Genomic DNA, 57,671 nt, shown 5'->3' with positions numbered 1-57,671 from the left:
CGTCCGCCAGTCCGCTTTAATTCGTGAATCATCGACACCAGTAATCGCGTGCCTGTCGCGCCAAGTGGATGACCGAGTGCGATGGCGCCGCCGTTCGGGTTCAATTTCGTAGAATCAGCACCCGTTTCTTTCAGCCAAGCAAGCGGCACTGGTGCAAATGCTTCGTTCACTTCATACGTATCCATATCTTCTATTGTAAGACCGGCCTTTTCAAGTACTTTCCGTGTTGCTTCAATTGGACCAGTTAGCATTAACGTCGGATCAGAGCCAACAACAGCTCGTGCAACAATGCGTGCGATCGGCCTCACGCCAAGTTCGTCCGCTTTGTCGCGTGACATAAGGAGTACAGCAGATGCCCCGTCACTCATTTGACTTGCATTACCCGCTGTAATTACGCCATTTTCATCAAAGACCGTCCGTAATCCTGCCAACACTGCTGTTGTCGATTCGGGACGAGGGCCTTCATCTTTAGAAAATAGTTCTGTTGTGCCATCTTCTTTCGTGATTTCAACTGAAACAATTTCTTCTTCAAATTTCCCTTCATTAATTGCGTGAATCGCCTTTTGGTGACTTTCGAATGAAAAGCGATCTAGTTCTTCCCGCGACAGTTCCCACTTCTCAGCAATTCGTTCAGCTGATAGTCCTTGATTAATAATTTCATATTTTTCTAGGAGCTTTGTACTTGGTTTAGCATCTCCCATATTGGACATCATTGGTGCACGCGTCATACTTTCAACTCCACCTGCAATGACGATATCCATATCCCCAGACAGAATTGCTTGTGACGCAAAATGAACAGCTTGCTGACTCGATCCGCATTGCCGGTCAATTGTCACACCAGGCACATGTATTGGGAATCCAGCGATGAGCGCTGCTGTCCTAGCAATATTCCCACCTTGTTCACCTGATTGGGTAACACAACCAAGAATGACGTCTTCCACGTCTTCTTTGTTTATCCCTGCACGTTTCATAAGTTCCTCAAGTACCACAGCCGCAAGTTCATCAGGTCTGTAGACCGAAAAGCTCCCTTTTCTCCTACCTACCGCAGTTCTAACCCCCTGAACAATAACAACCTCTTTCATACCCACACCCCGTTACCCGAATTAATTAACTTTTCTTATAATAATAGAATACATGAAAACACTTACAAAATCTAGTATGACTTAGATCGAATCAGCCTCAAGTCCTAGGTGGAAATCCGCTTAGCGCCCGTTTGGACGAGCCGGAAATCGTTATAAGATTAAGCTACAAACGAAAGGAGGAACAACAAATGAAAAAACTAGGTCTTGCAGCACTTGGTATTACAGCAGCAATCGTTGCCCTTGCGAATCTCGGCTCACTTCTCGCACTTGCATTTTCAGCATTGATTGCATACGCGGGGTTCCATTATTTCAGAAAGAGCACTTCCACAATCTCGAAATTGTTCTGGGGAGGCGTACTTGTCATTGGCTTGTTAACAGCAATAGCAAATGTACCGGCATTCATCGGAATCATTGCTTTAGTCGGTGTTCTGTATGTTTGGCGTAAATGGCATGGCTCAGAAAACAGTAACATCATCAATAACCCTACTGACGATCCATTCGTAAACTTCGAACGTCAGTGGAATGAAATTACAAAATAATGAGGAGGAACTAACTATGAACTCACTTTGGAATAGATTTAAATACTCGGTACAAGCAGATCTTCACACGGTGCTCGACAAAAAGGAAAGCAAAAATCCAATTGCCATGTTAAATCAATACATCCGCGAGGCAGAAAAACAGACCGAGTCAATCGGGAAATTGCTTGAACGTCAAAGCAAACTAAAAACAGAACTGCAGAAAGAGTTGGCAGAAGCTGAAAAAATGTCAGAAAAACGTCGTAGTCAGCTTGAACTTGCACAAACTGCTGGTGAAGAAGACTTAATCGCATTTGCCGAGGAGGAAATCGCTGCGTACGATACGCGTGCAGCAGAACTTTCGGAAAGCGTTATGGAAACGGCTTATGAATTAATTTCACTGGAGCGTAAATTCGAGGAAATGAAACATAAAGTGAAAGATATGAAAGTTCGTCAGCTGCAATTGATGGGGAAAGAGAATGTGACCCGCGCCCATCACCGGATGGATCAAATCATCTCTCCTGAAAATGCAGACAGTAAAATGGCATCAGTTGGCGATATGAAAAAGTATATCGAAAACCTTGGCGGAAAGATTGAACGTGAGTACGAGACGTCATCAATGGACCGTCGCCTTGAGACATTAGAGAAAGAATCCGCAAAAGAAGTAGAAATTGTGTAAAATAGACTGTAGGATGCAGGTATGCAACCGTCGCCGCAGGAATCGGTGTACTGAGGTTGCGTACCTTTTTTCTTATTTACAGATAATCTGACCTCAAGAAGGGAGAATAACAAAATGAAACGAATCGATACAAGCAAAATCACATTTTGGGGGCTAACTTTCCTGCTACTCATTTTTGTGGAGGCAGCTTTCTTTCATAACGGCAATATCGTGTTCGTCCTTCTTGGTGCCGGACTAATTTATTACGGTTTGCGGAAACGATCGAAGCTGCTATTTTTACCTGGCCTGTTTTTTATCGCAATGGCACTTTTCACATTGTGGAGTTTACGGATGCTCATTTTCACCGTCATCATCTACGTCCTCGTAAAACTATGGAAGGGCGTGCCGTCGGAGGAAATAATGCGTCCTCTCAAAGATCTTCAACGAGAAACGCCCAACGGAATTTGGAAAAACAAACTATTTTCCGTCCAGTCATCCCCCTTTGCGTCTTATGAATGGGAGGACATCCATATCCACGGATTCTTTGGTGATATTCACATCGATGTAACGGATACAGTACTGCCAAAAGGAACTTCTTTAATTTCTGTTAGGCAAGGTATCGGAAAAATAAAAATTGACTTACCTTACGAAATCCCCGTACGCATTCATTACACGACATTAATCGGTGATGCTAAGCTTTTCAATATTTATCGGAAACGGCTCATTAATGAATCGCTCCATATGAAAGATAGCTATGAAGGGAAATCTGCTGATTCCCCTGAACTTATCATTACGCTTTCCACTTGGGGCGGAGATGTCGAGGTGACACGAAAATGAAGGCAGTCATCGGACGCGGACTTGTTTTATCAATTTTATTTATTGCGATTGCAGCGGTGTACATCTATTTCCTTCTTGGTTTGCCAATAGAAGAAAGTTGGTTTGCATTTTATGAATTGCAATTTGCGAATGTTTCGCTTGGCTTGTGGATTTTGACTACTATTTTCTTGCTTGCCTGGGGAATCGCTATATGGACAGGTTTTTTAGGAAGTTCAAAAGAGAAAGCAATCGAGCAAAGAATAACAGGGTTGATCGACACTGAGCTAGAAACTGATTCAATCGAGAAGTTCTCTCCCCGTATGGACCGGGCAATCGGGACCGTATCAACGGTCATTCATACGCAGCGAAAAAGTCTGCAACGGATCATAGATGAGCGTGCGGAGGAGCAAGACAAACTTATCCAAGAACGAATTATACAAGAACGACAGCGACTCGCGCGCGAGTTACATGATTCTGTATCCCAGCAACTGTTCGCCGCATCGATGCTATTATCCGCTATTACGGAAAATAACGAAGTTGCTATAGCACAAAAACCGGTACTCCAAGTCGAGCGAATCGTCCAACAGGCGCAACTGGAAATGCGCGCCTTGCTACTCCATTTACGACCGGCGCCCTTGAATAACAAATCACTTGCCGAAGGACTTGAAGAACTTTTAATTGAATTAAGGGAAAAAGTGCTATTCGATATCCGATTCCGTTTGGAAGAAGTGACATTATCAAAAGGTGCGGAAGACCAGTTATTCCGAATCGCGCAGGAGACGCTGTCCAATACACTGCGCCATGCACAAGCCACGGAAGTCGATGTGCTATTTGTGGAACGAGACGGGCTCGCAATTTTCCGGGTGCAAGATAATGGTATCGGATTCAAAGATAGTGATGGAAAAGGCGGCTCATATGGTCTGCAAAACGTTAAAGAACGTGCAATTGAAATCGGTGGAACATGCAAAATCGTTTCCGTTCCCTCTCAAGGGACGATTGTGGAAGTGAAATTACCTGCTCGAAAAGGAGATGGCCCGAATGATCAAGATCCTGTTAGTGGATGACCATGAAATGGTGAGAATCGGTGTTTCTGCCTATCTACAGATTCAGCCCGATATGGAAGTCATCGGCGAAGCGGTAAATGGGCGCGAAGCCGTAGGAAAAGCACTTGAGTTACGCCCCGATATTATATTGATGGATATGGTGATGCCGGAAATGAACGGTGCCGAAGCAACTGCTGCCATCATTAAGGAGTGGCCGGAAGCAAAAATCGTTATCGTGACAAGTTTTTTAGATGATGACAAAGTATATCCAGCACTCGAAGCAGGCGCAATCAGCTATATATTAAAAACATCGAATGCGAAGCGAATTGCAGAGGCCATCCGTGAAACATTAAAAGGACAAACAGTATTGGAACCTGAAGTCACAACAAAAATGATGCGCAAAATGCGAGCAGGCAATGAACGGCAGCCCCATGATGAGTTGACGGAACGTGAACTTGAAGTATTATTGCACCTTGCGAAAGGTAAAACGAACCAGGAAATCGCAGATGATTTATTTATTGCACTGAAAACAGTGAAAACACATGTTAGCAATCTATTATCTAAACTAGAAGTGCAAGACCGGACACAAGCAGTCATTTATGCATTTAAGCATGAATTAGTAAATTGAAAAGCAGTCATCTTACGTCAGATTAACCTGACGTGTGATGACTGCTTTTTTTAATGAATTATTCTGAAGCCAAACGGTTCAAAGCATTAATCATGCCTGCATGAACGCCTTCATGCCACACTGCAAATTGAACGACTGCCTCAACTGTCACCATTGTATGCAAGGGTCCAATTGACATCGGTTCCTGTAACGTATTGCTTAGTTTACCTTCGAGCGCTTTAACGACACGTTCTGGCTGTTCCTCTAAAGCCGCGAGGAGCTCGTCTGTTGATGGAGCATTTCCTTCCCAGTCGTTAGGGCCTGATCCCGACACAAAAAGAGAGATCCATTCGGGATGGACAGGTTCATAACCTTCCACCGCTTTTTGAATGAGTGTTTCCATCGTTACAAAAATATGACCCGCATTCCAACGAATCGTGTTATTGAATCCTGTTGGTTGTGCATCCCAAGCTTCTGCTTTTGACTTTACAAGACGGCCAAGTGTATAAATACGTGTGAATTTTAACTGATTCATTGTTTCGATGATAATCATCCCTTTCTTTGCTTCTCTTCTACTCTACCGCATCTTACCTACAAATCAAAACGGTCGCTCCACAAAGGGGCGACCGCTACTAAGTTATGGTTTAAATGGATCTTCGTTCGGTTTCTCTTTATTCCATTTTTCGTGTGTTTCGTGATCAAACTTGTTATCTTCTTGATGTTTTTCACCAAAAGGGTATTGTTCGCCCGACCTTGGCTTATTATAACCCGTGTCTGTTTTGTATGTTCCGTATGCTGACTGTTCATTCTCACCAGTCTTGTCCAAGGTGTTTTTTCTAAAGACATCCGATGTATTCGAATCGGATGGATCCGCGAGTGGAAGCTCATCGGAATTAGCTACCCCTTTCACTTTCGGTTCAAGATCTTCTTTGTTTGGGTACTTACCATCTGATTTTGTCATAGTATCTATTGATCCTCCTTCTTCGAATAGTGATTCTATTCCCATATTTTAAACTAATGATACAACACATTTCATTAAACAAGCAAGTAGAATCCCATACTAGACAGCAGGATGGCCACTCCAATTACCACGTCTATCCATCTACTTGTCAGCTAAACTATTCTTCTAAATAACCAAAAGCAATTATTTCTTTGGCAGTCATAAAGGCGTTTGTACTTAGTGCCTAGTAATCTATTTGCATAAGCTAAATTAGACCATTCATGAAAGGAGTGTTGACAATGGGTCAATACGGAGGATATGAGAGCGGAAGCTCATTTGCGTTAATTATTGTGCTTTTCATCCTGTTAATTATTATCGGTGCTTGCTTCATTGGTTAATTAAGGATGTTGTGCATCTAGTACCAGCATACTTGCTATATATGTTGAAATAAAGAAACCACTGAATTTGCTACTGCGCTAGGGGATCCTGCCAGTCTTATGACTTTGGCTCCCCCTTAAAAGGCGCCTTCGCTCAATTTATATGGGTATTTATTTGGTCAACATATATAGTTTTTTTCTTAGGGAGCGCTTGAAAAGCGCTCCCTTTCCATATTTCCATTTTATTAATTTTAATGAAACTTTATACATTATTTGGTCGTCCAATACTGAATCAATGATTGGAGGATCTACTATGATTCGGGGAATTATTTTATCGTTATTCAGCATCACTTTTCTACTGTGGATTGAACAATCAGTAGAAGTTACATACATCTGGAAAACGGCGGCGAAAGTGACTCTATTCCTGCTCGTCCCACTCCTATTATTCCGCAAGACGGGATTCCCATTCTTACGCTTGGTCCAAACTGATCGAAAAAGCATGTTGATTGCGATTGGTTCTGGAGTTGCGATTATGGGGATTATCTTTGCGGCGTTCATCATCTTACAGCCTTTCATAGATATTGCTGCACTTCTAGTTGACCTTGCTAGTGCAGGTATAACGACTACAACATTCCCGTTCATCGCTCTCTATATACTGTTCGGCAATTCGATGTTAGAGGAATTTTACTTCCGCGGTCTGTTGCCAAATCTTGTTGGCAAGTCTCGGATTCGGTTTATTTTACCGTCATTCCTGTTTGCCATTTATCATATTTCAATTTTTCTTCCATGGTTCAGCTCAGCTCTTCTTATACTCGCTGTGACAGGGCTCTGGGTTGGTGGAGTTATCTTTCAACTTGCCAATGAAAAAAGCGGAACAATTTTGCCCTCTTGGACGATTCACATGTGTGCAGATATTGGTGTACTACTTATCGGTGTCTATATCATGTACTTCTATTGAATAAGGCCACATGACAAAAAAAGCTGTACACATTCCCCTTCTATAAGGGCTTTGCATACAGCTTATTATTTGTATATCTATTTGTTAAACCGCCGCCACGACGACCGTTACTTTGAATAAATCCCCATCTACTTCGATTTTCATATTCCCATTATGCAAATCAACGATGGATTGCGCAATCGCAAGACCAAGTCCTGAACCATCTGTATGGCGTGATGTATCCGCCCGTTTAAAGCGTTCATATAATTCGTCGATATTTTCACCGAGCTCATACTTCGTCACATTTTTCACGACGAATTCGGCCGTATCCCCTACTTTTCGAAGCGTAATATAGACACGGGTACCCGGCAATGTGTACTTGATGGCATTAACAATCAAGTTATCCAATACGCGCCACCATCTTTTCCCGTCCACATAAGCAACGAGTGCAGCTTCAGGGAAATTCACCCTAAAATCCAGTCCTGATTTCGAGATTTCTTCTTCGTGCTCTGCAAGTGCTTGTTGGAGTAATTGCGTCATATCAACACGCTGCTTGTTAAGCTCCAAGTTACCACTTGCCATTTTCGATACTTCGAATAAATCCTCGATTAACGTCTTCAAACGCTGTGACTTTTTGTCTAAAATGTCTACATATTTTGTACGTTCTTCAGCTGTAATGTCTTCCTTTTTCAAGAGATCCGTGTAGGTAATAATTGATGTCAATGGAGTCCTGAGATCATGACTGACATTCGTAATTAGTTCTGTTTTCAGTCGTTCGCTTTTCGCCTGTTCAGTCATTGATACATGGACACCTTCACGCAAGCTATTCAAATTCTTCGCGTGTTCGGCAAGCGGTGACTTCCCTTCGACCTTAATTTCTTCATGAAGGCGACCGTTCGCCATTTCTTCCGTAGCCAAGATAATTCGGTTCAAATAGGCCGAACGTTTCACCAACATATAAAGTGCCGGTAAGCCTAGAAAAAGTACAGCCGGAATGTAGAGAATTAAAGACGGAGGCATCAGTAAAACGACTACGAAACCAATTCCAGCAAGGAAAAAGCCGATGAGTAAAATGAATGTCTGAACGCCAATTGACTTTTTCAAAAACATCTCTTTAAAAGCTCCAAGGAATCTCACTGTGTAACTGTCTGCGATGTCTTGTACAAGTACCCCTTCATGTTCCAATCTTATTATTCCATTAACGATTTGAAACACAGTTACTAATAAGAACAGAACAAGAAATGCAAACTGTATCACGATCGCTATCCAAGACTCCATACTGTTCACGAAAATGAAATATGAGAACCTGTGTGACATGGCAGTTAATGCAACGTATAGTGCGAAAACAGAAATACCCAATAGCATTACTTTCATATCAATTTTGAGTTGATCATATTTCAAGACTATGCGATTTTGAGTTACCCATTCATTTTTAAACTTTAGTTTTGTGAATAACACAACTAATGCGAGTGCCCCTACTAACCAAAGAACAAACGAAAAGTATCTGTCCTGGTTATATCGTTTTACTTCATGACTGAGTAATCCATCTTTCAAAGCAACTTTCGGAACGATGACTACTCCTTCAAATGCCCGCGCAGGATTGCTGATTGATAACATGTCGTCCCAGTCCATTTCAATTTCACTTCTCACATAACCTACGGAACCCCAATTCTCCAGTGCTGGTATTGACTGTGCTTTAAAATAACCATTTCCTTCATTAAAGGTTCTTTTATAAGCAGCAGAAGCATTGATATCGCCTGAAGTGAACGTTTCTCCTGTTTTGGTATCTTTAAATTTATATGCAACTGGGAAACCTTCAAAGCTCTGTTCTTGATTTTCAATCAAATAGCGATTCAGGAAAGCTGCCTTTTCAGCTCTAATTTTTGCTTCTACATGCGCATCACTTTCAAAATTTTGTTGGATATCATCTATTTTATCGTCTCTTTCCTTGATTAATGTGGATTTCAACTTTTCACTTTTCGCCGCTTCTGCATCAGCAATCCGATTCACGTATTGGTCTTGGATATTGGCGATTTGCTCTGACAATGATCCGTACTGATTACGGTGTTCCTCAATTTCCGATTTCGCTACCAGAATCTTTTTTTCTGCTTCTTCCAAATTAACCGGATTCAAAACGGTTGGACCGATGTTTTCATAAAAAGTATTCATACTGGATTTAAAGTCTTCCGTTTCGACGAAACTATTTCCGATATATTGAGGACCCTTCTGTACAATTGAAATCAGTGCCATTAAAAACACCGCTGCAAGTATAGCCCATAATATTAGGGGCGATTTATTAATCTTCATCATTAAACGCCTCCTTTAATTAGCCTGTTTAATTGGGCGATGGCCCGACTAGAACGCTCCACACCATTGCCGACCAAGTCGATGATATAGGAGAAACAGTAACCAATACTCAGTGCCGCTATAACAATTGCAAGAATCGACCAGAAAGTAGTATAATCATTTTTCGATTTTGTAACCAATGCCCCATACCACCTTTACATACCTTGGATTTTTCGGATCTGCTTCGATTTTCTCACGAATTTTACGAATATGAACTGCGACAATATTTTCAGCATTGTACGCCGCCTCGTTCCAAACCCGTTCATAGATTTCACTGATAGAAAACACACGTCCTGCATTCTTCATCAGTAATTCTGTGATTTTGTATTCGATAGGAGTCAGCTTTACTACATCACCATCGACGGTTATTTCCTTCGCCTCTTCATCAAGAACAAGTCCGTCGATTTCTACTTTTTTCTGACCGTCATATGTACCAAATTGAATATATCGACGTAATTGAGACTTCACACGTGCCATCAATTCCATTGGATGGAACGGTTTGGTCACATAGTCATCGGCTCCCACAGATAAACCGTGAATTTTATCTGAATCCTCCGCTTTTGCACTTAACATGATAATCGGGATATTGCGCACTTCTCGAATTTTGAATGTCGCCGTAATACCATCCATATTCGGCATCATAATGTCGAGAATGAGAAGATGGACGTCGTTCGACTCCAATAACTCGATCGCCTCTTTGCCATCCGCCGCCTTTAGTACGTCGTATCCTTCATTTTTCAAATAAATTTCAATCCCGTCACGGATATCCTGATCGTCATCCGCTACCAACACCGTGAACTTCGCCATCTTCCGCACCTCGCTTTTCTTAACTCTATGATACCAATTGTACCCGCCAAATCTTAACATTTACCAATTGTAATTATGAAGAAAGTCTTAAGAAGTGTTGTATCAAGATTCCAAACAAACACGTTAATCCAAACTTTTGTGTTTGCTTTTGAATTAGCTAAGTGACTGTCCCCATCAATTCAAATGATTATTGCATGTTTGGACAGAGACTTACATATTGATAAGGTGCAAGGACAAACTACTATTGGGGGTAATGTTAATGTCAAACCGTGCTGTTGTATACAATAAGCCTGGAATAGTTTCAATCGAAAATATTGGCTTTCCGGACTTGGTGTTACGAGATGGACCCGGGGTAAATCCATTAAATGTCGGACGTAAGTGTGATCACGGTGTCATTCTAAAAGTCGTTGCTACAAATATTTGCGGGAGTGATCAACATATGGTGCGCGGTAGGACAACTGCACCAAGCGGTCTAGCATTAGGACATGAAATTACCGGCGAAGTCATTGAGGCAGGTCGGGACGTAGAATTCATGAAAGTCGGAGATCTTGTCTCCGTGCCTTTTAATATTGCTTGTGGTCGCTGTAGAAATTGTAAATCACAAGACACTCATATTTGTGAAAACGTAAATCCAGACCGTCCTGGATCAGCTTACGGTTATGTTGATATGGGTGGGTGGGTCGGTGGACAATCGGAGTATGTAATGGTTCCTTACGCTGATTTCCAACTACTAAAGTTTCCAGATAAAGCACAAGCGATGGAAAAAATTCTTGACCTTGCTATGCTATCAGATATTTTTCCAACAGGATTTCACGGAGCATACAGTGCTGGAGTCACAATCGGGTCGACTGTATATATAGCTGGCGCTGGCCCAGTGGGATTAGCAGCCGCTCATTCAGCACAACTGCTCGGTGCTTCATGTGTCATTGTAGGAGATATGATTGAAGATCGATTGGCACAAGCGAGAAGTTTCGGATGTGAAACGATCAACCTTAGTCAGCATGATGATATAGGCGAACAAATTGCACAAATACTTGGTACTCCTGAAGTCGATTGTGCTGTTGACTGCGTCGGGTTTGAAGCACATGGTAACGGACCTAATCGAGGAGAAGCACCTGCAGCTGTTCTTAACTCAATTATGGAAGTGACACGTGCTGGAGGCAAATTAGGAATTCCAGGTTTGTACGTAACTGGAGATCCAGGAGCAACTGATGAAGATGCCAAATTTGGGACGCTGAAAATCCGAATGGGATTAGGCTGGGCAAAAGCACATCATTTCGTTACGGGACAAACTCCTGTCATGAAGTACCATGAGTTTTTAATGAAATCAATACTGAGCGGGAAAGCTCAAATTGCCAAGGCAGTAAATGCTACACTTATTTCATTAGAAGAGGCACCGAATGGCTACCAAGTTTTTGATAAAGGCGCAGCGAAAAAGTTTGTTATCGATCCACACGGACTGATAAAGAGATAACTCTTTTAACATAGATGATAACATCCACGACAAAATCTTCGGAAATTCGAAAACGAGCTGTGGATGTTTTTCTATCCCGTATCGACAATCAGGGGGGATTTCCTATGTCGGCATTTATAGGTGAATTAGTTGGAACAATGATCTTAGTGATTTTAGGTTGCGGTGTTGTTGGCGGAGTTGTGCTTAATAAAACTAAAGCACAAAATTCCGGTTGGATTGTGATCACGATGGGCTTTGGTCTCGCTGTAGCAGTAGCTATTTATGCCGTAGGCGGGATAAGTGGCGCCCATATTAATCCGGCAGTTACAGTAGGATTAGCCGTAATTGGGGCTTTTCCTTGGGCAAATGTTCCGTCGTATATTTTAGCTCAACTCATTGGTGCTTTTATCGGAGCAGTCATTGTTTACGTTAACTATTTACCACACTGGGAAGAAACAAGCGATAAAGGCCAAAAGTTAGTTATATTTTCAACTATTCCGGCCATAAGAAAGCCTATTTCCAACTTAGTAAGTGAAATGATCGGTACATTCGTACTCGTTCTCGGGATATTAGCGATTGGTGCAAATGAATTTACGGAAGGACTTAATCCACTAATCATCGGATTTCTTGTCCTCTCCATTGGTTTGTCACTTGGAGGAACAACCGGTTTTGCGATTAACCCCGCACGTGACTTAGGTCCAAGAATAGCTCACTTTTTCTTACCGATTCCCGGAAAAGGATCATCCGATTGGGGTTATGCTTGGGTTCCAATTGTTGGCCCATTACTTGGTGGAGTATTTGGAGCTCTATTTTATCAACAAGTGTTCAGTGGGATAAATTCTTTGGCATTTTGGATAGTAGGCTCAATTTGTTTGGTCGCAATTCTAGGTGCATGTTTTATGAACAAAGTGATGAAAACTCAGCAAGTTGAATAAAGTTCAGTAGCCCTAATACAACCATGTAAAACTTGAATATACACCCCCTGTATCGATTCAGTTAGTAACTAAACTAACTACACAGGAGGGTGTTTTTTTATTAGGTAAAATTAGGCTGTTTCAAGAAAATATGACCAGGTGACTGTCACTCGGTCATTTCAATTTGGTATACTAAGGTAATATACCAATTAACAAACAAAGGAGGATATATTATGAAACCCCGTTTATTTTGGATCGCACTAATCCTGATTGGTATAAGTTGGATTTCAAACTCTATTTACGCTCACTCCAAGCAACTAGATAAGCCTATTTTCTTGGATCATTATATTGATGTGGAGTTGCAGGATTATATATATATAACGTTTTATTATTTAACGAACAAGAATGACTCTTCAGTAGTCTCGTCTGTTTCTACTGGTGAACTAATCGGCTATCCAGAAGACCCTTATTTTACAGACGAAGGAATTCAAAATAGACAGTCATTTAATAATCATGTGTTAAGAAGTGTCAATGTGAGGTTCGACTTAGAACAACCCTCTGTTCCTGAAATTTATTCTTTCACTGAAATGGACATCTTTTTTTCAAATGGAAAAAAGATAACAACCCCCATTGGCATCGTGAATATCTTTCCGTACTTCAATGAAAGAGTCCCACTCGAACAAGTAAGTACAATGATGGGTAGTAACTATAATAACGCAGATTATCGAGCTACTGAGCCCCTTACAGTCGATACAATTAAAGGTTCATATCAAGAAGTCTTACAGGATAATTTCCTTATTAAAATAAACTCGCCGAGTAACCCTACAGTTTCCCAGCCCACTGAGAAAGAGTTTCTCGATCCGATGGAAAAAGAGTGGAGGAAGTTGCCTGGGCTAGATTTGAAAAATGTTCAACTTCCATTCGACTTGAAGAATGGTGAAAGACTAAGCGTGTACAGTAGCATTTCTAAAAACCTCAAAGCAGTATTTGATTTAAGTATACATATGTCCGGAAAGTCAGAGTCAGGCAGGGTTTTCTCAACAACCGTCAGATTCAATCATCAACCTTATTTGGAACAAAAAGATGTCAATGCAATTATCAAGGAGAAAACAAAGGGGGATACCAATGGATAAAGCATTAAGGTATATGTTCTGGGGGTATCTTTTCATTTTTTTCCGGGTCCATATTGGTTTTGATTGGCTAGCTGACCCTGTCGGATATTATTTGATTTACTCCGGATGCTTCATGCTTATCGATAAATATCCTCATGCAAAAAAAGCAGGAATCGTAGCCGGACTAGGCATAGTCATTTCTTTCCCGGCAATTTTCGTTAATCTTTCTGCGCATTATCTCGGTATTTGGGAAGTCTATTCACTTGCTTTACTCGTCCTAAAACTGATTGTCGCCTATTTTCTTTTCGCTGTTCTAAAAAGTATTGTCAATGACTATGCTAATCAAGCATTGATAAACCAGACGAAAAGTGTCTATACATTTTATATAGCTATCCACTTATCCGTGCTTATGCTCATGTCATTTTCCATGAATATAGCTGAGGACCAATGGATCACACTTACATTCATGCTGACAATGGGCGCCTTAGTTATGGATATCATGTTTCTTCTACTACTTGCAGCCATTCGGCAAGCACAACCGCGACAGCCAGCTCACGACTATTCGGTATGAAAACAGTGGAAATTGGGAGGGATAAGATGTTTAAAAACCAATCAGGTCAAGTAAGGGCTGGCTGGCTTATTTTACTAACTTTTATAGCCATGCTAATTGTTCAACAGTTATTCTCACTTCCAGGGATTCTTTTATTGATGTTCACTGAAGCACCTTTTAGTGAGGGATTTAGTTATCTCGATATGCAAACTGCTTTCGATTCACACCCTTGGATTTTCCTTTTAATGCAAGGCGGTGGTACAGTCGGTGGAATAGTGATTACTTTTTTACTATGGCGTTTTATAAATAAGGGTTCCATGAAAGAGCTCGGCTTTAGAGGTTCGTTGAAAGACTTATGGTTTGGACTGTTTCTTGGTGCATTATCGATTATCTTTATTTTTATTGTATTGATGGCGACCGGCAATGTGACACTCCTTAATTCATTGTCAAACCCTCACTTCTCAATATTTATGATTACTTTTCTAGTTCTATTTATTCTTGTCGGAATCTTTGAAGAGATGTTCTTTAGAGGATATGTCATGTCCACCATGGCAAGTAGGGGAAATAAAAAGTGGGTTATCTACGTAGCATCCGCTTTAATTTTCAGCATCGCCCATGGTGCAAATCCAAATGTAAGTCTTTTAGGATTAATGAATATTGCACTGGTCGGGCTTTTATTCGCTTATATGTTTGACGCCACAAAAAGTTTGTGGCTTCCAATTGGTTATCATATTACGTGGAACTACTTCCAAGGGAATGTTTTTGGATTTGCGGTAAGCGGTACTGCACCAAATGGCATCTATAGTGTTGAACTAGTCGAGGGACATGATTGGCTGACTGGTGGTGCATTCGGTCTAGAAGGTGGAATCCTAGCAACGATGCTAATCTTGGTCGGTTTTATCGCTACAAAGCTTTATTCCAAATCGAAAAACAAAAAAAATACAGGAAGCCTTTAAAGCTTCCTGTATTTTGAATTTCAAAAACAAACAAGACTGTTCAAACTTTCACTTTCCTACCACTCAACGTCAACACAAGAATTCCACCAAGCAACATCGCAATACCCATCCACGACGTTCCAGTCAGTCGCTCACCTACAACAATCACACTCAATATAGCAGCAGTAAGTGGTTCAGCAAGTGACAGCGTGACTGCTGACGATGAAGGTATCCGTTTCAACCCGGCTGAAAACAGGATATATGCCACACTGGTTGTGACGATCCCAAGATACAACACAACAGAAATTCCACGCCCCGTCATAAGCCCTTCCGTTTCGAATAAAAACAAGAATGGCATGAGCATTATCGCACTCATCGAAAAGATAACCGCAACAGCAGGCACAGGATCTACCTTGTCTAGTACGTCTTTATTGACGAGTGTATAAAAGGCAAACAACAATCCAGCTCCAAGTGACATCGCGATTCCCACTGGATTGACAACAATCCCATCTCTATTTAAAAAGAGCAGTGCACACCCTATAATTGCAAGTGCTGTCGCCATGATCCACACCCGGGTCGGGCGGCGTTTCAATAGTAACCATTCAATGATTCCAGAAAAAACTGGAGCACTTCCGATTGTGACGACCGTGCCTATAGCAACCCCCGTTAGTCTTACAGAAGAAAAAAATAAGTATTGAAAAATAGCCATTGAAATAGCTGCGTACAAGGTAGATTTCCACGGCCAATTTCGAAAATCGATTTTACGCATAATGAGCAAAATAACTAGTAACGAAAAACCCCCTATAGCAAGCCTCGATGCCCCAACTGCCAACGGATGAATCGTTTGCGGCATGAATGTTTGGGCTGTGCCAGTCGTCCCCCAAAGTATCGCACCTACCAGCACGACTAGATATGAAATACGTTGTGACAAAGTGATTCCCCCTTACTCTCTCTACAGTAGAAGATACCACATAAATCAAATTTTCCAATACCTTAATTCTACTTAATTGAATCCACAGTTGATTATACGAACCTAGCTAAACTGGTGGGGTACAATATCTATCTTCATAACTTTTGCTTCACCAGTTCTTTAAACCTCTCCGAATCATCTACTCGAATAGCTACTTGATCATAGAATTTCTTTACCCCCATCAACAGTGTCGCTTCTACTGGATATTTCAACTTTAATAGGACACTCGGGTACACTTTCTCAAAATCACGTGCAATAAAATCAATCGTATTCTTCGAAAATTTTTGTTCCAATACATCAGGGTCTTCTATTATCTCCTCAATATCTTCCCATCGGATTTCCATACGCTTCATCAAACCTAGAGAAACATACATACTTTCATGCTCTATCTGCAAAGGATTGAAGCGTAGTGCTTGAATATCACCTAAAAATAACAGGACTGAGTAGATGTTTATCACTAGCAGAATAAGCGATAAAATAAATGATTTGTCATGCAACCACCAGTGAATACCGATTGTTTCAATCATAATTGCATGGATCATCATCACTTGAAAGGCGATTAAACTTGATTTTTTGTAGAGTGTGAACGTATTGTCTTTTTCTTGCGGTTTCTTTTTCCAAATACAAAAAGCATAATAAAACATGAGCATTTCCGAACAAATCACTTGAATAATCGGATGCTTTCTTACCTTTTCGTCCACTGCATGAGAGAAAGAAAATAAAAGTGGTAAAGGGCTTTTCTTCACCGTTCGAATGATTTCGGGTAAATATTTAAAAAGAGTTACTAACAACAGAACTTCAAGTAAAACGAGTGCACCTTCTATTGCAAAACCTGCTAACGTAATCGTCTTAAAAGGAGCTAAATACTCCATCGGAATCATAAAGCGTGCAACCATAAGGCCCCCAGCCATCAACACAATCAGATACTTCCAACTCATTTTACGTTGCCAAGCTAAAAATAAAACGGGTGCCACAATGGTTAAATCAAGGATGGAACCTAGTACGACACCATTCGTTTTCGTAGGCAACAGGTTAAGGCCAAAGGAAGAGCGATATAAAGCAAAATTAGAAGCCAAAACAAGTAATAATAAGATTAGCCATACAATATGGATTGATTCCCTTTTATATACCATGTTATCCACCTCCCTTTTTTTGAGTTATAATATTTTCCGGTTTTTGAAATATATACGATGTAACTCCTGAATATCCTTCATTCCTAACTTTTCCTACTATTTTCATTAATCGTTTGCTCAACTTATGTACGTTTTTCGAAATAGGCTATCCTTCTTAATTGATTGAGTTTTATTTTCAATTCCCTACGATTTTCTTTATTGATTTTTCTCAGGTCTGTTAATAATTAACTTACAGTATTTGACTTAAATTTTAACCTTGTCGTTAGCTCGCTTGTTTTGCAGATGCCTTATTATCAATCACATCTTGGTATTCGGAATCTGATTGCAATTCATCTCTTCTACGTTTAATAATCTCTTTCATATTGTTAGATAACCTAGAATCCATTACAACACCTTCTTTCGTTCCGATTAACAGTTAATTAGTATTAACCATAAATACAACTTAACATAATGTCAATAATTGTTATTAATATAAGCTAAAAATCTGTATACAAAAAAGCCCGAAATGCATGTAGCATCCCGGGCAAGAAATTTCTTATATAAAACGCACAACTTCATCTAAAGGCAAGCGGGAAGACCCATATGCCGGGGCAGCGGCCTTTCCTAAGGCAATCAGTACAATTGGGAATTGATCACTAGGAAGGTCGAATCTCTCAGCAAATTTCACTTTATCAAAGCCACCTATTGTTGAAGTATCATAGCCTTTTTCTTTGGCAATCAACATCAATTGCATAGAAACAAGCCCCGCATCAAAAGAAGCGATATTCATTCTTGCCTCTCTTGGAATAGTTGGATAGACCGCATTCGTACTGGCAATCGTACGATCTTTAATCGACTCATCCATATGACCTTCTGCAACATTTTGTGTATAGATTTGCTCCACTTTTTTATACGCATCGATATTACCTAAGACAGCGATAACGGCAGATGAATCCCCCACCTGGACTTGATTGTTAGCGATTACTTGCAGTTCTTTCTTCACCTCGGGGTCCTGGATAACTATAAAACTCCAAGATTGCAGGTTACTAGATGAAGGAGCTATTGTTGCCAGCTTCAGCATTTCTGCAATTTCCTCTTTTGCGATTGTAGCGTTCGGATCGAACACCCTTACCGATTTTCTGTCCTTCATTACACTATATAAATGTGAGTTCAATGTTGTAGTCATTGTATTGCCTCCCTTTCTAAAACTTACTAATAGTAAGTAACTGCATTCAACTTACCATTAGTAAGTTTGTTATGTCAACCCTAACGATACATGTTAAGATAGATGAAAGATAAAGCAGAATGGAGGTTCGACTAGTGAATCAACCGAAAAATTGTGGGAATTCATCACATGTCTGCAACAACTTTCACGATACAATTGAATTTATTGGTAAGAGATGGATGGGGGTAATTATTTATACACTGATGTCCGGACCCAAGCGTTTTCATGAAATCACTGAGGGTATTCCAGGGATATCAGATCGACTTTTAACAGAACGACTGAATGAATTAATCAAAGAAGGCCTCGTTACAAAAAAACAACTTGAGCCTTCTTCTACTATAGTTGGATATGAGCTAACGGACAGCGGGATGGAATTAAAAGAAGTTATTACTGCCATACGGAACTGGATGGAAAAGCGAACAAACCTTTAGATCCGAAGGGTTAGAAAATTCATTAAACTCCCAAAGAAGAGCTATTTCCCCTAGAGGTTGATAGCTCTTTTCCCTCGCCCTGATTAACCACATTCATCTTCCTACACTTTGCTCAATCATTTATACCGAGCTGTTTCATGGCCACAACAAGACTTCGAACATCGATATTTATCCTATCCAAATTCTTACTTCTTCATTTTTCACATGTATTGACATGTACGAATCAAAAACACTATGATACACTGGATTGCAGGCTTTTTAACACGTGGTTCGTCAACCATCCCACGCTAAAAAAACTAGGAGGAAATGAATAATGAAAATAAAAACAATGGCCATTAGCGGGATTATCGCCGCTTTATATGTAGCTGTTTCCCTATTAATAGCACCATTAGCATACTCAGCCATCCAATTTAGAATCCCTGAGATGTTCAACCATCTTGTCGTGTTCAATAAAAAGCTCATATTTGGAATTGTGCTTGGTGTATTTGTGACAAACTTATTTTCCCCACTTGGTATGTATGACTTATTTTTTGGGGTAAGCCAATCAATCCTAGCCCTTTCAATTACAATTTTCTCTGCTAAATTCATATCTGGAATATTCAAGCGAATGGTCTTCAACACGCTTGTCTTCACCTTTACAATGTTCATCATTGCTTTCGAGTTGAACCTAGCATTAGAACTGCCTTTCCTACTTACCTGGTTAACAGTCGCAATAGGTGAATTCGTCGTTATGGCTATCGGGATTCCGATTATGATGATTTTAAATAAACGTTTGAAATTCGAAAAACTTATTTAACATAACCCATCCCCTCCATTTCACTGTTAGCGATTGAAATAGAGGGATTTTTTAAGGAGATGGATCGATGTACATAACAATCCAAGAAACCGCTGAACATCTAGGTATGCCTGTCGAACAAGTAGAAAAGTACGTGCGGGAAGGTCGCATCCGTTCCGTCCATGATGGTGAAAAATTCCTTATTAACAAAGATCAGTTTGGACTCTATTTAGAACAGCTCGAAATGTTAAAACACCAAATCGATGAATGGCGGAACGAACCTATTCCACCCGATCGTGACATTAAAGATGAAGATTGAAAAACCGGTTGAAAATCTACGGATTTTCAGCCGGTTTTGTTTTATTTAAGATAGGGTATCGTTCCGTTAAAGGTATGGAAATCGCTATAAGAGAAAATACTAAATACATCGATTGGTTGCTTTCAATATGCTTTGCTAGTATAGTAAGAAGCTGTTTCCAAATTACCAGCTCCACGAGGGGGAATTATGAAGAAAATTTCAAATGTCTTTTACATCACAATTGGTCTGATTATTTTGACCGTCGGATATGGCGCGTTTGCACCTGAAAGTTTTGAGGCTGTTACAACGAATGTCCGAAACTTTGTTGCGTCGTCTTTCGGTTGGTACTATATGCTGCTCATGTCATTTATGTTAGCGCTCAGTTTCTTTTTCATCGTCAGTCCATACGGAAAAATCCGGCTTGGAAAAGATACGGACCGTCCGCAGTTTTCAACAGTTACATGGGTTGCCATGCTGTTTTCCGCTGGGATGGGTATCGGCCTAGTCTTTTATGGTGCCGCTGAACCATTATCACACTTTGCAATCAGTCCTGCTTCGGAAGATCCAAATACGGATGCTGCTTTCAAAGAAGCCTTACGTCAATCTTTCTTTCACTGGGGGATTCACATATGGGCCATGTACGGAGTCATTGCGCTATCGTTAGCCTTCTTCCAGTTCCGCAAAGGGGAACCGGGATTAATTTCAGCAACATTGAAGCCGATATTCGGTGAAAAAATGGTTGGACCATGGGGTACTCTCGTCGATGTACTCGCCGTTTTCGCAACAGCATTCGGCGTCGCTACATCACTCGGCTTCGGCGCTGTTCAAATTAATGCAGGCCTAAACTACTTATTTGGTGTTGAGATCAATATCTTTTCACAATTTGTCATCATCGCAATCGTCACGGTCCTGTTCGTTGCATCTGCATGGTCAGGATTAAGTAAGGGCATAAAATATTTATCAAATACAAATTTAGTCCTTGCTCTTGCACTGCTTGGATTTATCGTCGTTCTTGGACCGACATTACTCATTTTCAATATGTTCACTGATTCGTTTGGCGGCTACTTTTCAAACCTTGTCCAAATGAGTTTCGGTACAGCACCATTGGACTCTACCGACCGGAAATGGCTTGACGACTGGACAATATTCTACTGGGCATGGTGGATTTCATGGGCACCGTTTGTCAGTATGTTCATTGCCCGTGTTTCAAAAGGCCGTACAATCAGGGAGTTCATGATTGGCGTACTTGCTGCACCTACTTTGCTGGTTACGTTCTGGTTCTCAGCTTTTGGAACGACAGCGATTGATATCCAGAAAAAAGGGCTTGTCGACTTGACGCAATCCAGTACAGAACTGACGATTTTCGAAATGTTCAATGTTATGCCAATGTCGTTCATGATATCAGTCTTCGCAATTTTATTGATTGTATCGTTCTTCGTTACTTCAGCCGATTCAGCAACATTTGTCCTTGGCATGCAGTCAACGAATGGTTCGTTGACACCGCCGAATAATGTGAAGCTCATTTGGGGCGTTATCCAATCGACAATTGCGCTCATTTTGCTATCTGTCAACGGCCTCACCGCTTTGCAAAACACGATCATCATCGCTGCATTGCCGTTCTCTTTCGTCATGCTACTCATGGTTGTCGCGTTGCTCAAAGCGTTGAAAGCCGAATTAAAGTTGATGAAATTAAAGTAATAACTAGAAAAAGCGATTCCATAAATGGAATCGCTTTTTCTTAACTATGAACAAGAACCTTTTCACGTTTTCCAATCATTTGAAGGAAGTCTCCGACCATTGCGCTTGCCGTCGGGTACATACCTGCACCCGGACCGACAAGTGTTAAGGCACCGAGATAGTCAGTTTCAACGATGATTGCGTTGTCCACACCATCGACACCATATAGCGAATGATGAGTTCCGATAAGTACCGGGCCAACACTTCCGTGCAATGTCCCCTTCTCGTCAATCAAAATATCAGCGACATGCCGATAACGAAGCTTAGCCTTAGATGCATCCGCCACATCTTCAATAGTAATCTTGTCGATTCCAACAACCGAAACGTCTTGCCAATTTGGTTGCGTACCGAATGCAAGTGCGCTCAAAATCATCAGTTTTCGAAAGGCATCTTTGCCACTTATATCGTCCGATGGATCCGCTTCCGCATAGCCAAGCGCCTGTGCTTCGTGAAGCGCGGCTTTAAATGGAATTCCCTCTTCCCGCATTTTCGTTAAGATGAAGTTGGAAGTGCCATTCAAAATACCTCTAATTCGTAACACCCGGTCTGTCGGTAACAAGTTTGTCACCGTACGGATAATCGGTATACCACCCGCCGTCGTTGCTTCATACCCAACGTAAACTCCACGGAACTCCGCATGTTTTAGTAACGCCGGACCATGTTTCGCAAACATCGTCTTATTCGCAGTTATTATATGAAAACCTTTTTCTATTGCATCCGAAAGAAACGTATAAGCGGGTTCTTCTCCAACAATCGCCTCAAATATGAGGTCAATGTCCGGATTTAACAGGATTTCTTGAATGTCATCCGTTATCTTCGTTCCAGGTGTCGCTAGACGTTCTTTCTCCTTATCCCGGACCAAAATGGAAACAATGTCGATTGTACAGCCCATTTCCCGCTTAATCTCTTCTTTCCTTTCATTCAAAATCCTATAAATCCCTTCACCTACAGTGCCGAAGCCAAGTAGAGCGACTTTGATTGACGCCATAACGCCACCTCCATGGACTGTTTGATGATGAGTCCCCATTTTTCAAATTCCGTTAAAAAACTTTCATAGGCATGTTTTGTATTGACCAAACAATATATAGAGTTGGGAATCATATAGGCGAACGTTCGAATTTCATCCGTCGGATACATCGGATCGTGTGTAAAAGCAAACGCCACCACTTTTGCAGATATCAGGCGGGAAGCTAGTTCAACGCCTCCTCGACCACGGCCGATGTCATGCGTATTCATCGCACGGATTAAGGGGTAGAAGCTCTCCATGTCATTTCTGCTATTCCCAAAAGGAGATGCCATGTTCCCAATTTTAGTTGATTGTGGTGTCACTGCCATCGGGAAAAGAATATCCATAGCCTCGGGATACATAATGCCCCATTCCAGTACACGCATGCCACCGAGCGCCCCCCCGATGACCGCCCTTAACCGATTGACACCTAGTACCGTCAGCGCTCTCCGTTCTGCATGCACCATATCTCGAATCGTTACTTCTGGAAATAAATTTCTATACAGCTCGCCTGTGTCCGGATTTACAGTTAACGGTCCTGTTGATCCGTCACTTCCGCCAAGTGCGTTAAAAGAGATAACGGATAATTCATTTGTATCGATACTTTTTCCTTTGCCGACAAGACCGCTCCACCAACCCGGATAGTCAACCGTTCCAACTGTCACGTGACTTCCTGTCAAGGCATGACAAACAAGTACATGGGGTGCATCCAACCTGCCCGTTCTTTCATAGGCAAGCTGTACATTTACCAAGACGACTCCTGATTCCAATACCAGATGCCCGATTTCCACTATCCCCGTCTCCACGATTGTCACGCCCTTTCTTGTCACCAAAAAATTATACTGTTACTGGTACCGCTAGTTCGATTGCTTGTGCAAGGTCTGCAATAATATCTTCCGCAGATTCAAGGCCCACCGATAGTCTGATCAATTCTTCAGTCACACCTGATTTTTTCAAGTCCTCAGGCCCAAGCTGCTGATGCGTCGTTGAAGCTGGATGGATAATTAGTGATTTTGCATCCCCAACATTCGCAACATGCGACCAGATTTTGACGTTATCAATCACGTTCCGGCCTGCATCACGTCCACCTTTAATACCAAATACAATAATGGAACCGAAGCCGTTTTTCAAGTACTTTTTCGCAAGGTCATAAGATGGGTGATCTTCGTTGCCTGTATATGTTACCCATTCGACAGATGGATGTTTTTTCAAGAACTCCGCTACTTTAACGGCATTTTCATTATGTCTTGTCACACGCAAATGCAGTGTTTCAAGTCCTTGGAGGAAATTAAATGCACTATCTGGATCTAAGCAAGGTCCGAAGTCACGCAATAGTTGAACGCGTAGTTTAGTCGCAAATGCCGCCGCTGCTGTATCAATTCCGTAACGGAGACCATGATATGACGCATCAGGCTCTGTGAAGCCAGGAAACCTCCCTTGCGTCCAGTCAAATGTACCCGCATCAACAGCAACTCCACCGATCGTGGTACCGTGTCCGCCAATCCATTTTGTAGCGGAATGGATGACAACATCCGCACCAAATTCGATAGGATTCGAACCATATGGCGAAGCAAATGTACTATCAATAAGAAGCGGTAGACCGTTTTCATGCGCAATGTCCGCAACCGCTTCAATATCGAGTACATGAAGACTCGGGTTACCGATTGTTTCTGCGAATATTGCTTTTGTTTTATCTGTAATTGCTGCACGGAAGTTTTCAGGATCTGTTGCATCGACAAACTTTACATTGATACCGTAGCGTGGAAGTGTAGCGGCGAATAAATTATAAGTACCGCCATATAAATTGCTTGCTGCGACAATTTCATCTCCAGCACCAGCTACGTTCAAGATAGAGAAAGCGATAGCTGCCATACCTGAGGAGAATGCAACTGCCGCCGTACCACCCTCAAGAAGCGCAATACGCTCTTCAAAAACTGCAACAGTCGGATTTGTAATTCGCGTATAGATATTGCCTGCTTCTTGTAGTGCAAATAGTTTTTGAGCATGTTCTGTATCACGGAATACAAATGATGAGGTTCTATGAATTGGAACTGCGCGTGAACCTGTTACAGGATCCGGTTTTTGTCCACCGTGCAGAAGAAGTGTTTCGGGTTGAAGTTTTGTCATCGTCATTACCTCCAGAGTTTTTTAGATGGATTTGATTGTAATGGGCGGAGACGTTAGGGGTATTTTTGGAATGAAAAATAACCCCCTTCGCTTAAGAAGAGGGTTACGCTTTCGCTTATTCCTCCCCTTATCTTTCAGACCGTTCGCACGAATCTGTAGGAAGTAGCACCTTTGCAAGTTAGTCACTTGCTGGTTGCCGGGCATCGCAGGGCCTATTCCCTCCGCCGCTCTTGATAAGAGTTTGTGATATTCAGTTTTCCATCTTGTGACATAGTATAGTAGATATCTCAATACTTTGTCAATAGTTTACCGAATAATATTTCTGAAACTTGTGTCTATGTGGAATGTTACACTTAGACTACCGTTATTTTAGGAGGAACTTGATATGTGGTTATGGATTGTAGGCGTGCTCTTATGGGGATATGCAGTTGGTTGCCTGCATGGATCAGTTGTTGCGCAGAAAATATCCGGCGTTAACTTGAAAGAAACCGGTGTGAAAAATGCCGGTGCCTCGAATGCGACCATTGTTCTCGGGAAGAAGTTCGGCGCATTAGTTGCAGTAATCGATATCAGTAAAGGTGCAGGAGCTGTCTTACTTGTGCACTATTTCGCAGAAAACGCAGGATTTTCAGAAGCCTTTTTGGCTTTACTTTTATTTCTTACAGCCGCCGCAGCCGTTATTGGGCATAACTTTCCATTTTATATGAACTTTAACGGTGGAAAAGGAACAGCGACAATAATTGGTGTACTGCTTGCAATCGACTGGCAGATCGGGCTCATTGGTTTTGCATTATTTGTCGTCGTAGCACTAATAACAGACTTTCTCGTGTTTGGTGTACTGATGCTCTACGTCACGCTCATCGCGATGGCAGTATTGGCAGACGGATACTGGCCAGTCGTAATAGCAACTTTGTTATTTGCAATCGCCATTTGGAAACATCTCGAGAATTTTCAGCGTATGAAAGAGCGTAGCGAGAAGCGCGTTTCAATGGTCTTTAGAAAAAATAAAACCAAAAACTGAGGACCCCTATAATTGGAGGTTCTCCGTTTTTGGTTTAGCAAGATTAAAAATCTCAACCTAACTCATTCATTTTCATTGAACACTTTCTTCATCACCGCAATAATAAAGTCCACGTCTTCATCAGTACAAGACAGCGGTGGGCTTAGCGCTAGAATATTGTTATAGCCAGCAACTGTATCGCCGTTCCTTCCTATAATAAGTCCATTCGCCTTACATTCGCCAATGATTTTTGCAACACGGGCGTTTGTAGCAGGCTCTTTCGTTTCTTTATTCTCTACAAGTTCAATGCCTAACAAGAATCCGAGCCCGCGAATATCGCCAACAAAAGGATGATCCATTAAGCTTGCCAACTCTTTTAGAAGACGCTCGCCAAGCTCAGCCGACCGTTCAACAAGACTTTCTCTCTCAATGATTTCAAGATTCTTCAACGCGACTGCACAAGCCGCTGGATTCCCACCAAATGTATTAACATGACGGAAATGACTGTTATCTTCTCCTGTATCGAACTTTTCATAAATATCTTTTCGAATAGCCGTAACCGAAAGTGGCAAGTAAGCGCTCGTTAGTCCCTTTGCCATCGTAATAATGTCCGGTTTCAACTTAAAATGCTGATGACCGAAGTCTTTCCCAGTTCTGCCGAATCCACAAATGACTTCATCAACAATTAGCAGTACACCGTGGCGTGTACAGATTTCCTGGACTTTTTCCAAGTAGATTGGATGCGGGATGAGGATACCGCCTCCTGTAATGAGCGGTTCCATAATAATCCCAGCGATTGTTTCCTTCTGTTCCCAAATGATTTTCTCTTCAAACTCTTGGGCACGTTGTATGTTGTACTCCTCAATTGACTGTCCCGCAGGTCTGCGGTAATTGTCCGGAGGCGCGATGTGCAAGAACCCCGGGGCAAGTGCCTCATACTTGTATTTCCGCAGTGCTTGACCAGTCGCAGCCAGTGCCCCCATGGAGCTCCCATGATACGCACGGTAGCGGGAAATGAATTTGTAGCGTGACGGTTCCCCATTTTGCTGATGGTATTGACGCGCAAGTTTAAACGCTACTTCGTTCGCATCGGATCCGCTGTTTGAGTAAAATATTTTATAGTCACCACCAAGCATTTCATTCAACTTTTCCGCAAGCAGAATAGCAGGCTCATGACTTTGGGTCATCGGGGCATAGGCCATCTTTTTCATCTGATCATAGGCAGCTTGCGCTAGCTCCTCACGACCATAACCGACATTCACACACCATAGTCCAGACATTCCATCTAGATAACGGTTGCCATTATGATCTGTAATCCAAGCTCCTTCCCCACTCTCCACTACCATTGGTGGGTTCTTTTCATTATAGGAAGAAATATGGTGCCAAACGTTCTCCCGGTCCTTTTCAACTAATGACCCTGTAGTCTCTTTTGCTGTAGTCATCTTCTCTACCCCCTCCTAATTTCACGATTAATTTCTGGTATTAGTGACGCGCAGTCAACATTTTCTTCCGTGTGTAAAACTCAATTCCGTCGCGACCATTCGCATGCAAGTCACCATAGAATGATTTTTTATAACCAGAGAACGGGAAGAATGCCATCGGAGCTGGAACACCAAGATTCACGCCAAGCATCCCCGCATCAATTTCTTCTCTAAACTTCCGAATTGCACTTGCACTATCTGTAAATAAACAAGCCCCGTTTGCAAACTCTGATTTATTTGCAAGTTCGATTGCTTCATCCAATGTATCCACTCTTACAATAGATAGCACAGGAGCAAAAATCTCTTCTTTCCAAATTTTCATTTCCTGAGTGACATTATCAAAAATTGTCGGACCGACGAAATAACCGCCTTCGAAAGTAGACTTGTCTTCACGGCCATCTCGTAATAGTTTGGCGCCTTCCTCAATACCTGATTCGATGTAACCCAGTGTCTTGTCTTTATGTGAATTCCTAATAACAGGTCCAAGGAAAATCCCTTCTTCTAGTCCATTACCAATCGTCAGTTTATTCGACTCGTCTACTAATCTCTTGACAAGTTCATCTGCAATATCACCAACTGCAACGACAACGGCACAAGCCATACATCTTTCCCCAGCGGATCCGAAAGCTGCATTAATAATATTTGTGATCGTCAAATCCATATCCGCGTCCGGCATAACGATTGTATGATTTTTCGCACCTGCTAATGCTTGGACACGCTTACCATTTGAAGTTCCTGTTTTATACACATACTCAGCAACCGGTTGTGAACCTACGAACGACACGGCAGGAATATCTGGATGATTGAGAATACCATTTACGACTTCATGCGCACCATGGACGATATTGAAAACACCGTCAGGCAGACCTGCTTCATGCAATAATTCTGCAAGACGGTTCGCCAAAAGTGGCGTACGCTCTGAAGGTTTTAGGATGAATGTATTTCCACTCGCGATTGCAAGTGGGAACATCCAGCAAGGGACCATCATCGGGAAGTTGAACGGTGTAATTCCACCAATTACGCCTATTGGATAACGATACATACCCGATTCAATGTTCGTTGCGATATCAGGAAGCTGATACCCCATCATTAACGTCGGGGCTCCTGCAGCAAATTCAACACACTCAATCCCGCGTTGTACTTCACCATATGCTTCAGCATAATTTTTGCCGTTTTCAATCGTAATAATTTTCGCTAGTGCTTCCCAGTTCTCTATTAACAATTGCTGGTATTTAAATAAGATTCTTGACCGTTGAGGAACAGCAACCTTCTTCCACTTCGCAAATGCTGTTTTCGCCGCCTCTACCGCTTTATTCAAATCTTCTAGTGTGGAGATAGGAACTTCGGCCAATATTTCTCCCGTCGCTGGATTTGGTACCTCTTCATATTTATCTGTCGTTGATTTTACCCATTGTCCATTGATGAAGTTTGTAAGCGTTTTCTTTTCTACCTGAGTTATAATCATTTTCATTCCCCCGTTCTATTGTTCTTGCTAGTTTACGCTATCTTCGCTAGACTTCATATTATACTTTACAAATAATTTTGATTACTTTCAATTTACACTTTGTCTAATCATTAGGCGATTATTTTAACGTTATGGAGGTCTACACCTATAATGAATACCTTAAAACTTACTGTCCGCGATGTTCTTTCACGAAGCTCGTTCAAACACGCTAAAGTCGTTGCAGGAAAAGAAGGATTGGACCGTCAAGTAAAATGGTCTCATGTATTAGAGGTAAAAGAATTCGATGCCTTAATAAATGGAGGAGAGATGATTCTTACGACAGGCGTTAGCCTACAACTCGATCTTTCAAGCCAATTGAAGTATGTATCGAGGCTGATCGAAAAAGATGTGGCGTGTATATGTATAGAAGTAGGACCTTACTTTAAGCTAATTCCACCTGAAATTATTGAACTCGCAGACAAACACGCATTTCCATTCATCGTCTTCGAACAAACTGTAAAATTTGTCGATATAACTCAAGACCTTCATACATTTATCATTAATCAACATCACCAGATGCTTTCGCAACTCGACATCTTATCAAGGAAATTCATTACACTTTCTCTTGCACCCAATGGTATTTTAAAAATCCTACAAGAACTAAATCAATTTTTCCGACATAATATCCTGTTCATTAGTGATGATACGAAGCCTTATTACTATCCGTCTGAGATCAAAGAGTTGGAAATGACCATCCGAGTCCATCTTGAACGATCCCCATTGATCAATACAGAACAGAAATTCCTCATGCTGAAAGATCAGAAATTTGCACAAATGCCTGTTAGTGGGCTAGGACAAATTTGGGGATATCTATTCCTCGAGGTGACAGAACAACTGTCGGATGAATTTCCATTTCTCATATTAGACCGTGCCGCACTTGCAATCGCTCAAATTTTGTTACGCAACCGAACAATAGAAGAGCGTAAACAGAATAACGAAGATGAATTCGTTCGGAATTTATTGAGCGGCAGATCCTTTGAACTGGAAGACCTTCATGCCTATTTGCCCTCAAAAAGCCGCAATACGTATTTCAGAGTTTTCATCATACAGATGAAGACATTCGAAACGAATCTTGGTGAAGAAGAATGGGAAGAGATTAAACTGCAACGCTCGATGATGATACGGTCACTCTTTAAACGTAATGGGTTCTTCCCCGCAGTTGCATCCAGTAAAAGTGAGATTGTCATCATTGCATCCTTCATCGCTGCAGATCACTTGATAGATGAGACTAATCGTTTTTCTCAAATCATTGAACATATTGTAAACATAAAAGACAACACTTTCATTGACGGAACCAGATGTACATTTGGAGTAAGTACGGTCTACAAAGAAATTACGGATGCAAAAAAAGGTTACAAAGAAGCTGGAGATGTTTTAAAACTGCGCGAGTCTGGCATTACAAAATCATATTTCTATGAAGACTTAGGCATTTATAGGCTTCTTCTATTAGTAGAGAACAACGGTTACCTTGAAACATATGTCCAAGATTACTTATCTACAGTTTTCGACTACGATCTGAAGATGGAAAGCAACCTCTTTGAAACACTTTGTGTTTATCTCGAATGCGGTGGATCAAAAAAAGAGACTGCAGACCGTCTTTTCATAGTTAGACAAACACTGTACCACCGTCTTGAAAAGTTGGAATTACTTCTAGGCGAAGACTTTATGGAGCCATCTAAGCGCCTAGCGATTGAGGGTGCTATCATGACCTCTCGATTGTTAGGTAATAAGTAAGTTAAACCGGTTGCGCTACTAAACGCAAACCGGTTTTCATGTTCAATGACCGGACCAAAATAGTGCAGCAAGTCCTTATTTTACACTCCGTAAAATTTAAATTCATTTCATCTTACAACTTGTCTACAAATTTCCAGATTTATTTCTGTATGATTGACTTAACAACTTAAAAGAATATTATAACAAATGATTGGAAACGCTTACATCTTAAAAAAATCACTATTTACACAAGGGGGAATGTATATGTCTAATCAACAGGGACAGTTAAATCCAGATTTAAAGATCCGACACATTAGTATGATTTCAATTGCAGGTGTTATCGGAGCAGGTTTGTTTATCGGAAGTGGAGCAGTTATTAATGCGTCTGGACCAGGTGCGATTCTATCCTACGCTTTTGCAGGAACAATTGTCGTCTTGGTCATGCGCATGCTCGGTGAAATGGCGGCTGCTCATCCAACAAGCGGATCCTTCTCGACGTATGCAACCGAGTCGATTGGACCATGGGCAGGTTTTACAATCGGATGGTTATATTGGTTCTTCTGGGTTGTCGTTATAGCAATTGAAGCAATTGCCGGTGCTGCTATTATGCAATACTGGATTCCAGAATTCCCACTTTGGTTAATGGCATTAATCTTAACCATTTTGTTAACACTGACAAATCTTTTTTCAGTAAAATCTTTCGGGGAATTTGAATATTGGTTTTCACTCATAAAAGTTGTAAGTATTGGTTTATTCCTTGTCCTCGGTCTTTGCGTGATTTTCGGATGGTATCCAGGTGTTGTTGCACCTGGAACAGTAAACCTCTTAGGGACAGGTGGATTCATGCCAACAGGATTCGGTTCCGTCTTGTTAGGAATTACAGTAGTCATTTTCTCATTCATGGGTACCGAGATTGTTACGATTGCTGCTGGCGAATCAGATCATCCGGCGAAAGCGGTCCGAATTGCGACAAACAGTGTCATTTGGCGGATTCTTATCTTCTATATCGGTTCTATTGCGATCGTGGTCACTTTGTTGCCATGGAACTCTGCAAATCTGCTGGTCAGTCCATTTGTTGCCGTTCTCGATTATATCGGAATACCTGCCGCAGCCCAGATCATGAACTTTGTTGTATTAACGGCGGTTCTCTCTTGTTTAAATTCAGCATTATATGCCAACTCACGCATGTTGTTTGGAATGGCTCAGAAAGGCGAAGCGCCAAAAGCCTTTTTAAAATTGAGTAAGAAGGGTGTTCCTGTTCGAGCAATCTTATTCAGCACGGTTTTTTCCTATATAGCGGTCATATTCAGTTACGTATCACCCGATAAACTATTTTTATTTCTCATCAATTCATCAGGAGCTGTCGCACTTTTAGTGTATCTTGTCATCGCCTTCACACATCTAAGAATGCGCAGAAGATTAGAACGTGAAAACCCTGAAGCACTTCAAATTAGAATGTGGTTGTTCCCTTATCTAACATATGCGACTATTTTCGTTATTACAGGAATCTTTATTGCAATGCTTGTCATTGAATCGTTACGTGTACAGGCAGTACTTACCTTGCTCATTGCTGGGTTGACCATCGCTTGTTATTTCATCTTTGTTCGAAAGAAAGAAGGTATCAAAGAATTGAAGAAGGGAATTATACAAGCTTCTTCAAGAACGCTTCGCTAATAAATCTAAAAGTCCGGTATCGCCCATTCCATGAGCGATACCGGATGTTTTATTTCGATACATACCTATCCATTTCTTAATAGCTGAGCCAACGCATTCATCTTCATTTTTTATTTATTAACAATTATACTTCTTCATGACTTCCATCAGTCGTTCATGATCAATAGCTTCAACTACTTTCCCGCTTGGTTTAAGAGCGGACATACTTTCCGCTGCAATCATAGCGTTAATAATCGCCTCATCAATTGCATGACAAGCTTGCTCATAAATCGGGTCAAACTGTTGATCATTTGTGACTTTCATAGTTAGGATTGGGTCTTCCTTTTGATGAATAGACATTTCATTTGCGGTTGAAAATGCAAGAAATATATCACCGGAATCATTTCCCCCAGGACTACCACTTCGTCCAATTCCAATGGAAGCACGTTTCGCAAGTCTTTTTAGTTGATGAGGTAACATTGGAATATCAGTCCCGATAATTACAATGATTGAGCCCATTTCCTTTGTGTGTACTATATTCTCAGTCAAGTGTTCTCCAACTGGGACACCTGAAACTTTTAGCCATTCCCTTTTACCGTAGTTTGCTTGCACAAGTACTCCGATGTGGTATTCCTCTCCATCGATATCTAATTTACGAGAAGAAGTACCCGTTCCCCCTTTAAACCCGTAACAAATCATCCCAGTTCCTCCGCCAACATTGCCCTCCTTCAATTCGCCTGATTGGGCAGATTGTATTGCAGCCAAAACATGCTCTTCTTTAACATGAAGCCCATTAATATCATTTAAAACACCGTCATATGTTTCAGCAACGACAGGCATAGCCCATAAATGTTCATTTAAGAATTGATCTTGATAATTATCTATCATCCATTTGACTACCGCCTGGTGGACAGTACCAACTGAATGCGTATTTGTAATACATATCGGGCTTAAAAAGTATCCGCCGTCGTTTATCCAATGTGTACCTGTCATTTCACCATTGCCATTAAACGAAAATGTTCCAGCCCAGATCGGCTTCATTTCATTTTGTTTACCACGTGGCAATATGGCAGTTACTCCGGTGCGAATTGGACCCTTTCCCACATCTAATGGACCTTCCCCTTCAATGATTGTTGAATACCCAACGGTAACCCCTGGAACGTCAGTAATTGCGTTATGTAATCCCGTTTCTCCTTCAAATTTCAACCCTAAATCTCGTGCTCGCATCTAAGTCACCCCTTAAATTATATTATTTAAGCCCTTTTTAAAAAATATCGCTATCACATTCACTATACTTCATTTTTTTCAATACTCATTAAACAAATGGTGCATGTAAAGACTTGAATCCCTTACATATTGTCCACCTTGTATCCAATTACAAATAAAATCCGTTATCACTCACGTAATGAGTGATAACGGATTTTATTGCTTGCTAAAAGTCCAACCATATTTTAATAGCAGTTCCTAAAATAAGAAGTGCCAATAACCATTGAAGTACTTTCGTGTTCATTTTTTGACCAATTTTCGCCCCAATGGGTGCCGCTATAATACTTGCAACAATCATAACCACCGCAGGTCCGTACAGCACTTGATCCGTTGTGATCTTACCTATTGTCGAGCCGATTGAGGATATAAATGTAATCGCAAGAGAAGTTGCAATCGTCATTCGCGTAGGTATCTTCAAAACAACTAACATGATTGGTACAAGAATAAAGGCTCCTGCAGCCCCTACAATTCCTGCCGCAATACCAACAATGAACGCTAACAACGTTGCTAGCCACTTATTGAATGTAACTTTATCAACAGGAATGTCATCCAGTCCTTTTTTCGGAATGAACATCATAATCGCAGCGATTGTTGCCAATATACCGTAGACCAGGTTGATAGCACCTTCAGATAACAAATTCGAGCCGTATCCGCCGATAAAACTACCGACTAAGATACTCGATCCCATGTAAATAACCAATGTTTTATTAATATAACCGCTTTTACGGTACGCCCATACACCTGAAATTGTTGCAAAAAAGACTTGAATTGCACTAATTCCGGATACTTCGTGAGCAGTGAAGACTGCAACACCAAGTAGGGGCGGGATATACAACAACATTGGGTATTTTATAATCGAACCGCCAATACCAACCATTCCTGAAATAAAAGAACCAACAAATCCAATTAAAAATATTGTCACAATAAACGCGAAATCCACCACATTTTCCTCCTTTCAAAAGGAGAAAGGGCATCTACTATGCAGACACCCTTCCGTTTCAAATTAACCTTTTCGGATCCAAAACGTAAATACGCCAGCCTCTTCTGTATGCTTCACTAAGTCATGCCCACCGGATTTCGACCATGCAGCTAAATCAGCGACGGAACCCTTATCTGTCGCAAGAATCTCCAACACTTCACCCGTTTCCATTTCCTTCATGACTTTCCTTGCACGTACAACCGGCATTGGACAAGCCAACCCTTTAGCGTCTAATACTTTGTTTGATTCCATCACTAATCTCTCCTTAGTTTTCAATAAATTATCTAACCGCACAACGATTTGGTCCGATTTCCATTTCACGCTGGGTTTCTTCATCAGGTGATATTTTCCCCATATTTGTTTCACGTATTTGCTGGTAGGCATTCGGTTGTGGAGGTAAATTCCCAGTCACCATGTCCCTGAATTCCGCTTCGTCTTGAATATTCAAACCGTGATTTTCAGCAAACAATGTACCAAGTTTCTCAGATACACTACCGTCCCTATTCAATTCTTCAATAATCATGAAGTGCGCAGGAAGAACAATCAATTCCTCTGACAATTCTTTATAGCGTTTGTACAACGACTCCCGCAAATCTCCAACCCAATCTTCAGCCAAACCAGCAAGGTCAGGGCGTCCGATTGAATCGATGAACAAGATATCACCGGAAAGTAAATACGAGTCATCTACTATGAATGATGTAGAACCAATCGTATGCCCAGGTGAGTACAAAGGTTGAATGGCAATCGTCGTATCACCGATTATAATCGTTCGCCCCTCTTCTAATGACTCATAGGCAAACGTTACTTCACTAGCGTCTTTTGGAGGCAACCAGTACGTTCCATTGACGGCTTCTGCAATTTTGCGTCCCCCGGAAATATGATCTGCATGGAGATGTGTATCTAAAATATGCGTAATTTTAACATCCAACGTTTTCGCAAAATCAAGAAATACATCAGTCATTCGTGTCGCATCGACAATTGCCGCTTCTCCATTTGAAACGATCATGTATGACAAACAACCTTTGCCAATTCGTACGAACTGATACAGCTCTCCGCCGTCTTTCAAGTCACCAATTTTCACTGGCTCCAAATGTTCACTCCAGGCCTTCATGCCACCTTGTAAGTAATGAACTGCACGCCCTTCTTCCGCAATCATTTCCGCAATCATAATGGAAGATCCTTCTTTCGCGCAGACAACGACAATATCTTGATCCGCAGGAAGCTGATGCAGGATTTCTTCAACCCCATCGAGTAAATCGAAATAAGGGATATTGAGATACTGAATGTTCTCTCCTTCAATTTTCCAATCCACAAATGCATCTTCATTACGAACGTCTAGAATGAAAAAGGGCTCTTTACTCACTACTTTTTTCGCTATTGTACTCGCAGTCATTGATTGAACTATCATTTATATACCCCCCTAGTAATTACATTCATTTATCACAAAAAGTTTTCTGTAGGTCCGTTCCATTCACTCATACCGGGCACAACGTTTTTCACTCTTGAAAAGCCCGATTCAGCAAGTTTTTGCGAAGCTAAATCACTACGATTTCCAGTTCGGCATACGACATAAATTTCCGCCTCTTTATCAAGATTCATGGATTCACTTTCAAGGTCCCCAAGCGGTAAAGACTTTGCCCCTAGAATATGATTAAATGCGTATTCTGCCGATTCACGAACGTCGAGCACAAGCACTTCACGATGCCCCTCTAAAATGGCTTTCAGTTGTTCATTCGACACGACGTTTGGGTGCTTTCTCTCAACTTGTTCTTCTTCGCTTGATTTCCGAACATAATGTGTAAGAACTCCTGCTTCTTCAGTCGTGCCAAGGTAATAATGTCCAGAACCCTCAGCCCATGCTTTTAAATCCGCCGTAGATCCTTTATCAGTTGCCTGTACTTCCAACACATTTCCTGGCTCCATTTCTTTCATGATCTTTCTCGTTTTGACGATTGGCATTGGACAAGCCAGCCCCTTTGCATCGAGTACGAAATCCGTTTCTATCATGTCATCTTCTCCTTCTACCAATGCCCGTATGGGTATATTTAAATGTAAAAAAATAATGTTATTCCACTGGACCTTCCCAGTCATTCATACCGCCAACCATGTTTACCACTTTAAAACCGTGCGCCTCAAGCAGTTGCACCGCTCTTCCACTACGTCCACCTGAACGGCAAACCATTGTGTACTCAATGTCTTTATCCAATTCATGCATACGGAATTCCAATAATCCGAGCGGAATATGAATGGCCTGTGCTATTTTCCTTTCTTTCACTTCATCTACTTCACGCACGTCAATTAGGTGAATCGTTTTGTTCATTTTTAACTTTTCTTGAACTTCTATTGGTGTTATTTCAATCATCTAAAAACCTCCAATTTAAATAAATAAGTTTACATTGCCTTCCTGTGCATCACCAAGATACGCCGCTACTCCGGCATACTCAATACCATCCAGCAGTTCATCCTGTTGAAGTCCAAGAAGATCCATCGTCATCGTACAAGCAACAAGCTTTATATCTTGTTCTTCAGCTAGTTCAATCAGTTGCGGAAGTGTCATCGCATTGTGCTTTTTAATAACATGTTTAATCATTTTAGGACCCATTCCAGCAAAGTTCATTTTGGAAATACCCATCTTATCTGCACCTCGCGGCATCATTTTGCCAAATACTTTTTCTAGCAAGCCTTTTTTTACTGGGACTAGTTCTTCTTTTCGTAGTGCATTCAATCCCCAAAATGTATGAAAAATCGTTACTTGGTGATCATAAGCTGCAGCACCATTCGCAATGATGTATGCCGCCATTGCTTTATCATAATCTCCACTGAATAATACAATGGTAGTTCTTTTCGTCTCAGACAATCAAATCTCCCTTTCTTTTTTGTACCCCGCAGGGTATATTATTTATTAAAAAGAAAAGAGTCCACTGTTTCATCGACTCTTTACTAGTAGTTCTACTGCTTCTTTTACAATATCCTCTTGTGTTCTTGGATCGCTGTCATCCATTTGTTGTATACATTCAATTAGATTGGAGCTGACAATAACGCCAATCGTTCTATCTATAGCTGAACGTGAGGCTGACAATTGTGTAATTACTTCTTTACAGTCTTTATTGTCATCCATCATTTTTAAAATCCCTTTGATTTGACCCTCAATTCGTTTTAACCTGTTTTTTACTTTGTCATCGTATTCCATACTTATCACTTCCTTTTATTTAAGCTATACCCACACATTATACCCCCACAGGTATAATGTCAACCCCTTTGCTTTTATTAAGATAAAAGTTTCTGAACTTAAGCATAGCTATTAAAGTCTGCATTCCTGCAAATTTCGTTGAAATATGGTATACTAATAGTAGACAGCATGTGTGTTATCGTTTACGATTAGTTGTTTTCCATCTTCATCTACTTGTTGCTGCGGGTTTCCCCGAAGCACTCTTTAACTAGATGGCAAGATGAGAATGGATAATAGGGGGAATTCGAATGGCTTTTCCACGTAGGGAAAAAGAAGTGTCGGATTTTGTCGCAGCGCGCAAAATCGATGAAGAAATTTCATTTGTCCGTAATGAACATGAAGTAAATGGTACTATTTTTAAAATACTTGAGAATTCCGTCATCGTTGAAATCTCATCGAAGGACGCCGAACTTATTGGCGCCGCGTCAAATCTGACTGTTGTTTCACATAAGAATTACTCAATCGTTTAATAAATATAAGAAAAAGGCATCTGCTTCAATAGCGATGCCTTTTTTCTGTGCCTCTATATTGTTTATAATACAAAACGTGCATACATATAACCGACAAGTACAAGAATAACCGTTCCTCCTAGTCCTGCAACAAATGGCTTCATCCCCGCACTACGGAATGCCTCGAACTTCACATTCAGACCTAACCCAGCCATTGACATCGCCATTAATAGATAAGCGAGCGTGACAAATACTGATGCGACTGCTTCCGGTACAATCCCCGTGGTATAAAGCGCACTCACTGCAAGGAAACCGAAAATGAACCATGGAATTGGAAGTGTCTTCAAATTGAATTTTTCTGCCGACTGTTTATTCTTCCGTGACATCCAGATTCCTACTCCTCCTGCAACAAAGACGAGTAACATGACACGAGTCAATTTCACGACAAGCGCAAAATCAAGTGCTTCAGTCCCCCCAACATCTCCTGCTGCAACAACATGTGCAATCTCATGAAGTGTCCCACCTGCAAACATGCCAAATGCCCTACTTGAAAGTTCTAACACTGGATATACTAAAGTATAGACAAATGTGAATAACGTTCCAAGAATAGCGATGATGGCAACACTAATTGCGGTCTGCTCGGGTTTTGCCTTTACTTGTGAAGCCACTGCAACAATGGCAGCTGCACCGCAGATCCCTGTTCCACAAGCAGTTAGAAAACTGATTGTTTTATCAGCCCCAATTGCACGGGCTATACCGTATACAGCTCCAATACCGATTAGAACACTACCCACTGCCCATAAAAATGCTGGCCATCCTGCAGATGCAATATCGCCCAGATTCAATCGCATGCCGAGAAGGATAATCCCTGCACGCAATAATTTTTTTGACGCGAACTCAATACCACCTTCCCACTCTGCGCGAACAGGATAAAACGTATTCCATAACATTCCGATTAGTATTGCAAAAACAAGTGGACCAATTAACGAAATATAAGGGAGTAGTGTTGCCAATTTTGCGATGACTGCGATGAAAAACGTCAGTCCAATTCCAAGCCAGAATCCTTTTTTCATAGCCATACCTTCTTCCATTTCTTATAGTATAATCTCATCTCATCCATCAGTAAAATGAGGATATATGATAAAATCGATTAAGATTACTAATAGAAAGGAGCTTATCATCATGCTACTCGAAGAATTGAAAACGTTTGTTGCGGTAATTGAAAAAAAGAATTTCACCAGGGCCGGTGAATCACTAAACATATCTCAACCAACTGTCAGTCTCCATATCAAACATTTGGAAGACGAACTAAAAGCCTCATTGCTCGTACGTGCAAATAAAACATTTCACATTACACCCGCCGGAGTGGTTTTGTATGAACGTGCGATACAATTACTTCATCTCGCAGAGCAAACAAAAGAAGAAATTTTATGGCAACACAATGAGGTTAGCGGAATTCTTCGCATCGCTGCAAGTTACACAATTGGGGAGTCCGTATTGCCGGAGATACTAACGAGGCTACATTATAAATATCCTGATTTACATGTAGAAGTTGCAATTGCAAATACCGAGGACGTCGAAATTGCGGTCCGCGAATTCCGGTCGGATATCGGTTGTATCGAAGGTAGTGTGCAAGCAAAAGGGCTTATCATCCAGCCATTCATGGAAGACGAACTCATCCTTGTCGCAGCGAGCGGACATCCTTTGGCAAGTATTCGCCACCCTAAAGGAGCTGACCTCCAAACTTCTCACTGGGTCATGCGAGAAGTTGGTTCTGGTACACGGGAGTATACAGATTATTTACTTCAGTCAATCGGTAATGTCAAGCCCTCGAAAACAGTTATCGGTTCGAATGAAGGTGTGAAAAAAGCGATTCTATGTGGGCTCGGTATCGCGGCCGTTTCCATTCATACAGTGAAAGCTGAACTTGATAGTGGAAAGCTTGTACAATTGAAGGTCGATGTCCCTTTACAAAAGCGTATTTTCTCGACCTTGTACTCCCCCCTGATGGCTGCCAAAAAGCATGTCACCGTTTTTTTAGAAGAGCTTCAGTCTAAGTAAAAAAGGGTAAAGACGCTCGACCTAACCCAAAAACTGCAAGACCGAAAAAGGGTTTCTCCTGTCATTCCTAGAAAAGTAGTAGAAAAGGGGGTTTTTCTTGTGGTTCGAAATCTAGTGCTCACTGCAATTATTGTAATGGGTATCGTTTATATTTTCTTTATCCCAGCGGATCCGGTCGGCTTCAAAATTTTAATGAAACTGATTCCGATGGCACTTATTATCCTATTTGCATTAATGACAAGACCTCTATTTTCCCGTACATACAAACGGATTATAATCGGTGGACTGTTCGTTTGCATGATTGCCGATGGCGTCATCTATTGGTTCTTACCCGGACTTATCACCTTCTTCATTGGTCATATTTTTTATATTTTTGCTTTTCGTCATGGCGCGAAGAAACCAATGCCAATCTGGGTTGCCGCCCCTCTCCTCTTTTACGGTGCAGGTATGGCTATTTGGGTTGCCGGTTCACAATTTTCTGCTGGTCAAACCGTGCTTGGTATCGCCATCATCGCCTACATCGGTGTTATTTTAACGATGGGCTGGATGGCTATTCGTACACGAATGTCGCTCGCAATTATCGGCGCACTGCTGTTCATTTTCTCTGATTCAGTTCTTGCAATCGATCGATTCGTTCTGGATATTCCATACCGGGATGCATTCGTTATGGTGACGTATTATGCGGCGCAAGTTTTCATAGCAGCTAGCATTGGAAGTCGGGTTGTAAAGTATTCCGTAAACCGGAACAATCTGATAAGATAGATGAATCAGTACTTCATTATTAGGAGGAATTTTTAAAAATGAAAGAAAAATTAATCGAACGTCTTGTACGTTATGCAAAAATCGATACACAATCAGATGCAGGAAGCAATTCTACGCCGACAACACCAGGCCAATGGGACCTTCTGCACGAATTACAACAAGAACTAGCGAATATCGGTCTAGAAGACATTACTCTCGACGATAACGGGTATTTATTTGCAACGCTTCCCGCCAATACGGACCGGGATGTGCCAGTTATCGGCTTTCTTGCACACGTCGACACGACCACGGATTTTACCGGAAAAAACGTTAAGCCACAGCGTATCGACAACTATGATGGCAAAGACATACAACTGAACGACAGCATCGTCATGACAGTGAACGCTTTTCCCGAGCTGAAAAATTATGCCGGCCATACCCTTATTACGACGGACGGGACAACACTTCTTGGAGCGGACGATAAAGCGGGGATTGCTGAAATCGTAACAGCAATGGAGTATTTGATTGCGAATCCTGACTTAAAACATGGTAAGCTGCGAATTGCCTTCACACCTGACGAAGAAATCGGGCGTGGTCCACAAAAGTTTGATGTCGAAAAATTCGGAGCAAAATTTGCCTATACAATGGATGGTGGCCCTCTTGGGGAACTACAATATGAAAGCTTCAATGCCGCAAGTGCAAAAGTAACATTCCACGGGACTAGTGTTCACCCAGGTACCGCGAAAGGTAAAATGGTCAACTCGATTTTAATAGCCAACCAATTTCAAGCTGAAATGCCGGTAGATGAGATCCCTGAGAAAACGGATGGTTACGGGGGATTTGTTCATCTCATGCAGTCCAACGGGTCCATTGAAGAATCAACCCTAGGCTATATTATCCGTTATTTCGACCGTGAGACATTCGAAGCAAGAAAACAGCTAATGATTGAAACAGCAGACAATCTAAGAAACGACTATGGCGAAAATGCGGTCACACTCGAAATCCAAGACCAATACTTCAATATGGGTGAAAAAATTGAACCCGTCATGGAAATAGTTGAGATCATGTCCGATGCATTTAAAAATCTCAATATCGAACCAAATATCGTACCCGTACGCGGCGGTACAGATGGGTCCCAATTGTCGTACATGGGCTTACCAACGCCTAACATTTTCACAGGTGGAGAAAATTATCACGGGAAATACGAGTATGTTTCAGTCGATAACATGGTAAAAGCGACTAAAGTCATCATCGAAGCAGTGAAACTTTTTGAAGAACGTGCATAAGTAAGAGGGAGGTAGCTTATGAAAGAAATTTGGATTGGTGTCCTTTCCTCCGTTTTTTTCGCAGTGACCTTCATTTTGAACAGATCTATGGAACTGTCGGGGGGAAGTTGGCTTTGGAGTGCTTCCTTACGCTATTTATTTATGGTACCTTTTTTATTCGCTATCGTCGCTTACCGAAAAGGACTTGGTGACGTGAAGAAGGAATTCGTCCATAAACCCGCCCCGTTTTTCATTTGGAGCGTAACGGCCTTTGTCTTATTCTACGCACCACTTACATACGCGGCAGCTTACAGTCCGGGATGGCTTCTTGCCGGCACATGGCAATTGACAATTGTGGCGGGTGTCCTGCTCGCCCCTTTCTTTACGTTGATTGTTAAAACCTCGGATGGCGAAAAAAAGATTCGACAAAAGATCCCGCTTGTCTCACTTGGAATTACACTTATTATTTTTGCTGGTGTCGTACTTATCCAAATTCCGCACGCACAAAGTGTTGAACCACGTACGTTGCTGCTCGGTATCATTCCAGTTGTTTTAGCAGCATTTGCCTACCCGCTTGGTAACCGCAAAATGATGGAGCTTCTTGGCGGCAGGCTTGATACGTTTCAACGTGTGCTCGGTATGACGCTTATGACAATTCCAGTCTGGATTGGGTTTTCCATCTATGCGTTATGGACGGTCGGTCCCCCTTCTATGAGCCAGTTAGGCCAGTCTTTCATCGTTGGTATCAGTTCTGGCGTCATTGCTACAACTTTGTTTTTCATGGCCACTGACCGCGTACGGGGAGATCAGGGAAAACTCGCCGCTGTAGAAGCAACACAGTCCACACAACTTATTTTTGTTATGCTGGGCGAAATGCTGATTCTCGGCATTGCACTCCCTGGTGCCCTTTCACTCTTTGGGATCGCAGTAATTATTGTTGGTATGGGATTACATAGTTTCCAAACTGCACTTGGTAGAAAGAAACAATTAAAAGTACACTGATAATAAGTTAAGACGACCTCCATTTGGATTGGAGGTCATTTTTCTTTCGTAAATAATCAAACTATTCTAATATCTAGTTGACTCTCGTTTCCCGAAGTGATATATTGGTTTACAAGTTCACTTTACTATGAAAAGGGAGGATTTTGAGTATGAACACAACTACACCTATTAAACAAGATTTCCAAGTCCATGACGTCACCGCATTGAATAAGGCAAAAAGTATCATTGAAAATAATACTTCCGCTCAAATACAACAAGAAGTTATAGACGCAGTGGAAAGAAATGCTGTTTGGCGGGGAGAGGAGTGCTTGAATTTATTAGCCCCCGAAGCTCCTACAAGTCAAACCGTACGTGATTTACTAGCGTCTGAAGTCGGTACCCGTGCAGCAGAAGGTCATATCGGACCCGAACAAAGATGGTTTGCCGGTACGAAGCATATTGACGAAATTGAAGCTCTTTGCGTAGAGTTATTGAAAAAAGTATTCAAATCGAATTATGCGGATCATCGTCTAGTTGCAAGTATGATAGGAAATATGGCCGTTTATGCAGCTCTGACCGAACCTGGAGATCAAATCATGACGATTGCACAGCCATTAGGCGGACATTCGAGTAACAGACATGATGGACCTGCCGGAATTCGCGGATTGAAGATCGCTGATATTCCTATGAATACAGAAGAACTCACCGTTGATTTAAAAGAATTCGAACGAGTTGCAAAGGAATTGAAACCAAAGCTTGTAACACTTGGAGCGTCAATGACACTATTCCCATTTCCGATTAAAGAAATGTCCGAAATCGTGAAAGAGTGGGGTGGGAAGATATTCTTTGACGGCGCCCACCAACTCGGATTAATCGGCGGAGGACAATTCCAAGATCCTTTAAAAGAAGGAGCAAGCGTGATGACTGGGTCAGCGGGGAAAACATTCAGCGGACCTCAAAGTGGAATTATCGTTTGGAATGATCCTGAACTGACAAAACCACTAACAGATGCTATATTCCCTACCCTTGCCGCGACTCATCAAGTGAATCGTGTAGCTGCTCTTGCTGCATCTGCAGCCGAGTTCTTGGAGTTTGGAGAAGCATACATGGAACAAATCGTTAAAAACGCAAAAGCGCTAGGTCAAGCATTCCACGACCGTGGAATCACTGTACTTGGTGCACATAAAGGATTCACTGAAACGCATCAAGTGATTCTGGATGTGAAAGAATTTGGTGGGGGTCTTCATGTTGGGCATGAACTTGCGAAGGCAAACATCATTACGAATAAGAACTTAATTCCAAGTGATCGTCCTGAAGATTGGGATCGGCCGAGCGGACTCAGAATCGGAACAATCGAAGTGACACGATTAGGCATGAAAGAAAAGGACATGGCGACGATTGCAAATCTGATCGCCGATATTCTCATATCGAATAAGGACTTGGACGTTGCCAAGAAAGAAGCACTTGAAATGCGTAAATCATTCAAAAAACTTCATTACTGCTTCGAATGAATCAATATAAAAAAGCGTTACAACAATGCTTGAATTGTTGTAACGCCTTTTTTATATTATATAATTAACTTTCAACTTCGGAAAGTATTCGACCAAGGGTAAGCCAATTATCTTCAACAAGATGTCCGGCTTTTTCTTTGTCGGCCTTTTTACAAGCAGTAATAATTTCTTCATGCTGATTGATTGAAGTCCAACTATCCACCGAATCAAACTTTTTTAACGTTAGCCGATGAATTTTCGGCACAATTCTTTCAAGAGCTTTGTCAATTTCAATATTGCCCGCAACCGCAAGAAAAACTTGGTGGAAATGCTCATCAGCATTAATTGCTCGGTTACTATCTTTACTGTCAAGCGCTTCGGCTAATGAGTGGTTAATTTCCTCCAACTTTGCAAAGTCTATATCCGTCATCTTCGGCACTGCCAATTTTGTAGCTAAAGCATGAAGCGCAGCTACAACGGTAAATGCGTGTTTTGCTTCCTCTTCAACCAATTCCGTCACACGCGTCGAAGAGCCCGGGAATGCTTCGACGAGCCCTTCATCTTCCAGTCGTTTCAATGCTTCTCTCACCGGAGTCCTACTTACGGCAAATTGTTCCGCAAGTTTATTGTCATTCAATCGCTGTCCTGGTTGCAATTCTAAATTGACAATTGCATTTTTGAGCGACTCGTATATTTGGTCTTTTAATGTCGGTCGAATAATTTGTTTTATATTATTTTTTTCCATAAAACCAGTATATCGCATTTTAAATTAACTGACAAACTAAGGTTACGTTTACGCCCTCCCAAGCATCTATAAAAACCACATCGTTTCAAGACTTACATTCGTGAAAAGGAAATAGCCCGCAACCAATGAAGTTGTGAGCTATTCCATATTTGCTAACAATTCAGCAAACCTGATTACCGTACGTATTCCCCAATCGTCTCGACCGCTTTTTCCGTTACCGAGGTATCTATCGCTTTATCAAAATCAATATCACCGCGGATAGCACCATTTGATTTGTACGCATCATATTGCTTTTTAATATCATCGATGAACATCTTGCCATCAGGATCAAGGCCAGTGACGTTCACTTTCTCCCAAAGAGCCGGGTCTTTTAATGCTGTATGCTTCGTCATGATGTCGATAATTTCATCTTTTCCCTCATTTTTGATAAACGCATCGTTGTAATCGCGGACGCCTTTCAAATAAGCCGCCATGAAGCGTAACGAAACATCTTGTTCTTTATTCATGAAGTCTGGTGATCCAAGAACCAATGCAATTTGAGATTCCGGCGCATAATCAGTTGCATCCCCAAATCGGACGTGGAACCCTTTTTCAACACCTTGTGTGATAAGCGGTTCGATATTTACGGCAGCATCGATTGTTCCACTGCTAATTGCGCCAAGCATACTACCAAAATCACCCATAAGGACAAATTCAACGTCATCTTCGGTTAATCCAGCGTATTTAAGCATTTCATTGTAGATATACCAATCAATTGAGTTAAGTGATGACACTGCAATTTTCTTGCCTTTTAAATCTTTATAGTCTTTTATTACGTCAACCATATGATTACCTATGACGAGAGTAAAATACGACTTCCCTGGCACGTTATGTCCTTTATCTGCAATAATTTTCACGTCAATTCCCTGTGCAATCGCGTTGAAGAAAGATGCAGTCGAAACGCCTCCCGCAATATCCACCTCGCCAGCCGCTAATGCCGGAAGCATGTCATCACTGTTTGCAAACTGAGCAAATTCTACTTCGATATTATAGTCTTCAAAGTATCCTCTCTCTTTTGCAATATAGAAACCTGCACCAGAGGCCGCCCCATCTTCCGCTATGACAACTTTTTCACGTTTTTCAAGCGGTGCCAAATCACCAGAAGGATTAACTGTAGCTACTTCTTCAGGTTTTTCATCTTCTACTACCGGTTTCGCCGTCTCTTTAGGAGAACAGGCACCAACGATTAGCGCTATCGCGAATAACGACAACAACCATCCGTTTTTCATCCACTTTGCCATCGAACCTCTCCCTTTCTATCCATCTTCTCGTCTTGAACGCTGTACTTCTTCCTGCAAGTGCTTCCATATTTCCACGAATTGCCCTGCCATAACTGGGTTTTCTCGTATGTCTTCAATTTTGCGCGGGCGTGGCATATCGACAATAATTTCTTGAATAATTTTACCCGGCTGCGAACTCATCAGTAAAATACGATCACTTAGCAATAACGCTTCATCAATACTATGGGTAATGAATAGAATCGTCTTCCCCGTTTCCGACCAAATCGACAGCAACTCTTCCTGCAAGATGAATTTATTTTGCTCATCAAGTGCACCAAACGGTTCATCCATCAACAGGATCTCCGGATCATTGGCAAATGCACGCGCAATACTCACCCGTTGTTTCATGCCCCCTGATAGCTCTTTCGGATAAAGGGTTGAAAATTTTTCTAGACCGGTCTTTTTCAAATAATACGTAGTACGCTCTTTTATAAGTTTTTTCGGCAAATGACGCATTTTGAGTCCGAACGCTACATTCTTCTCGACAGTGAGCCATGGAATGATACCCTTTTCCTGAAACACCATCGATTGCAATGGTCGATCCTCTCCATCCGTCGCGGTTGCAATCGTAAACTCACCAATACTCGGGGTTTCAAGCCCTGCCAAGATTCGAAGTAACGTTGATTTACCGCAACCACTCGGTCCAACAATACAAACGAATTCCCCATCATTGATTGTTACATTAATATCGTCTAGCGCCGTAACACTGCCTTGTTTTTTATAAAATGCCTTTGTTAAATTACGAATGATGATTTTTGCTTTCCTACTCATCTACTCACCTCCACGGTAACATCTTTTTCTGAATTCCTCGTAGCAATAGCGAGAACAGATAACCGAAAAACGAAATGAGGATGAGCCCAACGTACATTTCTTGCAGTAAGAACGCTTTGTACGAAACCCAGATTAGATAGCCAATCCCTGATGTAGCACCCATCATTTCCGCAGCGACAATTGTCAGAAGCGCAATCGCCTGCCCCATCTGAATCCCTTCCAACATAACCGGCATCGCACCGGGCAAAGCAATTTTCGTAAAAAAGTCTAGTTTACTAGCTCCATAATTTTTTGCCACATCCAAATAGATTGAATCGATATTAATGACTCCAGCTGCCGTATTAATGACAACAGGAAAAAAAACACTCCCAGCAATTGTTACAACTTTCGATAAATCACCAATCCCAAAAATAATAATAATGATTGGAAGCAAAGCAAGTGTAGGAATCGGCATGAGCGCCATGACAATTGGCGAAACAAAATGTCGAATTGGCGTATAAAGCCCCATTAACAAACCGATGATGATTCCGGGTATGACGCCTAGCAAAAATCCGACAAGAATCCTGTACAATGAAACGCCGATATGACCCGCCATTTCACCACTTGAAATCATTCCGAAAAATGTCCCCACAATTGCAGATGGAGGCGGAAAGAAGCGGATATCAATCATTCCCGTTCTCGACAAGAATTCCCACATAATGAGCAGGAATAGGGGCGAGGCAATCGTCAACAGCTGTTTTAACCGTTCTTTCGTTTGTCTTTGTTTCCATTCACGCTGTTCGATTTCAAACGGATCGTATCGGACAGCCTTATCATCTCTCTTCAACGTCCACCACCTCTTCATTCAAATAGTATGTATCTGCCTAAAAATGTGTGTTGGGCATATGCTGATAAACGAGCATCTTTCACCTTTTTTCCACACAAAAACTACGTAGACTAATACTCTACGTAGTTTTTTGAGGGAATCCTCTAATTTCCCGCTTGTTCTCTAGCTGCTTGTTGGACTGAAAGATAGACATCCACGAGCGGAACTTCATATTGTACAGCGGCTTTTTTTACATCTTCATACTCAGGAGAGATTTTCATAATTTCCCCTTCAAGTTTACCTATTTTAACGGTTACTTTTCCATAAGCCGTTTCAACCGACTTAAACTCTCGCTCTAAAATCTTACGTGACCATTCTGATCTACGAACACCGAAAGTACTGGTTTCACGTAATAAAAGATTCTCTAATGCAAGAGATTTTTCTGGCTTTGTTAAAACGGTTATTAATGTTCCAGGTCTGCTTTTTTTCATCGTCACAGGTGTGAAATAAACATCTAGAGCTCCTTCCGCCAATACCTTTTCCATAGTATAGCCAAGAGCCTCACCAGTTAAATCGTCTAGTTGGCACTCCAGAACGATTATTTTTTCACGTTGCGGAGCCTTCTCTTCATTAAAAAGGACGGCTCTTAAGACGTTTGGATGTTCAAAATTCTTTTTACCTGCTCCGTAACCAATATTCTCTATTGTAAGGGCGGGCATATAACCGTATTCATCCGATAATGCCTTAATAAACCCTGCTCCTGTTGGGGTCGTTAACTCCCCTTTTACATGAAAGTCCGCTAGGGGTACACCTTTTAGTATTTCAGCGGTTGCTGGAGCGGGAATCGGATAAAGTCCATGTGCGATCATTACTTTTCCATATCCCGTTGGTACTGGAGAAGCAATTATTTTACTGACATCTAAACTTTCTAGTGCCAAACAAACACCGATTACATCAATTATTGAATCCATGGCGCCTACTTCGTGAAAGTGAACGTCTTTCGGATCCATCCCATGTACTTTCCCTTCAGCTTCTGCAATCACTTGAAATACAGCTAAACTTCTTTCCTTCACCCGAACTGGCAGTTCACTGTTCTTAATCATATCTAAAATAGTAGATGCTTTTCGGTGAAAATGATGTTGATGGTCATCGTGCGTGTGTTCATGTCCATGCGTATGTAAATGATCATGTGAATGGTCTTCTTGATCATGACTATGACTATGACTATGACTATGACTATGACTATGACTATGACTATGACTATGACTATGACTATGACTATGACTATGACTATGACTATGACTATGAGCATTATCGAGTTCCACTGAAGCTGATTCAACAAACTGAAGATCCAACAGTTTGGATGATATCCCTCTCTTATCCACTTGTTTTACATCTAACGAAAAGGGATCAATCGGCAGCGCCTTTAGCTGTTCTCTAATATAATTTATGTTCGCTCCCAAATCAATTAATGCTGAAAGTGTCATATCACCTGAAATTCCCGATTGACAATCAAGATACAGGATTTTCATGGTTTACCCCCTCTGAAACAAGTTTAAGGATAAGTGCAGCCTGATAACCTGCACCAAATCCATTATCGATGTTCACTACGCTCATTCCTGAAGCACAGGAAGCTAGCATGGCTAGTAATGGTGTTACTCCTTGCAAATGAGCTCCGTATCCGACTGAAGTTGGTACAGCTATAACTGGTCGTTGAACAAGTCCACCTACGACACTTGGAAGAGCCCCTTCCATTCCCGCTACAACAATCAACACACTGGCCTTGTTGATGTCATCGCGATACGCCAATAATCGATCAATCCCAGCTACGCCAACATCATATAATCTAGTCACCTTGCAACCCATCCAAGCTGCCGTAATCGCTGCTTCTTCGGCAACAAAAAGATCTGAAGTGCCTGCACACAATACCATTACCTCTCCACCAAATTGTTGTGTTGAAGTACCATATAATAAAATTCGAGATGTAGTGTCATATTGAGCTAAAGGAAATGCTTTTACAAGAGTTGCTCCTTTCTCCATGTCCACTCTTGTAACCATTACTTTTCCATGTTTTTCAATTAGCTTACTCATAATTGCTTGAATCTGCTCAACCGTTTTCCCTTCACCATAAATGACCTCTGGAAAACCCTGACGTTTTTCTCGATCAAAATCTACTTTACAAAATCCTAAGTCTTCAAAACTCTCCATATCCTCACCTACTTCTTCATCATAATAATAGCTGTTATACACCGTTCTTACATTTCCTATTTATAAAGAGAAACGAACCCATACTGTACTAAAATCGGGTTCGTTTCTCTCTATATAATTCCATCTCTTTAAAAACTAATCAATTAACTTCAATCTTCAATAAATCAGCCGGCAATACTTCATTCATGCTACCAGTACGGTAGCCGCGCAGATCCAGTGATACATAATTAAAGCCAAGTGACGTTAACTTCAGCTGGATTTTTTCCCGGTGCTTCAGTAGTTCAGTAATTTCCTCTGGAGTAACTTCGATACGAGCTACATTGTCATGGTAGCGTACACGCACCATATCGAATCCAAGTTTTGCAATGAATTTTTCTGCTTGATCGACTTGTTCAATTTTACGTTTATCTAGTTTTGTTCCATAGGGAATTCTCGATGCAAGACTACATGATGCGGGTTTATTCCATACTGGCAACTCAAGTTCTTTAGAAAGCTGTCGGACTTCTTGTTTGTATAAGTCGGCTTCTTGTAATACACTACGAGCCCCTGCCTCTGTTCTTGCCTTCATGCCAGGGCGGAAATCGGCTACATCATCCATGATCATACCGTCTAACACATAATCATAACCCAATTCTTTAGCAAGCTGATTTAAATGAGAATAGAGCAACTTCTTACTGTAATACCAGCTATCAGGAGTATTTGCTACAATTCCTTCATCTTCTAATTCTTTTATTTCAGTCTGATGGACGTTGACACCCATTTTTTCTGCTAGTTTAACCGCACTCTCAAATTCTTCTTCACGGAATAACTCAGATGCAACGACAACTGCAAGAACATTCGCAGAGCCTAATTCTTGCTGTGCTCTTTTTAAGACTAATGTGCTATCGACTCCACCTGAAAATGCTACGAGAACACGATTCATGCCGGAAAGGATTTTGCCTAGATGCTGATTTTTTTCAACTGTTTTGTTCATAATTTTAGCCCCGTTTCATTTTGATATTTTATCTATACACTAGATAGTATTAAACGTATGCATTTTCTTCAACATATGGAATCGTTAAAGGACCCAGAGGGAGAACAGCTATTGTCATATTTGCACCATACTTCTGTTTTAACTCTTCTATTGTCTTTTCAATATCATGCGTTGGTTTCAACATAGTTCCTTCGACTTGCTCATCTGTAAGCTCGGAATATACATAAACGTCCGCCCAGACTTGGATTACTGCCTGTTTTTGTACTTGCCACTGGTCGAATAATTTAAAGTCAGGATTATTGATCATATCGAGTAATCCCTGCGGTGTATCTGCCATTTCAAAAATCTTGGAATAGTTTCCGTGATCAGGAAGTCCATCTGAACATTCAGATGCAATAATTATAGAGCCACCTTCTTTAACAATTTTATGTGCCGCACTCATTCCTTTGACAGCTTGATAAAGATTTTGATCAAGTGGGTAGCCGGAATTCGAGGCAATTACAACATCAAATCGTTCATCACAGCGGAACATTGTATGTTCTTTAGCAAACGCACAGCCCAAGTCATGCGCTTTATAAAGCTCTCCAGCAAAAACTGCTGTAATACCTTTTTCACGATTAAGCGTAACATTTAACATGAAATCGGGTTTGCACATGCCGTTTATTTCACGGGTCATATCCTGGACGGGATTATTTACCATGTTTCCCCAAGTAGCAAGGGGATCGCCAATCATTCTTGCATTATGAAAGGTCATGATTGTCTCAATTCCCGCTATTCCAGGCATTATTCCTTTTGGCCCTCCGGAAAATCCTGCAAAAAAGTGTGGTTCAATAAAACCTGTTACAATACGGAAATCTGATTCTACATACTCTTTATTCAGATAAACATCACAGCCGAATTTACTTTGACCAAGGTTTACGAGTGTTTCTTTATCATGGCAATTATTATTGATAATCCGAATGTTATCGACGATCCACTCACCTAGCATTCCAACAAACTCTTCCCTCGTTTGATCGCGATGTGTTCCTGTTCCATTAATAATCACGAAATTCTCCAAAGGCACATGGCCTAACTCTTCAATTAATAAAGGTATTAAAATATGATTCGGAGTTGGTCTAGTAATATCACTAATTACAATAGATACAATGTCCGTAGATTTTACTGATTCTTTTAAGGGCGATGAGCCAATTGGACTTCCTAACGCTTGTCGAATTGCATCTTTGTCGTTCTCTAATGTAGACAACTTTTTCGGTTCGATGATAAAAGAATTATCCGGTAAATCTAATGAAATACCTTCTTTTCCATAGAGTATTTCCGTAATCATTCTGAATACACCACTTTTCTGATAATTTGTAATTCTATTCTTACGATAACACTTCTCCCCTATAAAATGATAGCGGGAGAAGCATCTTATTGACTAATTAATCTACTAATTATTTAATGCTTCTTTGGTTTTTTTCGTTTTTTTCTTTGTCTTTATTCCAGGGTATTCCTCAGTGCCATATATCCCTCGTTTCTTTTGATATCTATCCATCAAAATAACACCAAGTGGACAGAGCAGAGAGGTTGCAATTGTTGATATAGAAATTTGTGCAGTAGCAATGGGCACAATACTCTGTATCATTTCGAAATCTGCCATACTCATCGCACCTGAACCTAATGCTACTGAGGCTGCCGCCAATACTGCGGCAGGTGTTGCTGCGGCATTTCCTGCTGTAGAAGCTTCCGCAATTGGCGCAATAAAACTTTTTTCTCCAGCTATTTTAAATGCGATGATAGCCATTCCTCCAGTGAGAACGAAAGTTAGGATAGCAATAGCTAACCCTCCCGCGAGGACAGATGGATTAAAGAAATTCGCCAAGTTCATGCCAGCACCTAGTGCAAAGGCAAAAAATGGTATCGTTAACGACTCCCCTGGCTTTAAGAATTCACGTATTTTGGGATCTAAATTCCCTAGAATCATCCCAATACCAATTGGTAATAAAACGGCAATGAATGCAATCATCGGGAGGGTAGTTCCTAAAAGCCCTAAAGATACCAGTGTTAAAAAAGGACCATCATTAATAGCAAGAATAGATAGCCCACCTACATCGGATCGATTCCCATATTGCCCAGTTAAAGCAGCATACATTCCGCTGTTACTATTTGTCATCCCAGCTATAATCGCTAAAGTAGAAAGCCCCAATACTCCAGTCCATGGATCAAAGAAGAAACCGAAAGCTATACCTACCGCCAAACCCGTAAAGTACTTCGTACTAGTTAATATAACGCCTTTTTCCAGGGCTCTACCACCTATTTTTAAATTCATCTGGCTCCCTACGCAGAATAAAAATAAAGCAATAAGTACTAATGCACTATCTTTAAATAATTCCTGCGAAAATCCGCCTATTCTCAAAAACTCATAATAACCAGCATCTGTTGGTGCTGTCCCTAAAGACTTCAAAATGTTCATTACTACAGGAATATGCAATTGATCAATCGTATTCAGTGTAGCCCCTAGTAAGAGCGGAACTACCATCATGCCCCCAGGTACTTTTTCTATAGCTTCTTTTATCCTCAAATAGATAACCTCCCTTTTTCTTTTACACTTTGATGGAAATAAGATCGAATAACTTGTTCTGCACTCGATGCTAATAATTCCTCCGCATTATCAATGGCTTCTTTTAAAGACATCGGACTATTAATAATGCTATTTATACTTACGACACCAAAGTCATGCAGTACCTCAATTCCCTCCCCAATAGATCCTGCTAAAATAACGGTTGGAACATTTCTACTTTTTGCCATCTGAGCGACTCCAAGTGGGGTTTTTCCAAATGCTGTTTGACTATCAACTTGTCCTTCTCCTGTAATTACAAGATCGGCATTTATCAATTCAGCTTCAAGTTTAATATAATCAAGAACTACATCTACTCCTCGCTTCATTTCAACTGGGAAAAATGCTTGAAAGGCTCCTCCGATGCCACCTGCTGCACCAGCTCCTGGTTGATTGTGAAGTTTGATTCCTGTTTCCTTCGCAACCACATCTGCCCAATTGGTGAGGTTACTATCCAACAGGTCAACTTCTTCAGCTGTAGCTCCTTTTTGGGGACCAAAAACATGAGAAGCCCCATTTGGACCAATGAGTGGGTTTTGAACATCGGAAGCAATAATAAATTTGCTATCTTTAATTCGTTTATCAAAAGAATCCAATTCGAGTCGATTCACTTTATTTAATTCGCCCCCCCCTTGGTCGATTTCATTTCCTAGTTCATCCAAAATTCGAAGTCCTAGTGCCTGAAGCATTCCTGCTCCTCCATCGTTTGTTGCAGATCCTCCCAAACCAATAATGAAGGATGAAAAACCGTCATTGAGAGCCTGTTGAATCAACTGTCCAGTGCCATAGGTTGTTGCTTTAAGGGGAACAAAATTATCTTCTGGTACCAGGTGCAGTCCGGATGCAGATGCCATTTCGATGACACATGTTTCACCATCTCCCAATACTCCATACGCTGCTTCTATCTGATTTCCTAAGGGTCCTATAACGGAAACAGTTAGTATTTTTCCACCAGTTGCCGCGACTAAAGTTTCCATCGTCCCTTCGCCGCCATCACCGATAGGAAGCAGTACGGTTTCAGCTTCACTAAATACTTTTTTAATCCCCCTATTTATGGCATTTGCCGCTTCAACGGCACTTAAACTTCCTTTAAATGAGTCTGGTGCTATAATAATTTTCATGAAATCCTCCTGTCGTAAGCGCTTTCAATTACTTAATCTAAATTATATGAATCTTGACTCAACTAGTCTATAGCTATACCATATGAAAGTAAGATTATATTCTATCTATTTTTTGTCTACTTCGACTAAAGGATGAGAAAACCTATGCATATGCTTACGAGGAAAATTGCAAATGAGATTGTAAAAGAGACCTCTCTACGCCTTCATCGCAACGTTAATATTATGAATACGGATGGGATAATCATTGCCACACAAGATAAATCTAGAATTGGTTCAATTCATAACGGAGCAATAGAAGTTCTTAAAAGTGGAAAAGCACTTACTATTCATGCTAATGAAAACAACAACTGGGAAGGTTCCCAGCCTGGGGTGAATCTCCCAATTGTTTTTCTTGAAAAAACTATAGGTGTTATTGGAATTACTGGGGATCCCGATGAAATGGGTAGTATTGGAGAGCTGGTTAAAATGACTACAGAACTTATGATTCGGCAGGAATTTATGGATTCACAAATGGAGTGGAAGCAGCGAACAAAAGAGACAATAATTGAACAATTGTTAAAAAGTGATGCTTCTGTTACCAGTATTGATCAAAGCCTCAGTTTGCTTGGCTTACACCTTAGGCCACCTTTTACAACGATGATTATCCAAATAACAGAGAGATCTGTGCCCAACCGCACATTAATTCAAAAAATAGAAGAAATAATTGGCTCTAAAAATGGAATTGTTAGTTTTGTAAATGTTAACCGTATATTTATCACTATTTTTGGCATTGAGGAAAAAGAAAGTGTTGTAAAAATAGAAGCCATTTACATGCTATTAAAATCACTGAATGTTATCTCTCGAATGGCTTATAGCCTACCTTTTAGTACATTAGATACATTCAGCCAATCGTATAAAGACTGTGACATTACAATGAAGATAAGCAACCCCGAGAGAGATATTGTTTCATTTGCTCAAATTGAAGCAAAGGCATTGATCTATCAAGTTGATGAACGAGTGTCCGAACGTTTTTCTCATCGCGTATTGAAAAGTTTCGATGAAAACAAAGCAAGAACATTGGAAGCTTTCTTTGTTAATGATTTAAATATCCAAAAAACGGCGAACGATTTATATGTGCATAGAAATACATTGATCTATCGTTTGAATAAAATTATAGAAGAAACGGGGTATGATCCTAGAAAGTTCAAGGATGCTTTGATCTTACAGGTGGCTCTGTGGCTGTTTCAAAAAGCGGAGAAAAATAATAGTTGATACTACAGGCATACTCACTTCTAGCCACATGGAATTAACAGCCTCGCCCTTGTGAAAAAGCTTAAAAAGGGCTGGCTGAAGTTGCGTGGTTTTAGCAAACAATATAAAAAAACAGCGCTCCCTGTAAAGGACGCTGCTTCACTATTAATAAAGTATGCCGTTTTTCTTCGCCTCAAACACTAACTCTTCTCGGAACGCCGGGTGGGCAATGTCGATAAGCGCTTTTGCACGTTCAGATAACGATTTGCCATACAGACTAGCGATGCCGTATTCCGTGACGATGTTATCGACGTCATTTTTCGACGTCGTTACGACAGAACCTGGCGACAATTGCAGTTTAATGCGCGAAATGGTGTCGTTTTTCACTGTTGAATGCATGCAGATGAACCCTTTACCATGCTTTGCAAAACGTGCTCCGCGTGCAAAATCTGCTTGTCCACCGGTTGATGAATAATAGCGTCCTCCAATTGTTTCAGAAGCACATTGTCCATAAAGGTCAACTTCCGTCGTCGCATTGATGGATACAATTCTTTCTTCTTTCGCAATCTCACGTGGATCATTCACCATACTCACAGGTAAAAATTCAACCGCAGGGTTTTCATGGAGGAAATCGTACAAACGCTGTGATCCGAATGCAAATGTCGCAACAATCTTCCCTTTATGTGTGAATTTCTGTGTCCCATCGATAGCTCCTGCTTGCACAAGGTCAACGATTCCGTCTGTCAGCATTTCAGTGTGGATACCAAGATGACGGTGGTCTTTCAACATGCTCATAACCGCATTCGGAATGGCTCCAATACCAATTTGGAGTGAATCCCCATTTTCAATAACATTCGTTACAAATTCAGCAATTTTAAGATCTTTCTCACCAATTAATGGAGAGCTTTCTTCTGATAAAGTCGCATCATTTTCAATGTATCCCGCAACTTGGCTAATATGAATTTGGTTTTCACCGTATGTACGTGGCATATGCTTATTCACTTCCAAGACAAACGGAACATGACCAATGAATTCGGAAATATAGTCTGCCTGTGTGCCCAATGAAAAATAACCGTGTTCATCCATTGGAGAAGCAACTGTGATTATCATCGACATGTTCGTAACTTTTTTCAACATGCGCGGGACTTCATGGAAAACGTTGGGAACTAATGCTATTTTGCCCTCTTGATAAGCCTTCCGTGTTGCACCACTTAAAAAGTAGGAGACATGTGAAAGATGACCTTTCATTTTACCTATTATATAATCCCGCTCCCGAAGAGCCAGCATTTGATGAATCTTAACGTTCTGTAATTCCGAA

General features: G+C 41.2%; 60 protein-coding genes and 2 riboswitches (2 of these 62 cut by a window edge). Of the genes, 26 read left to right on the top strand and 34 right to left on the bottom strand.

What is annotated here, in order from left to right; genetic code table 11:
- Positions 1–1,082 carry the 5' portion of a thiolase family protein gene (locus tag MKZ26_RS16180; RefSeq protein ID WP_340741051.1) on the bottom strand. 67 nt of this gene lie to the left of the window's left edge, so only the first 1,082 of its 1,149 coding nucleotides appear in the window; its start codon is at positions 1,080–1,082; the stop codon falls past the left edge of the window.
- Positions 1,083–1,270: 188 nt separating this feature from the next.
- On the opposite strand from MKZ26_RS16180, the gene MKZ26_RS16175 reads away from it, so the two are divergent.
- The 5 genes from MKZ26_RS16175 to MKZ26_RS16155 all read left to right on the top strand — a co-directional run bounded on the left by MKZ26_RS16175 (position 1,271) and on the right by MKZ26_RS16155 (position 4,742).
- Complete coding sequence (locus tag MKZ26_RS16175; protein ID WP_187046131.1) at positions 1,271–1,621, top strand: lmo0954 family membrane protein; 351 nt, start codon at positions 1,271–1,273, stop codon at positions 1,619–1,621.
- A 16-nt stretch (positions 1,622–1,637) separates the two neighbouring features.
- Positions 1,638–2,276, top strand: coding sequence for a PspA/IM30 family protein (locus MKZ26_RS16170; RefSeq protein ID WP_067213554.1), 639 nt, complete (start codon positions 1,638–1,640; stop codon positions 2,274–2,276).
- 114 nt (positions 2,277–2,390) lie between these two features.
- The gene (liaF, locus tag MKZ26_RS16165; RefSeq protein WP_340766785.1) at positions 2,391–3,092 is read left to right on the top strand and encodes a cell wall-active antibiotics response protein LiaF; all 702 of its coding nucleotides are present in this window, start codon (positions 2,391–2,393) and stop codon (positions 3,090–3,092) included.
- Complete coding sequence (locus MKZ26_RS16160; protein ID WP_067213556.1) at positions 3,089–4,135, top strand: sensor histidine kinase; 1,047 nt, start codon at positions 3,089–3,091, stop codon at positions 4,133–4,135. Before liaF ends, MKZ26_RS16160 begins: the two co-directional genes overlap by 4 nt.
- A complete protein-coding gene (locus MKZ26_RS16155) occupies positions 4,110–4,742 on the top strand; it encodes a response regulator (RefSeq protein ID WP_067213557.1) in 633 nt (210 codons plus the stop codon). The genes MKZ26_RS16160 and MKZ26_RS16155 overlap by 26 nt, the downstream gene beginning before the upstream one ends.
- 58 nt (positions 4,743–4,800) lie before the next feature.
- Here the strand turns inward: MKZ26_RS16155 and MKZ26_RS16150 are convergent, their stop codons facing one another.
- Complete coding sequence (locus MKZ26_RS16150) at positions 4,801–5,274, bottom strand: DinB family protein (protein ID WP_340766784.1); 474 nt, start codon at positions 5,272–5,274, stop codon at positions 4,801–4,803.
- Between the two features lie 84 nt (positions 5,275–5,358).
- Positions 5,359–5,682 carry a hypothetical protein gene (locus MKZ26_RS16145; RefSeq protein ID WP_340766783.1) on the bottom strand — a complete coding sequence of 108 codons (324 nt, stop codon included), beginning with the start codon at positions 5,680–5,682 and terminating at the stop codon, positions 5,359–5,361.
- A 278-nt stretch (positions 5,683–5,960) separates the two neighbouring features.
- On the opposite strand from MKZ26_RS16145, the gene MKZ26_RS16140 reads away from it, so the two are divergent.
- Together MKZ26_RS16140 and MKZ26_RS16135 are read left to right on the top strand one after the other, a co-directional pair.
- On the top strand, positions 5,961–6,059 hold the full coding sequence (locus MKZ26_RS16140; protein ID WP_156476121.1) for a YjcZ family sporulation protein: 99 nt from the start codon (positions 5,961–5,963) through the stop codon (positions 6,057–6,059).
- A gap of 292 nt (positions 6,060–6,351) precedes the next feature.
- Positions 6,352–6,996 carry a CPBP family intramembrane glutamic endopeptidase gene (locus tag MKZ26_RS16135; protein ID WP_067213559.1) on the top strand — a complete coding sequence of 215 codons (645 nt, stop codon included), beginning with the start codon at positions 6,352–6,354 and terminating at the stop codon, positions 6,994–6,996.
- Between the two features lie 84 nt (positions 6,997–7,080).
- Here the strand turns inward: MKZ26_RS16135 and MKZ26_RS16130 are convergent, their stop codons facing one another.
- Together MKZ26_RS16130 and MKZ26_RS16125 are read right to left on the bottom strand one after the other, a co-directional pair.
- Positions 7,081–9,285, bottom strand: coding sequence for a sensor histidine kinase (locus MKZ26_RS16130; protein ID WP_340766782.1), 2,205 nt, complete (start codon positions 9,283–9,285; stop codon positions 7,081–7,083).
- Between the two features lie 153 nt (positions 9,286–9,438).
- Complete coding sequence (locus MKZ26_RS16125) at positions 9,439–10,128, bottom strand: response regulator transcription factor (RefSeq protein WP_067213561.1); 690 nt, start codon at positions 10,126–10,128, stop codon at positions 9,439–9,441.
- A 253-nt stretch (positions 10,129–10,381) separates the two neighbouring features.
- Here MKZ26_RS16125 and fdhA point away from each other — a divergent pair, with 253 nt between their 5' ends.
- From fdhA to MKZ26_RS16100, 5 genes are all read left to right on the top strand, one after another.
- Positions 10,382–11,602 (top strand): formaldehyde dehydrogenase, glutathione-independent, encoded by a 1,221-nt coding sequence (gene fdhA / locus MKZ26_RS16120; RefSeq protein WP_067213562.1) that lies wholly within the window; start codon positions 10,382–10,384, stop codon positions 11,600–11,602.
- 104 nt (positions 11,603–11,706) lie between these two features.
- A complete protein-coding gene (locus MKZ26_RS16115) occupies positions 11,707–12,516 on the top strand; it encodes an MIP/aquaporin family protein (protein WP_340766781.1) in 810 nt (269 codons plus the stop codon).
- A gap of 212 nt (positions 12,517–12,728) precedes the next feature.
- Positions 12,729–13,628 carry a hypothetical protein gene (locus tag MKZ26_RS16110; RefSeq protein ID WP_340766780.1) on the top strand — a complete coding sequence of 300 codons (900 nt, stop codon included), beginning with the start codon at positions 12,729–12,731 and terminating at the stop codon, positions 13,626–13,628.
- Complete coding sequence (locus MKZ26_RS16105; RefSeq protein WP_340766779.1) at positions 13,621–14,178, top strand: hypothetical protein; 558 nt, start codon at positions 13,621–13,623, stop codon at positions 14,176–14,178. The genes MKZ26_RS16110 and MKZ26_RS16105 overlap by 8 nt, the downstream gene beginning before the upstream one ends.
- Positions 14,179–14,204: 26 nt before the next feature.
- Positions 14,205–15,113 carry a CPBP family intramembrane glutamic endopeptidase gene (locus tag MKZ26_RS16100; RefSeq protein WP_340741056.1) on the top strand — a complete coding sequence of 303 codons (909 nt, stop codon included), beginning with the start codon at positions 14,205–14,207 and terminating at the stop codon, positions 15,111–15,113.
- A gap of 40 nt (positions 15,114–15,153) precedes the next feature.
- Here MKZ26_RS16100 and MKZ26_RS16095 read toward each other — a convergent pair whose 3' ends face one another.
- From MKZ26_RS16095 to MKZ26_RS16080, 4 genes are all read right to left on the bottom strand, one after another.
- Entirely contained in the window at positions 15,154–16,023 is an 870-nt protein-coding gene (locus MKZ26_RS16095) for a DMT family transporter (protein ID WP_067213566.1), read from the bottom strand.
- Positions 16,024–16,157: 134 nt separating this feature from the next.
- A complete protein-coding gene (locus tag MKZ26_RS16090) occupies positions 16,158–17,195 on the bottom strand; it encodes a beta-carotene 15,15'-monooxygenase (protein ID WP_340766778.1) in 1,038 nt (345 codons plus the stop codon).
- A gap of 262 nt (positions 17,196–17,457) precedes the next feature.
- The gene (locus MKZ26_RS16085) at positions 17,458–17,580 is read right to left on the bottom strand and encodes a hypothetical protein (protein ID WP_340741058.1); all 123 of its coding nucleotides are present in this window, start codon (positions 17,578–17,580) and stop codon (positions 17,458–17,460) included.
- A 150-nt stretch (positions 17,581–17,730) separates the two neighbouring features.
- Entirely contained in the window at positions 17,731–18,360 is a 630-nt protein-coding gene (locus MKZ26_RS16080; protein ID WP_338654732.1) for a nitroreductase family protein, read from the bottom strand.
- Positions 18,361–18,494: 134 nt separating this feature from the next.
- Between MKZ26_RS16080 and MKZ26_RS16075 the strand changes: the two genes are divergently transcribed.
- From MKZ26_RS16075 to MKZ26_RS16060, 4 genes are all read left to right on the top strand, one after another.
- Entirely contained in the window at positions 18,495–18,830 is a 336-nt protein-coding gene (locus tag MKZ26_RS16075; protein ID WP_340766777.1) for a winged helix-turn-helix transcriptional regulator, read from the top strand.
- 259 nt (positions 18,831–19,089) lie between these two features.
- Positions 19,090–19,136: riboswitch (PreQ1 riboswitch) on the top strand.
- Positions 19,137–19,143: 7 nt separating this feature from the next.
- The gene (locus MKZ26_RS16070) at positions 19,144–19,626 is read left to right on the top strand and encodes a QueT transporter family protein (protein ID WP_067213570.1); all 483 of its coding nucleotides are present in this window, start codon (positions 19,144–19,146) and stop codon (positions 19,624–19,626) included.
- 67 nt (positions 19,627–19,693) lie between these two features.
- The gene (locus MKZ26_RS16065) at positions 19,694–19,924 is read left to right on the top strand and encodes an excisionase family DNA-binding protein (protein ID WP_067213571.1); all 231 of its coding nucleotides are present in this window, start codon (positions 19,694–19,696) and stop codon (positions 19,922–19,924) included.
- A gap of 186 nt (positions 19,925–20,110) precedes the next feature.
- Complete coding sequence (locus MKZ26_RS16060; RefSeq protein WP_067213572.1) at positions 20,111–21,601, top strand: BCCT family transporter; 1,491 nt, start codon at positions 20,111–20,113, stop codon at positions 21,599–21,601.
- Positions 21,602–21,641: 40 nt separating this feature from the next.
- On the opposite strand, the gene MKZ26_RS16055 is transcribed toward MKZ26_RS16060, so the two are convergent.
- Genes MKZ26_RS16055 through MKZ26_RS16045 form a run of 3 tightly spaced genes read right to left on the bottom strand, consistent with a single transcriptional unit; the run spans position 21,642 to position 24,773 of the window.
- Entirely contained in the window at positions 21,642–22,628 is a 987-nt protein-coding gene (locus MKZ26_RS16055; RefSeq protein ID WP_340766776.1) for a homoserine dehydrogenase, read from the bottom strand.
- Positions 22,586–23,452, bottom strand: a complete 867-nt coding sequence (locus MKZ26_RS16050) for a hypothetical protein (protein WP_340766775.1) — start codon at positions 23,450–23,452, stop codon at positions 22,586–22,588. Before MKZ26_RS16050 ends, MKZ26_RS16055 begins: the two co-directional genes overlap by 43 nt.
- Before the next feature lie 31 nt (positions 23,453–23,483).
- On the bottom strand, positions 23,484–24,773 hold the full coding sequence (locus MKZ26_RS16045) for an O-acetylhomoserine aminocarboxypropyltransferase/cysteine synthase family protein (protein WP_187046140.1): 1,290 nt from the start codon (positions 24,771–24,773) through the stop codon (positions 23,484–23,486).
- Positions 24,774–24,897: 124 nt separating this feature from the next.
- A riboswitch (SAM riboswitch) is annotated at positions 24,898–25,013 on the bottom strand.
- Positions 25,014–25,158: 145 nt separating this feature from the next.
- Here MKZ26_RS16045 and MKZ26_RS16040 point away from each other — a divergent pair.
- Positions 25,159–25,794 (top strand): glycerol-3-phosphate acyltransferase, encoded by a 636-nt coding sequence (locus MKZ26_RS16040; RefSeq protein WP_340766774.1) that lies wholly within the window; start codon positions 25,159–25,161, stop codon positions 25,792–25,794.
- A gap of 62 nt (positions 25,795–25,856) precedes the next feature.
- Here the strand turns inward: MKZ26_RS16040 and MKZ26_RS16035 are convergent, their stop codons facing one another.
- Both MKZ26_RS16035 and MKZ26_RS16030 read right to left on the bottom strand, forming a co-directional pair.
- On the bottom strand, positions 25,857–27,215 hold the full coding sequence (locus tag MKZ26_RS16035; RefSeq protein WP_340766773.1) for an aspartate aminotransferase family protein: 1,359 nt from the start codon (positions 27,213–27,215) through the stop codon (positions 25,857–25,859).
- Between the two features lie 40 nt (positions 27,216–27,255).
- On the bottom strand, positions 27,256–28,719 hold the full coding sequence (locus MKZ26_RS16030) for a CoA-acylating methylmalonate-semialdehyde dehydrogenase (RefSeq protein WP_340766772.1): 1,464 nt from the start codon (positions 28,717–28,719) through the stop codon (positions 27,256–27,258).
- A 150-nt stretch (positions 28,720–28,869) separates the two neighbouring features.
- On the opposite strand from MKZ26_RS16030, the gene MKZ26_RS16025 reads away from it, so the two are divergent.
- A complete protein-coding gene (locus tag MKZ26_RS16025; RefSeq protein WP_340766771.1) occupies positions 28,870–30,492 on the top strand; it encodes a PucR family transcriptional regulator in 1,623 nt (540 codons plus the stop codon).
- A 243-nt stretch (positions 30,493–30,735) separates the two neighbouring features.
- The gene (locus tag MKZ26_RS16020) at positions 30,736–32,145 is read left to right on the top strand and encodes an amino acid permease (protein ID WP_338654718.1); all 1,410 of its coding nucleotides are present in this window, start codon (positions 30,736–30,738) and stop codon (positions 32,143–32,145) included.
- A gap of 117 nt (positions 32,146–32,262) precedes the next feature.
- On the opposite strand, the gene MKZ26_RS16015 is transcribed toward MKZ26_RS16020, so the two are convergent.
- The 8 genes from MKZ26_RS16015 to MKZ26_RS15980 form a co-directional block, all read right to left on the bottom strand.
- On the bottom strand, positions 32,263–33,351 hold the full coding sequence (locus MKZ26_RS16015) for a DmpA family aminopeptidase (protein WP_340766770.1): 1,089 nt from the start codon (positions 33,349–33,351) through the stop codon (positions 32,263–32,265).
- 205 nt (positions 33,352–33,556) lie between these two features.
- Positions 33,557–34,330 (bottom strand): sulfite exporter TauE/SafE family protein, encoded by a 774-nt coding sequence (locus MKZ26_RS16010; protein WP_340766769.1) that lies wholly within the window; start codon positions 34,328–34,330, stop codon positions 33,557–33,559.
- Positions 34,331–34,393: 63 nt separating this feature from the next.
- Positions 34,394–34,621, bottom strand: coding sequence for a sulfurtransferase TusA family protein (locus MKZ26_RS16005; RefSeq protein WP_067213583.1), 228 nt, complete (start codon positions 34,619–34,621; stop codon positions 34,394–34,396).
- Between the two features lie 28 nt (positions 34,622–34,649).
- Complete coding sequence (locus MKZ26_RS16000) at positions 34,650–35,777, bottom strand: MBL fold metallo-hydrolase (RefSeq protein WP_340766768.1); 1,128 nt, start codon at positions 35,775–35,777, stop codon at positions 34,650–34,652.
- A gap of 32 nt (positions 35,778–35,809) precedes the next feature.
- Complete coding sequence (locus tag MKZ26_RS15995; RefSeq protein WP_340766767.1) at positions 35,810–36,376, bottom strand: sulfurtransferase TusA family protein; 567 nt, start codon at positions 36,374–36,376, stop codon at positions 35,810–35,812.
- A 58-nt stretch (positions 36,377–36,434) separates the two neighbouring features.
- Entirely contained in the window at positions 36,435–36,731 is a 297-nt protein-coding gene (locus MKZ26_RS15990) for a rhodanese-like domain-containing protein (protein ID WP_340766766.1), read from the bottom strand.
- Between the two features lie 15 nt (positions 36,732–36,746).
- On the bottom strand, positions 36,747–37,226 hold the full coding sequence (locus MKZ26_RS15985) for a DsrE/DsrF/DrsH-like family protein (RefSeq protein WP_340766765.1): 480 nt from the start codon (positions 37,224–37,226) through the stop codon (positions 36,747–36,749).
- 69 nt (positions 37,227–37,295) lie between these two features.
- A complete protein-coding gene (locus tag MKZ26_RS15980) occupies positions 37,296–37,559 on the bottom strand; it encodes a metal-sensitive transcriptional regulator (protein ID WP_067213588.1) in 264 nt (87 codons plus the stop codon).
- A 287-nt stretch (positions 37,560–37,846) separates the two neighbouring features.
- Between MKZ26_RS15980 and MKZ26_RS15975 the strand changes: the two genes are divergently transcribed.
- Complete coding sequence (locus MKZ26_RS15975) at positions 37,847–38,068, top strand: DUF2187 family protein (RefSeq protein WP_067213589.1); 222 nt, start codon at positions 37,847–37,849, stop codon at positions 38,066–38,068.
- 62 nt (positions 38,069–38,130) lie between these two features.
- Here the strand turns inward: MKZ26_RS15975 and MKZ26_RS15970 are convergent, their stop codons facing one another.
- Complete coding sequence (locus MKZ26_RS15970) at positions 38,131–39,138, bottom strand: YeiH family protein (protein WP_340766764.1); 1,008 nt, start codon at positions 39,136–39,138, stop codon at positions 38,131–38,133.
- 91 nt (positions 39,139–39,229) lie between these two features.
- Here MKZ26_RS15970 and MKZ26_RS15965 point away from each other — a divergent pair, with 91 nt between their 5' ends.
- From MKZ26_RS15965 to glyA, 5 genes are all read left to right on the top strand, one after another.
- On the top strand, positions 39,230–40,108 hold the full coding sequence (locus tag MKZ26_RS15965; protein ID WP_340766763.1) for a LysR family transcriptional regulator: 879 nt from the start codon (positions 39,230–39,232) through the stop codon (positions 40,106–40,108).
- Between the two features lie 99 nt (positions 40,109–40,207).
- A complete protein-coding gene (locus tag MKZ26_RS15960; RefSeq protein WP_340766762.1) occupies positions 40,208–40,870 on the top strand; it encodes a lysoplasmalogenase in 663 nt (220 codons plus the stop codon).
- A 38-nt stretch (positions 40,871–40,908) separates the two neighbouring features.
- Complete coding sequence (gene pepT / locus MKZ26_RS15955; protein WP_340766761.1) at positions 40,909–42,135, top strand: peptidase T; 1,227 nt, start codon at positions 40,909–40,911, stop codon at positions 42,133–42,135.
- Between the two features lie 18 nt (positions 42,136–42,153).
- Positions 42,154–43,116, top strand: a complete 963-nt coding sequence (locus MKZ26_RS15950; RefSeq protein WP_340766760.1) for a DMT family transporter — start codon at positions 42,154–42,156, stop codon at positions 43,114–43,116.
- A gap of 149 nt (positions 43,117–43,265) precedes the next feature.
- Positions 43,266–44,606, top strand: a complete 1,341-nt coding sequence (gene glyA / locus MKZ26_RS15945; protein WP_340766759.1) for a serine hydroxymethyltransferase — start codon at positions 43,266–43,268, stop codon at positions 44,604–44,606.
- A gap of 64 nt (positions 44,607–44,670) precedes the next feature.
- On the opposite strand, the gene MKZ26_RS15940 is transcribed toward glyA, so the two are convergent.
- From MKZ26_RS15940 to MKZ26_RS15895, 10 genes are all read right to left on the bottom strand, one after another.
- Positions 44,671–45,330, bottom strand: a complete 660-nt coding sequence (locus MKZ26_RS15940) for a GntR family transcriptional regulator (protein WP_340766758.1) — start codon at positions 45,328–45,330, stop codon at positions 44,671–44,673.
- Between the two features lie 173 nt (positions 45,331–45,503).
- On the bottom strand, positions 45,504–46,598 hold the full coding sequence (locus MKZ26_RS15935; RefSeq protein ID WP_445683461.1) for an ABC transporter substrate-binding protein: 1,095 nt from the start codon (positions 46,596–46,598) through the stop codon (positions 45,504–45,506).
- Between the two features lie 27 nt (positions 46,599–46,625).
- Entirely contained in the window at positions 46,626–47,420 is a 795-nt protein-coding gene (locus MKZ26_RS15930) for an ABC transporter ATP-binding protein (RefSeq protein ID WP_187046149.1), read from the bottom strand.
- 4 nt (positions 47,421–47,424) lie between these two features.
- Positions 47,425–48,246 carry an ABC transporter permease gene (locus tag MKZ26_RS15925; RefSeq protein ID WP_340766756.1) on the bottom strand — a complete coding sequence of 274 codons (822 nt, stop codon included), beginning with the start codon at positions 48,244–48,246 and terminating at the stop codon, positions 47,425–47,427.
- Between the two features lie 143 nt (positions 48,247–48,389).
- Positions 48,390–49,757 (bottom strand): nickel pincer cofactor biosynthesis protein LarC, encoded by a 1,368-nt coding sequence (larC, locus tag MKZ26_RS15920; RefSeq protein WP_340766755.1) that lies wholly within the window; start codon positions 49,755–49,757, stop codon positions 48,390–48,392.
- A complete protein-coding gene (gene larB, locus MKZ26_RS15915) occupies positions 49,738–50,433 on the bottom strand; it encodes a nickel pincer cofactor biosynthesis protein LarB (protein ID WP_340767671.1) in 696 nt (231 codons plus the stop codon). The genes larC and larB overlap by 20 nt, the downstream gene beginning before the upstream one ends.
- A 139-nt stretch (positions 50,434–50,572) precedes the next feature.
- Positions 50,573–51,406 carry an ATP-dependent sacrificial sulfur transferase LarE gene (gene larE, locus MKZ26_RS15910; RefSeq protein ID WP_340766754.1) on the bottom strand — a complete coding sequence of 278 codons (834 nt, stop codon included), beginning with the start codon at positions 51,404–51,406 and terminating at the stop codon, positions 50,573–50,575.
- Positions 51,407–51,455: 49 nt separating this feature from the next.
- Positions 51,456–52,730, bottom strand: a complete 1,275-nt coding sequence (gene larA / locus MKZ26_RS15905; protein WP_340766753.1) for a nickel-dependent lactate racemase — start codon at positions 52,728–52,730, stop codon at positions 51,456–51,458.
- 105 nt (positions 52,731–52,835) lie between these two features.
- The gene (locus tag MKZ26_RS15900) at positions 52,836–53,966 is read right to left on the bottom strand and encodes a 2-keto-3-deoxygluconate permease (RefSeq protein WP_340766752.1); all 1,131 of its coding nucleotides are present in this window, start codon (positions 53,964–53,966) and stop codon (positions 52,836–52,838) included.
- Positions 53,963–55,123: a glycerate kinase family protein gene (locus MKZ26_RS15895; RefSeq protein ID WP_340766751.1), complete on the bottom strand. Its 1,161-nt coding sequence runs from the start codon at positions 55,121–55,123 to the stop codon at positions 53,963–53,965. The genes MKZ26_RS15900 and MKZ26_RS15895 overlap by 4 nt, the downstream gene beginning before the upstream one ends.
- A 144-nt stretch (positions 55,124–55,267) precedes the next feature.
- Here MKZ26_RS15895 and MKZ26_RS15890 point away from each other — a divergent pair, with 144 nt between their 5' ends.
- On the top strand, positions 55,268–56,374 hold the full coding sequence (locus MKZ26_RS15890) for a CdaR family transcriptional regulator (protein ID WP_340766750.1): 1,107 nt from the start codon (positions 55,268–55,270) through the stop codon (positions 56,372–56,374).
- Positions 56,375–56,518: 144 nt separating this feature from the next.
- On the opposite strand, the gene MKZ26_RS15885 is transcribed toward MKZ26_RS15890, so the two are convergent.
- Positions 56,519–57,671 carry the 3' portion of an acetyl-CoA hydrolase/transferase family protein gene (locus MKZ26_RS15885; RefSeq protein ID WP_340766749.1) on the bottom strand. 119 nt of this gene lie beyond the right edge of the window, so the window shows 1,153 of its 1,272 coding nt (coding positions 120–1,272); its start codon lies off the right edge, out of view; its stop codon occupies positions 56,519–56,521.

Source organism: Sporosarcina sp. FSL K6-6792 (genome assembly GCF_038004885.1).
In the GTDB taxonomy this organism is placed as follows: Bacteria; Bacillota; Bacilli; order Bacillales_A; family Planococcaceae; genus Sporosarcina; species Sporosarcina psychrophila.
The sequence above is the reverse complement of the archived record's forward strand: the minus strand, read 5'-3'. Positions and strand labels throughout refer to the sequence as shown.

Coding starts and splice junctions, on each gene's coding strand:
- MKZ26_RS16175 (WP_187046131.1), top strand. CDS start 1,271: ATGAAAAAACTAGGTCTTGCAGCACTTGGTATTACAGCAGCAATCGTT.
- MKZ26_RS16170 (WP_067213554.1), top strand. CDS start 1,638: ATGAACTCACTTTGGAATAGATTTAAATACTCGGTACAAGCAGATCTT.
- liaF (WP_340766785.1), top strand. CDS start 2,391: ATGAAACGAATCGATACAAGCAAAATCACATTTTGGGGGCTAACTTTC.
- MKZ26_RS16160 (WP_067213556.1), top strand. CDS start 3,089: ATGAAGGCAGTCATCGGACGCGGACTTGTTTTATCAATTTTATTTATT.
- MKZ26_RS16155 (WP_067213557.1), top strand. CDS start 4,110: ATGATCAAGATCCTGTTAGTGGATGACCATGAAATGGTGAGAATCGGT.
- MKZ26_RS16150 (WP_340766784.1), bottom strand. CDS start 5,274: ATGATTATCATCGAAACAATGAATCAGTTAAAATTCACACGTATTTAT.
- MKZ26_RS16145 (WP_340766783.1), bottom strand. CDS start 5,682: ATGACAAAATCAGATGGTAAGTACCCAAACAAAGAAGATCTTGAACCG.
- MKZ26_RS16140 (WP_156476121.1), top strand. CDS start 5,961: ATGGGTCAATACGGAGGATATGAGAGCGGAAGCTCATTTGCGTTAATT.
- MKZ26_RS16135 (WP_067213559.1), top strand. CDS start 6,352: ATGATTCGGGGAATTATTTTATCGTTATTCAGCATCACTTTTCTACTG.
- MKZ26_RS16130 (WP_340766782.1), bottom strand. CDS start 9,285: ATGATGAAGATTAATAAATCGCCCCTAATATTATGGGCTATACTTGCA.
- MKZ26_RS16125 (WP_067213561.1), bottom strand. CDS start 10,128: ATGGCGAAGTTCACGGTGTTGGTAGCGGATGACGATCAGGATATCCGT.
- fdhA (WP_067213562.1), top strand. CDS start 10,382: ATGTTAATGTCAAACCGTGCTGTTGTATACAATAAGCCTGGAATAGTT.
- MKZ26_RS16115 (WP_340766781.1), top strand. CDS start 11,707: ATGTCGGCATTTATAGGTGAATTAGTTGGAACAATGATCTTAGTGATT.
- MKZ26_RS16110 (WP_340766780.1), top strand. CDS start 12,729: ATGAAACCCCGTTTATTTTGGATCGCACTAATCCTGATTGGTATAAGT.
- MKZ26_RS16105 (WP_340766779.1), top strand. CDS start 13,621: ATGGATAAAGCATTAAGGTATATGTTCTGGGGGTATCTTTTCATTTTT.
- MKZ26_RS16100 (WP_340741056.1), top strand. CDS start 14,205: ATGTTTAAAAACCAATCAGGTCAAGTAAGGGCTGGCTGGCTTATTTTA.
- MKZ26_RS16090 (WP_340766778.1), bottom strand. CDS start 17,195: ATGGTATATAAAAGGGAATCAATCCATATTGTATGGCTAATCTTATTA.
- MKZ26_RS16085 (WP_340741058.1), bottom strand. CDS start 17,580: ATGGATTCTAGGTTATCTAACAATATGAAAGAGATTATTAAACGTAGA.
- MKZ26_RS16080 (WP_338654732.1), bottom strand. CDS start 18,360: ATGACTACAACATTGAACTCACATTTATATAGTGTAATGAAGGACAGA.
- MKZ26_RS16070 (WP_067213570.1), top strand. CDS start 19,144: ATGAAAATAAAAACAATGGCCATTAGCGGGATTATCGCCGCTTTATAT.
- MKZ26_RS16065 (WP_067213571.1), top strand. CDS start 19,694: ATGTACATAACAATCCAAGAAACCGCTGAACATCTAGGTATGCCTGTC.
- MKZ26_RS16060 (WP_067213572.1), top strand. CDS start 20,111: ATGAAGAAAATTTCAAATGTCTTTTACATCACAATTGGTCTGATTATT.
- MKZ26_RS16055 (WP_340766776.1), bottom strand. CDS start 22,628: ATGGCGTCAATCAAAGTCGCTCTACTTGGCTTCGGCACTGTAGGTGAA.
- MKZ26_RS16045 (WP_187046140.1), bottom strand. CDS start 24,773: ATGACAAAACTTCAACCCGAAACACTTCTTCTGCACGGTGGACAAAAA.
- MKZ26_RS16040 (WP_340766774.1), top strand. CDS start 25,159: ATGTGGTTATGGATTGTAGGCGTGCTCTTATGGGGATATGCAGTTGGT.
- MKZ26_RS16035 (WP_340766773.1), bottom strand. CDS start 27,215: ATGACTACAGCAAAAGAGACTACAGGGTCATTAGTTGAAAAGGACCGG.
- MKZ26_RS16030 (WP_340766772.1), bottom strand. CDS start 28,719: ATGATTATAACTCAGGTAGAAAAGAAAACGCTTACAAACTTCATCAAT.
- MKZ26_RS16025 (WP_340766771.1), top strand. CDS start 28,870: ATGAATACCTTAAAACTTACTGTCCGCGATGTTCTTTCACGAAGCTCG.
- MKZ26_RS16020 (WP_338654718.1), top strand. CDS start 30,736: ATGTCTAATCAACAGGGACAGTTAAATCCAGATTTAAAGATCCGACAC.
- MKZ26_RS16015 (WP_340766770.1), bottom strand. CDS start 33,351: ATGCGAGCACGAGATTTAGGGTTGAAATTTGAAGGAGAAACGGGATTA.
- MKZ26_RS16005 (WP_067213583.1), bottom strand. CDS start 34,621: ATGGAATCAAACAAAGTATTAGACGCTAAAGGGTTGGCTTGTCCAATG.
- MKZ26_RS16000 (WP_340766768.1), bottom strand. CDS start 35,777: ATGATAGTTCAATCAATGACTGCGAGTACAATAGCGAAAAAAGTAGTG.
- MKZ26_RS15995 (WP_340766767.1), bottom strand. CDS start 36,376: ATGATAGAAACGGATTTCGTACTCGATGCAAAGGGGCTGGCTTGTCCA.
- MKZ26_RS15990 (WP_340766766.1), bottom strand. CDS start 36,731: ATGATTGAAATAACACCAATAGAAGTTCAAGAAAAGTTAAAAATGAAC.
- MKZ26_RS15980 (WP_067213588.1), bottom strand. CDS start 37,559: ATGGAATACGATGACAAAGTAAAAAACAGGTTAAAACGAATTGAGGGT.
- MKZ26_RS15975 (WP_067213589.1), top strand. CDS start 37,847: ATGGCTTTTCCACGTAGGGAAAAAGAAGTGTCGGATTTTGTCGCAGCG.
- MKZ26_RS15970 (WP_340766764.1), bottom strand. CDS start 39,138: ATGGAAGAAGGTATGGCTATGAAAAAAGGATTCTGGCTTGGAATTGGA.
- MKZ26_RS15965 (WP_340766763.1), top strand. CDS start 39,230: ATGCTACTCGAAGAATTGAAAACGTTTGTTGCGGTAATTGAAAAAAAG.
- pepT (WP_340766761.1), top strand. CDS start 40,909: ATGAAAGAAAAATTAATCGAACGTCTTGTACGTTATGCAAAAATCGAT.
- MKZ26_RS15950 (WP_340766760.1), top strand. CDS start 42,154: ATGAAAGAAATTTGGATTGGTGTCCTTTCCTCCGTTTTTTTCGCAGTG.
- glyA (WP_340766759.1), top strand. CDS start 43,266: ATGAACACAACTACACCTATTAAACAAGATTTCCAAGTCCATGACGTC.
- MKZ26_RS15940 (WP_340766758.1), bottom strand. CDS start 45,330: ATGGAAAAAAATAATATAAAACAAATTATTCGACCGACATTAAAAGAC.
- MKZ26_RS15935 (WP_445683461.1), bottom strand. CDS start 46,598: ATGAAAAACGGATGGTTGTTGTCGTTATTCGCGATAGCGCTAATCGTT.
- MKZ26_RS15930 (WP_187046149.1), bottom strand. CDS start 47,420: ATGAGTAGGAAAGCAAAAATCATCATTCGTAATTTAACAAAGGCATTT.
- larC (WP_340766755.1), bottom strand. CDS start 49,757: ATGAAAATCCTGTATCTTGATTGTCAATCGGGAATTTCAGGTGATATG.
- larB (WP_340767671.1), bottom strand. CDS start 50,433: ATGGAGAGTTTTGAAGACTTAGGATTTTGTAAAGTAGATTTTGATCGA.
- larE (WP_340766754.1), bottom strand. CDS start 51,406: ATGAACAAAACAGTTGAAAAAAATCAGCATCTAGGCAAAATCCTTTCC.
- larA (WP_340766753.1), bottom strand. CDS start 52,730: ATGATTACGGAAATACTCTATGGAAAAGAAGGTATTTCATTAGATTTA.
- MKZ26_RS15895 (WP_340766751.1), bottom strand. CDS start 55,123: ATGAAAATTATTATAGCACCAGACTCATTTAAAGGAAGTTTAAGTGCC.
- MKZ26_RS15890 (WP_340766750.1), top strand. CDS start 55,268: ATGCATATGCTTACGAGGAAAATTGCAAATGAGATTGTAAAAGAGACC.